This window comes from Neomegalonema sp., from assembly GCF_028688855.1.
In the GTDB taxonomy this organism is placed as follows: Bacteria; Pseudomonadota; Alphaproteobacteria; order Rhodobacterales; family Rhodobacteraceae; genus Neomegalonema.
On the sequence record NZ_JAQTXI010000012.1, the window covers coordinates 54,318 to 109,907 of the forward strand.

At 69.5% G+C, this 55,590-nt stretch carries 49 protein-coding genes, 1 tRNA gene and 1 pseudogene (2 of these 51 running past the window's edge); 16 read left to right on the forward strand and 35 right to left on the reverse strand.

Features of this window, described 5'->3' with window-relative positions; genetic code table 11:
* Window positions 1–87, forward strand: partial view of a hypothetical protein gene (locus PHN62_RS10580; protein WP_300150141.1) — the end only. 717 nt of this gene lie to the left of the window's left edge; 87 of the gene's 804 nt are visible here — the last part of the coding sequence; its start codon lies beyond the left edge, outside the window; it ends in the stop codon at window positions 85–87.
* Window positions 88–263: 176 nt separating this feature from the next.
* Window positions 264–1,982: an acyl-CoA dehydrogenase family protein gene (locus tag PHN62_RS10585; RefSeq protein ID WP_300150144.1), complete on the forward strand. Its 1,719-nt coding sequence runs from the start codon at window positions 264–266 to the stop codon at window positions 1,980–1,982.
* A gap of 45 nt (window positions 1,983–2,027) precedes the next feature.
* Here PHN62_RS10585 and PHN62_RS10590 read toward each other — a convergent pair whose 3' ends face one another.
* The 26 genes and pseudogenes from PHN62_RS10590 to mutS form a co-directional block, all read right to left on the reverse strand.
* On the reverse strand, window positions 2,028–4,430 hold the full coding sequence (locus PHN62_RS10590; protein ID WP_300150147.1) for an aldehyde dehydrogenase family protein: 2,403 nt from the start codon (window positions 4,428–4,430) through the stop codon (window positions 2,028–2,030).
* Window positions 4,431–4,442: 12 nt separating this feature from the next.
* Window positions 4,443–5,435 (reverse strand): deoxyribose-phosphate aldolase, encoded by a 993-nt coding sequence (gene deoC / locus PHN62_RS10595; RefSeq protein WP_300150149.1) that lies wholly within the window; start codon window positions 5,433–5,435, stop codon window positions 4,443–4,445.
* Between the two features lie 85 nt (window positions 5,436–5,520).
* Window positions 5,521–6,513 carry a D-glycerate dehydrogenase gene (locus tag PHN62_RS10600; protein WP_300150151.1) on the reverse strand — a complete coding sequence of 331 codons (993 nt, stop codon included), beginning with the start codon at window positions 6,511–6,513 and terminating at the stop codon, window positions 5,521–5,523.
* Window positions 6,514–6,676: 163 nt separating this feature from the next.
* Complete coding sequence (ndk, locus tag PHN62_RS10605; protein WP_300150154.1) at window positions 6,677–7,099, reverse strand: nucleoside-diphosphate kinase; 423 nt, start codon at window positions 7,097–7,099, stop codon at window positions 6,677–6,679.
* Between the two features lie 120 nt (window positions 7,100–7,219).
* Window positions 7,220–7,813: an N-acetyltransferase gene (locus PHN62_RS10610; RefSeq protein WP_300150157.1), complete on the reverse strand. Its 594-nt coding sequence runs from the start codon at window positions 7,811–7,813 to the stop codon at window positions 7,220–7,222.
* Window positions 7,810–8,964 carry a flavodoxin-dependent (E)-4-hydroxy-3-methylbut-2-enyl-diphosphate synthase gene (gene ispG, locus PHN62_RS10615; protein WP_300150159.1) on the reverse strand — a complete coding sequence of 385 codons (1,155 nt, stop codon included), beginning with the start codon at window positions 8,962–8,964 and terminating at the stop codon, window positions 7,810–7,812. Before ispG ends, PHN62_RS10610 begins: the two co-directional genes overlap by 4 nt.
* 63 nt (window positions 8,965–9,027) lie before the next feature.
* Window positions 9,028–10,395, reverse strand: coding sequence for a helix-turn-helix domain-containing protein (locus PHN62_RS10620; protein ID WP_300150162.1), 1,368 nt, complete (start codon window positions 10,393–10,395; stop codon window positions 9,028–9,030).
* A 246-nt stretch (window positions 10,396–10,641) separates the two neighbouring features.
* Window positions 10,642–11,883: a 5-aminolevulinate synthase gene (gene hemA / locus PHN62_RS10625; RefSeq protein ID WP_300150164.1), complete on the reverse strand. Its 1,242-nt coding sequence runs from the start codon at window positions 11,881–11,883 to the stop codon at window positions 10,642–10,644.
* Window positions 11,884–12,044: 161 nt separating this feature from the next.
* Window positions 12,045–13,901 (reverse strand): OmpA family protein, encoded by a 1,857-nt coding sequence (locus PHN62_RS10630; protein ID WP_300150167.1) that lies wholly within the window; start codon window positions 13,899–13,901, stop codon window positions 12,045–12,047.
* Entirely contained in the window at window positions 13,894–14,271 is a 378-nt protein-coding gene (locus PHN62_RS10635; protein WP_300150170.1) for a hypothetical protein, read from the reverse strand. The genes PHN62_RS10630 and PHN62_RS10635 overlap by 8 nt, the downstream gene beginning before the upstream one ends.
* Window positions 14,272–14,600: 329 nt before the next feature.
* The gene (gene recR / locus PHN62_RS10640) at window positions 14,601–15,239 is read right to left on the reverse strand and encodes a recombination mediator RecR (protein ID WP_300150173.1); all 639 of its coding nucleotides are present in this window, start codon (window positions 15,237–15,239) and stop codon (window positions 14,601–14,603) included.
* Between the two features lie 15 nt (window positions 15,240–15,254).
* Window positions 15,255–16,559 (reverse strand): glutamate-5-semialdehyde dehydrogenase, encoded by a 1,305-nt coding sequence (locus PHN62_RS10645; RefSeq protein WP_300150176.1) that lies wholly within the window; start codon window positions 16,557–16,559, stop codon window positions 15,255–15,257.
* The gene (proB, locus tag PHN62_RS10650) at window positions 16,556–17,731 is read right to left on the reverse strand and encodes a glutamate 5-kinase (protein WP_300150179.1); all 1,176 of its coding nucleotides are present in this window, start codon (window positions 17,729–17,731) and stop codon (window positions 16,556–16,558) included. The genes PHN62_RS10645 and proB overlap by 4 nt, the downstream gene beginning before the upstream one ends.
* The gene (obgE, locus tag PHN62_RS10655) at window positions 17,716–18,753 is read right to left on the reverse strand and encodes a GTPase ObgE (protein WP_300150182.1); all 1,038 of its coding nucleotides are present in this window, start codon (window positions 18,751–18,753) and stop codon (window positions 17,716–17,718) included. The genes proB and obgE overlap by 16 nt, the downstream gene beginning before the upstream one ends.
* Complete coding sequence (locus PHN62_RS10660; protein ID WP_300150185.1) at window positions 18,750–19,832, reverse strand: GNAT family N-acetyltransferase; 1,083 nt, start codon at window positions 19,830–19,832, stop codon at window positions 18,750–18,752. The genes obgE and PHN62_RS10660 overlap by 4 nt, the downstream gene beginning before the upstream one ends.
* A gap of 78 nt (window positions 19,833–19,910) precedes the next feature.
* The gene (gene rpmA / locus PHN62_RS10665; protein ID WP_300150188.1) at window positions 19,911–20,180 is read right to left on the reverse strand and encodes a 50S ribosomal protein L27; all 270 of its coding nucleotides are present in this window, start codon (window positions 20,178–20,180) and stop codon (window positions 19,911–19,913) included.
* 58 nt (window positions 20,181–20,238) lie between these two features.
* Window positions 20,239–20,535 (reverse strand): annotated as a pseudogene (gene rplU, locus PHN62_RS10670) (50S ribosomal protein L21); the annotation flags it as partial.
* 157 nt (window positions 20,536–20,692) lie between these two features.
* Window positions 20,693–21,601: a metallophosphoesterase gene (locus tag PHN62_RS10675; protein ID WP_300150194.1), complete on the reverse strand. Its 909-nt coding sequence runs from the start codon at window positions 21,599–21,601 to the stop codon at window positions 20,693–20,695.
* Window positions 21,602–21,703: 102 nt separating this feature from the next.
* On the reverse strand, window positions 21,704–22,732 hold the full coding sequence (locus PHN62_RS10680) for an RluA family pseudouridine synthase (RefSeq protein WP_300150196.1): 1,029 nt from the start codon (window positions 22,730–22,732) through the stop codon (window positions 21,704–21,706).
* A gap of 154 nt (window positions 22,733–22,886) precedes the next feature.
* On the reverse strand, window positions 22,887–24,128 hold the full coding sequence (locus PHN62_RS10685) for a hypothetical protein (protein ID WP_300150199.1): 1,242 nt from the start codon (window positions 24,126–24,128) through the stop codon (window positions 22,887–22,889).
* A 4-nt stretch (window positions 24,129–24,132) separates the two neighbouring features.
* Window positions 24,133–24,522 carry a fluoride efflux transporter CrcB gene (gene crcB, locus PHN62_RS10690; RefSeq protein WP_300150202.1) on the reverse strand — a complete coding sequence of 130 codons (390 nt, stop codon included), beginning with the start codon at window positions 24,520–24,522 and terminating at the stop codon, window positions 24,133–24,135.
* A 6-nt stretch (window positions 24,523–24,528) separates the two neighbouring features.
* Window positions 24,529–24,885 (reverse strand): hypothetical protein, encoded by a 357-nt coding sequence (locus PHN62_RS10695; protein WP_300150204.1) that lies wholly within the window; start codon window positions 24,883–24,885, stop codon window positions 24,529–24,531.
* Entirely contained in the window at window positions 24,882–25,244 is a 363-nt protein-coding gene (locus PHN62_RS10700) for a hypothetical protein (RefSeq protein WP_300150207.1), read from the reverse strand. Before PHN62_RS10700 ends, PHN62_RS10695 begins: the two co-directional genes overlap by 4 nt.
* Window positions 25,244–25,972 (reverse strand): TlyA family RNA methyltransferase, encoded by a 729-nt coding sequence (locus tag PHN62_RS10705; protein WP_300150209.1) that lies wholly within the window; start codon window positions 25,970–25,972, stop codon window positions 25,244–25,246. Before PHN62_RS10705 ends, PHN62_RS10700 begins: the two co-directional genes overlap by 1 nt.
* A complete protein-coding gene (locus tag PHN62_RS10710) occupies window positions 25,962–26,519 on the reverse strand; it encodes a hypothetical protein (RefSeq protein WP_300150212.1) in 558 nt (185 codons plus the stop codon). The genes PHN62_RS10705 and PHN62_RS10710 overlap by 11 nt, the downstream gene beginning before the upstream one ends.
* 86 nt (window positions 26,520–26,605) lie before the next feature.
* On the reverse strand, window positions 26,606–29,266 hold the full coding sequence (mutS, locus tag PHN62_RS10715; RefSeq protein WP_300150215.1) for a DNA mismatch repair protein MutS: 2,661 nt from the start codon (window positions 29,264–29,266) through the stop codon (window positions 26,606–26,608).
* A gap of 190 nt (window positions 29,267–29,456) precedes the next feature.
* Between mutS and PHN62_RS10720 the strand changes: the two genes are divergently transcribed.
* From PHN62_RS10720 to PHN62_RS10750, 7 genes are all read left to right on the forward strand, one after another.
* The gene (locus PHN62_RS10720; RefSeq protein ID WP_300150216.1) at window positions 29,457–30,104 is read left to right on the forward strand and encodes a hypothetical protein; all 648 of its coding nucleotides are present in this window, start codon (window positions 29,457–29,459) and stop codon (window positions 30,102–30,104) included.
* Window positions 30,105–30,142: 38 nt separating this feature from the next.
* Entirely contained in the window at window positions 30,143–31,060 is a 918-nt protein-coding gene (locus PHN62_RS10725) for a LysR substrate-binding domain-containing protein (RefSeq protein WP_300150218.1), read from the forward strand.
* A gap of 171 nt (window positions 31,061–31,231) precedes the next feature.
* Window positions 31,232–32,392 (forward strand): ABC transporter substrate-binding protein, encoded by a 1,161-nt coding sequence (locus PHN62_RS10730; protein WP_300150220.1) that lies wholly within the window; start codon window positions 31,232–31,234, stop codon window positions 32,390–32,392.
* Between the two features lie 153 nt (window positions 32,393–32,545).
* On the forward strand, window positions 32,546–33,583 hold the full coding sequence (locus tag PHN62_RS10735) for an ABC transporter ATP-binding protein (protein ID WP_300150222.1): 1,038 nt from the start codon (window positions 32,546–32,548) through the stop codon (window positions 33,581–33,583).
* A complete protein-coding gene (locus PHN62_RS10740; RefSeq protein WP_300150225.1) occupies window positions 33,580–34,527 on the forward strand; it encodes an ABC transporter permease in 948 nt (315 codons plus the stop codon). The genes PHN62_RS10735 and PHN62_RS10740 overlap by 4 nt, the downstream gene beginning before the upstream one ends.
* Window positions 34,517–35,335, forward strand: a complete 819-nt coding sequence (locus tag PHN62_RS10745; protein ID WP_300150228.1) for an ABC transporter permease — start codon at window positions 34,517–34,519, stop codon at window positions 35,333–35,335. Before PHN62_RS10740 ends, PHN62_RS10745 begins: the two co-directional genes overlap by 11 nt.
* 26 nt (window positions 35,336–35,361) lie before the next feature.
* Window positions 35,362–36,792: a gamma-aminobutyraldehyde dehydrogenase gene (locus PHN62_RS10750; RefSeq protein WP_300150327.1), complete on the forward strand. Its 1,431-nt coding sequence runs from the start codon at window positions 35,362–35,364 to the stop codon at window positions 36,790–36,792.
* A gap of 137 nt (window positions 36,793–36,929) precedes the next feature.
* Here the strand turns inward: PHN62_RS10750 and PHN62_RS10755 are convergent, their stop codons facing one another.
* The 4 genes from PHN62_RS10755 to PHN62_RS10770 form a co-directional block, all read right to left on the reverse strand.
* Complete coding sequence (locus PHN62_RS10755) at window positions 36,930–37,889, reverse strand: aldo/keto reductase (protein WP_300150231.1); 960 nt, start codon at window positions 37,887–37,889, stop codon at window positions 36,930–36,932.
* 98 nt (window positions 37,890–37,987) lie between these two features.
* Window positions 37,988–39,115 carry an acyl-CoA dehydrogenase family protein gene (locus tag PHN62_RS10760; RefSeq protein ID WP_300150234.1) on the reverse strand — a complete coding sequence of 376 codons (1,128 nt, stop codon included), beginning with the start codon at window positions 39,113–39,115 and terminating at the stop codon, window positions 37,988–37,990.
* Window positions 39,116–39,125: 10 nt separating this feature from the next.
* Window positions 39,126–40,316, reverse strand: coding sequence for an acetyl-CoA C-acyltransferase (locus PHN62_RS10765; RefSeq protein WP_300150236.1), 1,191 nt, complete (start codon window positions 40,314–40,316; stop codon window positions 39,126–39,128).
* Window positions 40,317–40,343: 27 nt separating this feature from the next.
* Entirely contained in the window at window positions 40,344–41,111 is a 768-nt protein-coding gene (locus tag PHN62_RS10770; protein WP_300150239.1) for an SDR family NAD(P)-dependent oxidoreductase, read from the reverse strand.
* Between the two features lie 195 nt (window positions 41,112–41,306).
* Here PHN62_RS10770 and PHN62_RS10775 point away from each other — a divergent pair, with 195 nt between their 5' ends.
* From PHN62_RS10775 to lpdA, 4 genes are read left to right on the forward strand one after another with little or no spacing between them, the layout of a single operon-like run.
* On the forward strand, window positions 41,307–42,545 hold the full coding sequence (locus tag PHN62_RS10775; protein ID WP_300150242.1) for a thiamine pyrophosphate-dependent enzyme: 1,239 nt from the start codon (window positions 41,307–41,309) through the stop codon (window positions 42,543–42,545).
* 2 nt (window positions 42,546–42,547) lie between these two features.
* Window positions 42,548–43,561 carry an alpha-ketoacid dehydrogenase subunit beta gene (locus PHN62_RS10780; RefSeq protein WP_300150244.1) on the forward strand — a complete coding sequence of 338 codons (1,014 nt, stop codon included), beginning with the start codon at window positions 42,548–42,550 and terminating at the stop codon, window positions 43,559–43,561.
* 1 nt (window position 43,562) lies between these two features.
* Window positions 43,563–44,873, forward strand: coding sequence for a dihydrolipoamide acetyltransferase family protein (locus PHN62_RS10785; protein WP_300150247.1), 1,311 nt, complete (start codon window positions 43,563–43,565; stop codon window positions 44,871–44,873).
* Window position 44,874: 1 nt separating this feature from the next.
* Window positions 44,875–46,272, forward strand: coding sequence for a dihydrolipoyl dehydrogenase (gene lpdA, locus PHN62_RS10790; RefSeq protein WP_300150254.1), 1,398 nt, complete (start codon window positions 44,875–44,877; stop codon window positions 46,270–46,272).
* A gap of 45 nt (window positions 46,273–46,317) precedes the next feature.
* Here the strand turns inward: lpdA and PHN62_RS10795 are convergent, their stop codons facing one another.
* The 3 genes from PHN62_RS10795 to PHN62_RS10805 form a co-directional block, all read right to left on the reverse strand.
* Window positions 46,318–46,590, reverse strand: a complete 273-nt coding sequence (locus PHN62_RS10795; RefSeq protein ID WP_300150257.1) for a hypothetical protein — start codon at window positions 46,588–46,590, stop codon at window positions 46,318–46,320.
* 172 nt (window positions 46,591–46,762) lie between these two features.
* Entirely contained in the window at window positions 46,763–47,911 is a 1,149-nt protein-coding gene (locus tag PHN62_RS10800) for an aminodeoxychorismate synthase component I (protein WP_300150259.1), read from the reverse strand.
* The gene (locus tag PHN62_RS10805; protein ID WP_300150262.1) at window positions 47,908–48,906 is read right to left on the reverse strand and encodes a pseudouridine synthase; all 999 of its coding nucleotides are present in this window, start codon (window positions 48,904–48,906) and stop codon (window positions 47,908–47,910) included. Before PHN62_RS10805 ends, PHN62_RS10800 begins: the two co-directional genes overlap by 4 nt.
* Before the next feature lie 53 nt (window positions 48,907–48,959).
* Here PHN62_RS10805 and PHN62_RS10810 point away from each other — a divergent pair, with 53 nt between their 5' ends.
* Together PHN62_RS10810 and PHN62_RS10815 are read left to right on the forward strand one after the other, a co-directional pair.
* Complete coding sequence (locus PHN62_RS10810; protein ID WP_300150264.1) at window positions 48,960–49,478, forward strand: nucleoside deaminase; 519 nt, start codon at window positions 48,960–48,962, stop codon at window positions 49,476–49,478.
* A gap of 35 nt (window positions 49,479–49,513) precedes the next feature.
* Window positions 49,514–49,604 (forward strand) — tRNA-Ser (locus tag PHN62_RS10815).
* 216 nt (window positions 49,605–49,820) lie between these two features.
* Here PHN62_RS10815 and PHN62_RS10820 read toward each other — a convergent pair.
* Window positions 49,821–50,243 carry a hypothetical protein gene (locus PHN62_RS10820; protein WP_300150267.1) on the reverse strand — a complete coding sequence of 141 codons (423 nt, stop codon included), beginning with the start codon at window positions 50,241–50,243 and terminating at the stop codon, window positions 49,821–49,823.
* Window positions 50,244–50,452: 209 nt separating this feature from the next.
* On the opposite strand from PHN62_RS10820, the gene PHN62_RS10825 reads away from it, so the two are divergent.
* Window positions 50,453–52,279: an SLC13 family permease gene (locus PHN62_RS10825; protein ID WP_300150270.1), complete on the forward strand. Its 1,827-nt coding sequence runs from the start codon at window positions 50,453–50,455 to the stop codon at window positions 52,277–52,279.
* A 66-nt stretch (window positions 52,280–52,345) separates the two neighbouring features.
* Here PHN62_RS10825 and PHN62_RS10830 read toward each other — a convergent pair whose 3' ends face one another.
* Window positions 52,346–55,590, reverse strand: partial view of an efflux RND transporter permease subunit gene (locus PHN62_RS10830; RefSeq protein WP_300150272.1) — the 3' portion only. Its footprint extends 448 nt past the window's final position; the window shows 3,245 of its 3,693 coding nt (coding positions 449–3,693); the start codon falls outside the window, past its right edge — the gene reads right to left on this strand; the stop codon is at window positions 52,346–52,348.

Below are 55,590 nucleotides of genomic sequence, written 5' to 3' on the forward strand. Positions count from 1 at the left end.
ATCATCCGGCCTTCCGGCGAGCCGAAGAGAGAGCCGGATTCGTCCATCCTGGAGTTTCCTCGGGAGCCGGAGACCATCCACCGGTGATCAGGGCGGCCCTTTCCGCCGGAGGACCCTCCGGCGGAGAGACATGTTTTCGGGAAGTTTCTTGCGACTTTAGGCGAATGAAGGTTTGAATCTTGCGCGAAGATCTTCGCAAGCGATTGACGACCTTCGCAGCCTCGCCTATCGTCTTCGCAAATGCAACATGACCGGACCTCGCCATGACGACCGCCGCCGCGACCGCTCCCGACGCCAGAGAGGCCTCCGCCGCCCTTTCGCGCGCCGACCTCTCCCAGCTTTCCGCCGAGGCGCTCGTCGCCGCCGAGACTCTGCTCGAGGCCGCCCGCGCGGGTCTGCGCGCCCGCGTCGGCGTGGATTCCCGAGGCCGCCTTTCAGGCGCGGCGCTCGAGGACGAACAACACGCCGCTCATGGCTTCGCCTGGCTGGCGGTCTATGTCGAATCCTTGCGCCGCATGACCGGCTGGCGCGAGCGCCTCGCCGCCGAAGCCCGGGGCGGAGAACTCGAAGAGCTGATCTTTCAGGCCGCGCTCGGCCAGATCTGCGCCGAGATCTCCGGCGGCATTCCCATGTCTCAGGGCGAGACCGCGCGTCTCGCCGATTTCGGGATCTCCGACGAGGCCGAAGCCGCCTTCGCCTCTGCGCCCGCGGTGCGCCGCCTCGCCCGCGAGGGCGACGTGGACGCCGTGCGTCGGCGCATCATGGATCTGGTCTTCGCGGCTCAGGGCGCGGCCACCTTCGGGGATTGCGGCCTCGACTCCGAATTCGACATGATCCGCGACCAGTTCCGCCGCTTCGCCGAGGAACGCGTGATTCCGCACGCCCATGGCTGGCATCTGCGCGACGAACTGATTCCCATCGAGATCGTCAACGAGGCCGCCGAGCTCGGCGTCTTCGGCCTGACCATCCCCGAGGAGTTCGGCGGCTCGGGCCTCGGCAAGACGGCGATGTGCGTCGTCTCGGAGGAGCTCAGCCGGGGCTATATCGGCGTGGGCTCGCTGGGCACGCGCTCCGAGATCGCGGCGGAGCTGATCCTCGGCGGCGGCACGCCCGAGCAAAAAGCCGAATGGCTGCCCAAGCTCGCTTCCGGCGAGATCCTGCCGACCGCCGTCTTCACCGAGCCCAACACCGGATCGGATCTCGGCTCGCTCTCGACGCGCGCCGTGAAGCAGGGCGACGAATATGTGGTCTCGGGCGCCAAGACCTGGATCACCCACGCCGCCCGAGCCGATCTCATGACCCTGCTCGTGCGCACCGATCCTTCGACGAAGGATTATCGCGGGCTCTCGATGCTGCTCGCGCCGAAGATCCGCGGGACCGAAGAAGAGGCCTTCCCGACCCCCGGCATGACCGGCGGCGAAATCGAAGTGCTCGGCTATCGCGGCATGAAGGAATACGAGATCGGCTTCGACGGCTTCCGCGTTCCGGCGGCCAACCTGCTCGGGGGCGAGGAGGGGCAGGGCTTCAAGCAGCTCATGCAGACCTTCGAATCGGCGCGCATCCAGACCGCCGCCCGCGCCGTGGGCGTGGCGCAATCGGCGCTGGAGATCGGCATGCGCTACGCTCAGGAGCGCAAGCAGTTCGGCAAACCCCTGGCGGCCTTCCCGCGCGTCTATGGGAAGCTGGCGCGGATGGTGGTCGAGATCATGATCGCCCGCCAGCTCAGCTATTACGCCGCTCAGGAGAAGGACGCCGACCGCCGCTGCGATCTCGAAGCGGGGATGGCGAAGCTCTTCGGGGCGCGGGTGGCCTGGGCCGCCGCCGACAACGGCTTGCAGATCCACGGCGGCAACGGCTTCGCGCTGGAATATCCGATCAGCCGGGTGCTCTGCGACGCGCGCATCCTCAACATCTTCGAGGGCGCCGCCGAGATTCAGGCCGGAGTCATCGCCCGCCGCCTGCTGGAGAGCGGCCCGAACTGACCCGCGAATTCAGGGGGAGCCGCCAGCGGCTCCCCCTTGCGCTCCTCACGCCCCCCAGGTGATCCAGATGTTCTTGATCTGCGTGGCCTGAGCGAGGAATTCGCGGCCTTCGCCCTGTCTGGGGTCGAACCAGTCGCGGGCCAGAGGCTCCGTCCAGATCCGCTTGAGGTTCCCCGCCGAGGCGCGTTCGAAATCCGCCAGAGACCCCGCAGGCGCGAAGGCCCAGAGGGCGTCCACGGCGTCATGTTTGGCCAGCTCCAGACCCAAAGTCGCCGGATCGCCCGTCAGGATGTTGACTGCGCCGCCAGGAACGTCCGAAGTCTCCAGAATCCGGATGAAATCCGAGATGATCAGCGCTTCGGCGAAGGAGGGGACCAGAACCGCCCGGTTCCCCATGGCCAGAATCGGCCCCATCAGCGCAACGAAGCCCAGAAGTCCCGGAGTCTGCGGACAAACCGCCCCGATCACCCCCAGAGGCTCGGGAATGGCCAGAGCCGTCCCCCGGATCGGCGGACGATGGACCGCCCCCTCATATTTATCCGCCCAGGCGCCATAGCTGAAGAGCCGCGCCACGCTGGCGTCGACTTCGGCCTCGCAGGCGGCTTTCGGGCGTCCCGTCGAAGCCTGAAGCCGGGCCGCGAAAGCCGCGCGGGCGGCGGCCAGATTCTCGGCGATGTAGTAAAGGATCTGCGCGCGGGCGTGGCCGCTCTGGCCTGACCAGCCCTCGGCCTTGCGGGCGGCTTCGACGGCGTTGCGGAGATCCTTGCGGTTGGCCTCGGGCAATTCGCCAAGCAGCGCGCCCGAGGCGTGGCGCACAAGCCGCGTGGTCCCGCCGTCGGGGCGGGTCTGCTTGCCGCCGATATAGAGTTTTGGAGTTTGATCCACGCCTTCGGGCTGATCCAGAGGCGAGGCGGGAACCGCCGCAGGAGGCGCGGCCTCCGGCGCGAGCGGCTTGGCTTTGGCGCGCCAGCGCGGCTTGAGATAGGCCTCCAGACCCTCGCGCCCGCCTTCGCGGCCATAGCCCGACTCTTTATAGCCCCCGAAGCCCACGGCGGCGTCGAAGAGATTGGTGGCGTTGATCCAGACCACGCCGCATTTCAGCTTCGAGGCCACGTCGAGAACGCGGCTGATTCCCTCGCTCCAGAGGCTCGCCGCAAGGCCGTAAGGCGTGTGATTGGCGATCTCCACGGCCTCTTGCGGCGTGCGGAAGCTCATGGCGACCAGAACCGGGCCGAAGATCTCCACCTGAGCCAGAGTCGAGGCGGGGTGGACGTTGGTCAGAAGCGTGGGGGCGAGGTAACCGCCCTCCGAAGGCAGGGGGCAGGGCGCCTGATGGATCTGCGCGCCCTCCTTCACGCCCTGCGCCACCAGATCGCGCACGCGCTGCGCCTGGATCGGGCTGATCAGCGCCCCCATGTCGATGGTCTTGTCGAGCGGCGGGCCGACACGCAGGCGCTCCATGCGGCGCTTGAGCCGCATGAGGAATTCGGCCTCGATTCCCTCCTGAAGCAGCAGCCGCGAGCCCGCGCAGCAGACTTGCCCCTGGTTCAGCCAGATGGCGTCCACCACGCCCTCCACGGCGGCGTCGAGATCGGCGTCTTCGAAGACGATGAAGGGCGATTTGCCGCCCAGCTCCAGGGTCAGGGCCTTGCCGCTTCCGGCGGTGGCCTGACGCAGGATGCGCCCCACCTCCGTCGAGCCGGTGAAGGCCAGCTTGGCCACCCCCGGATGGGCCGCCAGAGCCGCCCCCGTCTCGCCCTCGCCCGTGACGACGTTGACCACGCCCGGCGGAATCCCCGCCCGCTCGCAGAGCTCGGCGAAGAGCAGGGCGGTGAGGGGCGTGTCCTCGGCGGGCTTGAGCACCACCGTATTTCCCATCGCCAGAGCAGGCGCGATCTTCCAGGCCAGCATGAGCAGCGGGAAATTCCACGGGATGATCTGGCCGCAGACGCCGACCGGCTCATGATCGGGGAATTCGGCGGCCTGAAGCTGCGCCCATCCGGCGTGATGGTAGAAATGCCGGATGGCCAGAGGAACGTCGATGTCGCGGCTTTCGCGGATCGGCTTGCCGTTGTCGAGGGTCTCGACCAGAGCGAAGAGCCGCGCATGACGCTGGAGTCCGCGCGCCAGAGCGTAAAGGTGCTTGGCCCGCGCATGGCCGGGCAGAGCCGACCAGCCCGGCAGAGCCTTCGCGGCGGCCTTGACGGCGGCGTCCACATCGGCGGCGCCCGCCCTGGCGATCTTGGCCAGAACCGCGCCCGTCGAGGGATCGCGGGTGTCGAAACTCTCGCCGGATCTCGCCTTGCGCCAGGCCCCGCCGATGAAGAGCTTCGCCTCGGCGCCGAGGCTCTTCAGCCATGCGCGCGCCGGAGCGTCGCTTTCCGGCGAAGGGCCATAGGGCAGGCTCATGTCCAGAATCTCCGCGATGGAGGGGGTCGACTCGGTCATCAGAGACTCTCCTCAGGCGAGGCCATGGCGGTCATGGGCGGCGTAACGGCCCGTCGCGTAATGCTCGAGCTGGCGTTCGATGTCGCCCACCAGAGACGAAGCGCCGATGCGGAAGAGATTCGGCTGAAGCCAGTCCTCGCCCAATTCCTCCTTGACCAGCATGAGCTGTCCGAGGGCGTCCTTCGTGGTGGAGATGCCGCCCGCGGGCTTGTATCCCGCCACATGGCCCGTGGCGTCGCGCCAGGCCCGGATCGCCCGCAGCATGACGAGCGTCACCGGGAGGGTCGCGTTGACGCTCTCCTTGCCCGTGGAGGTCTTGATGAAGTCCGAGCCCGCCATCAGCGCCACCCAGGAGGCCTTCGCCACCAGATCCAGATTCCGCAGGTCGCCCGTCGCGAGGATGGTCTTCATGTGGGCGGGGCCGCAAGCCTGCTTGCAGGCGCGGATCTCGTCGTAAAGCTCGCGCCAGCGCCCCGCGAGCGCCAGTTCGCGCGTGATCACGATGTCGATCTCGGCGGCGCCGTCGGCCACCGAGGCCTCGATCTCCGCGAGCTTCGTCTTCAGCGGCGAGAGCCCCGCCGGAAAGCCCGTCGAGACGGCGGCCACCGGAATCCCGGAGCCCTTCAGCGCCTCCACGGCGGTTCCCACGAAGCGGTGATAGACGCAGACCGCGCCGGGCGTGATCCGTCGATCCGCCAGCCCCAGAGCCGCCTGGAGATCCGCCCGCAGAGGCTGGCGCGCCTTGGCGCAGAGCCGCCGCACGCGGCCTTCGGTGTCGTCGCCGTTGAGGGTGGTGAGGTCCACGCATTGCAGCGCCCGGATCAGCCAGGCCGCCTGCCATTGCTTCTTGACGCTCCGTCGCCCGCCGAGGCTCTCGGCGCGGCGCTCGGCGGCGGAGGCGTTGACGCGCAGCGCCTCCAGAGGCCCGAGGTCGAAGGGAGCTCCCGGATTCCCGGGATGGGGCGCAGGAGGCGCCGCCTCCCGAGCCTTCGCCGTCTGCGTCATGGCCTGCGCCCTCCCAGGAAGCCGGAATTTCTGCCGACTCTGGATGACATGGGGCGCAGGCCGCCGCAAGAGCCCTTGCGAGAGCTTACAGCGCCGCGAGCAGCACCTTGTCGGGCGGCGTGTGGCCGCTGAGGAAGGTGTGGATGTTGAGGATCATCTTCTCGCCCATGGCCACGCGGCTCTCCAGGGTGGCCGAACCCATGTGCGGCAGCAGGAAGACGTTCGGCAAGGCCCGCAGACGCGGATTGATGTAGGGCTCGTCCTCGAAGACGTCGAGCGCCGCGCCCGCCAGCTCGCCCGCCTCCAGCATGCGGATCAGGGCGTTCTCGTCGATGATCTCGCCGCGCGCGGTGTTGACGATGTAGGCCTCGGGCTTCATCAGCTTCAGGCTGCGGCTGGAGAGCAGATGATAGGTCGCGGGCGTATAGGGGCAGTTCACCGAGAGGATGTCCACCCGCGCCAGCATCTGGTCGAGGCTCGGCCAGTGGGTCGCGCCCAGCTCCTCGGCCTGAGCGGCGGGCAGGGGCTTGCGGTTGTGGTAATGGATCTCCAGGCCGAAGGCGCGCGCGCGATGCGCCAGAGCCTGCCCGATGCGGCCCATGCCCAGAATCCCGAGCTTCTTGCCCTTGAGCTGGCGCCCCATGAGGAAGGTGGGCGTCCATCCCGTCCAGCGGCCTTCCTGCAGCAGCTTGACGCCTTCGGCGAGGCGGCGCGGCGCCGCGAGGATCAGCGCCATGGCCAGATCCGCCGTGTCGTCGGTCAGCACGCCCGGCGTGTTCGAGACGGTGATCCCGCGTCCCACGGCGCTTTTCACGTCGATATGGTCCACGCCCGCGCCGAAATTGGCGATCATGCGCATCTGCGGCCCGGCGCTCGCCAGAAGGGCGCCGTCGATGGGATCGCCGAGCGTCGGCGCCAGAACCTCGGCGCGCTGGACGGCCGCATGCAGCTGTTCGCGCGTGAAGGGCTTGTCCTCGGGATTCAGCTCGACGTCGAAGAGCTCGCCGAGGCGGGCTTCGATCTGGTCGGGGAGTTTGCGCGTGACGATCACGCGCGCTTTCGGGCGAGGGGCGGGCATGCGAATCTCCGGTTCTCGGGCGAGGGGGCCGCGCCTTGTTCTGGGGCGGTTGGCCAGGCCATGGACATTCTGTTACGAAAACATTCGCATCTTTGAAAGAAAATTTTGCGAAGACGCGCAAAAACCCGCCCCCTGCGAAAGAAGGAGGCGGGAAGCTTCAGACTCAGCCGGGGATCTCGGACTGGGCGAAGAAGAAGCCGATCTCGCGGGCGGCGCTCTCGGCGCTGTCGGAGCCGTGGACCGAGTTCTCGCCCTTCGAGAGCGCGTAGAGCTTGCGCACGGTGCCTTCGGCGGCTTGGGCCGGATCGGTCGCGCCCATGACCTCGCGGTGCTTCAGCACGGCGTTCTCGCCTTCGAGGATCTGGATCACCACCGGCTCGGAGATCATGTAGCCCACCAGCTCGCCGTAGAAGGGGCGGGCCTTGTGCTCGGCGTAGAAGGCGCCGGCCTGGTCCTGGGTCAGACGGACGCGCTTCTGCGCCACGATGCGCAGGCCCGCGTCTTCGAAGACCTTGTTGATCGCGCCGGTCAGATTGCGCTTGGTGGCGTCGGGTTTGAGGATCGAGAGCGTGCGCTCGACGGCCATGGGAGAATTTCCTGTTCTGGATCGGCGGGGGCCGGAAAGGCGCCTCCGCGCTGCGCCTCGCGGATATCACGCGGCGCGCGGAGCCGCAATCCGCAAGCTGGTCGGGCGGCCGGAGGCGGATCAGACGGGGCGGGTCATCAGCAGGCTTTCGCCATGGCGCGTCAGGCGCGGATGGGGCGCGATCTCCAGACTTCCCGTCCGGCGGAAGCCCATCGACTCGTAAAGCGCCCGCGCGGGGGCGTTGTCGGCCCAGACGAAGAGCGAGACCATCCCGAGCCCCTCGCGCTGCGCGGTCCTCAGCGCCGCCCCGATCAGGGCGCGCGCGAGTCCGCGTCCGCGGAAGCCCGGCAGGACCCCGATCCGCGAGACGTGCAGCGCCTCCTTCGGCATGAGCGCCGGGAAGCCCGCCAGATGCGCCAGACGCTCGGCGGCGGGGTCGTCGGGCGGAACCTGTCCGGCCAGATGCGCCGGATAGGCCGCCATGGCGCCCGCCGTCTCGCCCTCGGCCTCGACGATCCAGCTCCAGCGCCAGCCGTCGGGGCCGTCGCCGCCGTAGAGCTGGCTCATGAGCGCCCCCGCCGAGACCCCCGGAAGGAGATCCTCGAAGACGAAGCGCGCGAATTCCGGCGTCGTCAGCATCTCGACGGCGGCCAGCATGGGGGCGTCCTCGGGGCGCGCGGGCCGGAGGCGGTCGCCCGGAAGAAGGGCGCTCATTCGGCGGCGGGCGCGGCTGCGACGACGGCGGCGGCTTCGGCTTCGGCGGCCGCCTCGGCCCTGACGATCTCCTCGGCGCGCTTCTCGACCAGCTCGACGATATGGTCGATCATCTGGTCGTTGGACATCTTGTGGCTCGGGCGTCCCGAGACGTAGATCATCCCCGAGCCCGCGCCGCCGCCGGTGAATCCGAGATCCGTCTCGCGGGCTTCTCCGGGGCCGTTGACCACGCAGCCGATGACCGACAGCGTGATGGGCTGGCTCACATGGGCGAGGCGCTCTTCAAGACGGCTCACCGTGTCGATGACGTTGAAGCCCTGGCGCGCGCAGGAGGGACAGGAGATGATCGTCACGCCCCGATGCCGCAGGTTGAGCGACTTCAGGATCTCGTAGCCGACCTTGACCTCCTCCTCGGGCTCCGCCGAGAGCGAGACGCGGATCGTGTCGCCGATCCCCATCCAGAGGAGATTCCCCAGGCCGATGGAGCTCTTCACCGCCCCGATGGAGCGTCCGCCCGCCTCGGTCACGCCGAGATGCAGGGGGTAGTCGCAGGCTTCGGAGAGCGCCTGATAGGCCGCCGCCGTGAGAAACACGTCGGAGGCCTTCACGCTGATCTTGAACTCGAAGAAGTCGTTGTCTTCGAGGATGCGGGCGTGTTCGAGCGCGCTTTCGACCATGGCGTCCGGGCAGGGCTCGCCGTATTTCTCCAGGAGGTGGCGCTCCAGGGAGCCGCCGTTGACTCCGATGCGCATCGAGCAGCCGTAATCCCTGGCCGCCTTGACCACCTCGCGCACGCGCCTGGCGTCGCCGATGTTGCCGGGGTTGATGCGCAGGCAGGCCGCCCCCGCCTGAGCCGCCTCGATGGCGCGCTTGTAGTGGAAATGGATGTCCGCGACGATGGGGACCGTGCTCGCGCGCACGATCTCCCTGAGCGCCGCCGTGGATTCGACGTCGGGGCAGGAGACGCGCACGATGTCCGCGCCCGCCTCGGCGCAACGCCGGATCTGCTCGATGGTCGCCGGAGCGTCGGCGGTGATGGTGTTGGTCATGGTCTGGACGCTGATGGGGGCGTCTCCGCCCACCAGCACCTTGCCGACGCTGATCTGACGGCTCTTGCGCCGCGCGATGTCGCGCCAGGGACGAACGCTCATCCGGTCCTCCGAACTCCAGCCCTGACCTCGCCGCGCCCGACCCGAAGGCGGGGGCGTCGGCGTTCAGTCCACCGGGCGCATGCTGCCGAAAGCGCGCCCGCCGTTGCCGGGCGCCGCCTCGGGATAGACATAGGACGGCGGCGGATTGGAGACAATGCGCTGCTCGGGGCGACGCTCGGGCGCAGGGCGCTGCACGCGCTGGGCGGCGGGCAGAGGCTGGGCCGCAGGCGACGAGACGTTCCAGACCGGCGGAGCCGCCAGAGGCGCGGCCGTCTGAACGGGCGCAGGCGCAGGCGCGCGCGGCGCGGAGGCCACGGCGGCCGGTCGCGGCTGGGCGTTGGCGGCGGCTCTGGCGCGCAGGCTCGGGGCGCTGAGGTCGAAATCGCGGAGGACGGCGGCGGTGCGCGCGAGAGGGCCGAGCGCCTCGCCCGCCACCTCGACGGTCAGGCCGGAAGGATCGCCCACATGCAGACGCATGCCGTCGCTGCGGCCTGCGGGCGGCGTGAAGCGGTCGCCGGGATTGAGCTCGCCGCTGAAGAGCACGGCGTTGGTCTCCGCGTCGCGGGCCTCCATCCAGACCGCGCGCCGGGCGACCAGAGCGAAGGCGGGCGCTCCGGCTTCGGCCGCAGGGAGGGCGGAGGGCGCCTCGGGGGCGGCTCCGGCGGTCAGGAGGGCTTCGCCCTCGACGGCGGAGGCCGGAGGCGTGGCGGCGGCGGTCCGGGTCAGGGCCGAGGCGAGCGGCGCGTCGATGGGCGGCAGAGGGGGCGGCGCGGCGGTCGTGTCGGAGGCGGCGGCCCAATAGGCGTCCACGCTGCGCTCGTAGGCGGCGGCGCTCGGACGCTCCAGGGCGGCGACGGTCACGGCGGCGGGCTGCGGCTCTCCGCCGCTGAAGACGGCCGCGACTCCGGCGTGGTCCATCAGCTTCCAGCCGCCCCAGAGGATGCCCCCCGCGAAGGCCAGAGGCGCCAGCATGGCGATTCCCCCGAGCAGGCCCCGCCAGACGCGGCCGCGCTCGCGGCGGCGGGCCAGACCCGCGAGCGGATCCTCTCGGGGCGGCATGCGGCGGAGGGGCGCCGATTCGGTCTCGCCGCGGCGGGCGTGGGTCAGGGGCGCGAGGATGCGCGCGACGCCGCTTTTCTCGCCCTGGCCCTGGCCCTCGACCTCCTTCTGGAAGCGCTGGGCGGTCTTTTCGGGATCGAGTCCGAGATAGCGGGCGTAGACGCGGAGGAATCCGGCCGCATAGGCCGGATCGGGAAGTCTGTCGGGGCGCACGTCCTCGATGGCGAGCAGATAGGCGGCCTTGATCTTCAGATCGCGTTCGATCTGGTCCAGACTCCGGCCGGAGCTGGCGCGCGCGCCGCGAAGTTCGTCTCCGAGAGAGACGTCCGCTTCCTCGAATCGTAAAGTCGAGATGCTTCGATGCGCCGTCATGGACCGCCCCGACTCGCGCGCCGCATGGCGCGCCCTTGTGTTTTTGGCCAGCGTCTTTTTTTAGCTCAGGAGGCCGCATGTTGCAACGCGCTTCTCCCCCGTGAAAAGCTCTCACGGCGGACAGGTTGCCGCAATTTCCTCAAGAGTTGGTTGACTCTGGCCCCCCGGAAGACCTGCGGCGGCAGGTCGGAAAGGTCAGGGCGGCGGGCCTGCGGAGGTCGGGATCCGCAGGCCTGCGGAGAGTCCTCAGGCGGCCCGGCGCAGCGAGCGCCGACGCCAGATGGCTTCGAGCGCCCCCACGAGGGCGTCCATGTGAGCGTCCGTATGCAGCGGCGAGGGCGTGAACCTCAGGCGTTCCGTCCCGCGCGGCACGGTCGGATAGTTGATCGGCTGCGCGTAGAGCGAGAATTCCTTCAGCAGGGCGTCCGAGACGGCCTTGCATTCCGTCGGATCGCCGACGAGCAGCGGCACGATGTGGCTCGGGCTGTCCATCACGGGCAGATCCGCGGCCCGCAGCCGCGCCTTGAGCGTCGCGGCGCGCTCCTGATGGCGCGTCCTCAACTCGGGGTGGGCCTTGAGCCAGCGGATGCTCTCCGCCGCCGCCGCCGCGAGGGTCGGGGGGAGGGAGGTGGTGAAGATGAAGCTCGCGGCGTAGCTGCGCACCACGTCCACCAGACGCTCCGAGGCGGCGATGTAGCCGCCCATCACGCCGACGGCCTTGCCGAGGGTGCCCTCCACCACGTCGAGGCGGGAAAGGGCCGCCTCGCGTTCGGCGACGCCGCCGCCCCGCTCGCCGTACATGCCCACCGCATGGACTTCGTCGAGATAGGTCAGGGCGTCGTAGCGCTCGGCGAGGTCGCAGACCTCGTGGATCGGGCCGAAGTCGCCGTCCATGGAGTAGACCGATTCGAAGGCGATGATCTTCGGGCGCGCGGGATCGGCGGCCTTCAGAAGGTCTTCGAGGTGGTTCAGGTCGTTGTGACGCCAGATCTTCTTCTCGCAGCGGGCGTTGCGCACGCCCTCGATCATGGAGGCGTGGTTCAGGGCGTCCGAGAAGATGACGCAGTCCGGCAGCACCCGCCCGAGCGTCGAGAGGCTGGCCTCGTTCGAGATGTAGCCCGAGGTGAAGAGCAGGGCGGCGTCCTTGCCGTGCCAGTCGGCGAGCTCGCGTTCGAGGTCGACGTGGTAATGCGTCGTGCCCGAGATGTTGCGCGTGCCGCCCGAACCGGAGCCCGCTTCGTCGGCGGCGCGCTTGAGCGCCTCCAGCACGGCGGGGTTCTGGCCCATGCCGAGATAATCATTGCCGCACCAGACGGTGATTTCACGGGTGGAGCCGTCGGCTTCGCGCAGGAGCGCCTGCGGAAATTCGCCCCTGATGCGCCGGATGTCGGCGAAGACGCGGTAACGGCCTTCGGCGCGCAGGGCTCCGAGGGCGCTGTCGAACATCTGGTCGTAGCGCGTGGGCGCGCGGTCGGCATGGTCCTTCATGGCGAAATCGTCCCTCCCCGACGATGAACGTCTCTGTTGAGGGAGCATGGACTCAAGAACCGGGACGCTCAAGGGCGCCGACGCGGAATCGACACGAAAAGACGAGCGCGATTCGTCGCAAGCGGCGGAGAAACCTGAATAAATCCGAGCGAAACGCTCGGTTATTCTCCGGGGAAGGCCGCCTCGAACTGCACGCGCCGGTTGATCGAGCCGGGGCCATGGGTCTCGACCAGCTCCACCGGATCGGGCCGCGCCGCCGCGATCAGGCGATCCGCGGGGGCGCCCCGGGCGATCAATTCGGCGATCACCGCCTGAGCCCTCTCCCGGGCGAGGCGCTGGTTGGTTTCGGCGCCGCCGAGGCGGTCCACATGGCCGATCACCCGCAGACGCGGCGCGCCGGGCTGCTTCAGGATCTCCACGGCCTCGTCGAGGGCTTCGAGGTTGCGGGCCTGCGCGAGGTTCGCGCCGTCGGGCGTGAAGATCGCGGTGCGCGCCGCCCAGAGCCGCAGCCGGGCTTCGGGCTTCTCGGCGGCTTCGGCGAGGGCCGCGAGGCCGCGCGTCTCGGCGGCGAGGTCTCCCTGACGCGCGGAGAGGGCGGCGATCTCGGATTCCTGGGCGAGGATGCGGGCGCGGGCCTCCGCGAGGGCGGCGGCGGTTTCGCTCTGGACGAGCCGGGCGGCCTCCAGGGCGGCTTCGGCTTCGGCGCGGGCGCGGCGCAGGCCCTCCAGCTGGGAGGTCAGGCCCGAAAGGCGGGCTTCGGCCTGAGCGGCGCTGCGGGCGGCTTCGGGCGAGGCGCCATGGGCGAAGCGCGTCTGGAGCGGAAAGCCCTCGCCCGCGGCGGCGGCGAGGCGCGCGCTCAGGGCTTCGGCGTCGGCGCCGGGCGGCAGCACGCCGCTGACCTCGATCCGCGTGCGGCCGGACCAGCTTGCGGAGACCGGCGCGTCTCCGAGGACGGGCTCCTCCGCCATGGCCTCGCGCACCCGCTCCAGGGCGGCTTCGCGGCGGTTCGCCTCCCAAGCCTTCCAGGCGAGCAGCCCCAGCAGCCCCAGCAGCAGCAGCGCGCCGAGCGCCAGACGCCGACGGCGGGCGCCCCGCCGCGCGGAGGCCTTCTGCGTCGTGAGCAGCGCGCGGGCGAGGGGCGCGAGGGCGTCGGGCCGGGAAAGGGCCTCGGGCGAGGCCTCGTCGATTCCGTCGAGGAAATTCGAGGCGGCGTCCTCCATGCGCTCGCGGCGCTCGGCGGAGGGGGAGCCGCTGGCCTCCATGGCCACGATCCTTTCGGCCCGCGCCTGGAGCGCCACCGAACGGCCGTTGAGGTCGAGGGAGCGCAGTTCGTCGCCTTCGCCGCTGCGCAGGGCCTCTTCGGAGAAGGCGAGGATGGCGGCGATCATGCCGCCGATCATCTCGGCGGCGGCGGGATCGGCGGGATCCTCGGGCCATTGGGCGATGAGTCCGCCGCTATGGCGGTCGATGAGCAGGATGCGCGAGACGCCGCCCCGCGATCCCAGCTCCGCGAGGGCCAGCTCGCTGACGCTGCGCCCCGTGAGCAGCGCGCGCAGACGCAGCTTCCAGCCCTGGGCCGAGGCGAGGGCGTCGAGGCGGGCGTTGACGTCCTCGACCAGCTTGCGGAAGCTGTCGGCGACGGCGGCCTTGACCATGCGCCCGGCGATGGGGCGGAAGGTCTCGGCCATCTTCTCGCGGGAGTTCTCGATTTCGGCGCGGATGGCGCCGCCCATCATCGGGGCGAGGGTCGAGGCGAGGGCCTTGCCGCGTTTGTCGCGGGTTTCGCGCAGGGCCTCGACGAGGTTGTCGGCCATGGCCTCGCGGATGGAGGCCTTGTCGCCCATGGCGCCCTCGACCGCCTCCAGACGGGCGGCGATCCGCGCGAGGGCTTCGCGGTCCTGGCCGAGGATCAGCGCGCGCAGACGCGCCAGGCGCGCCGCTTCGGCCTCCGCATGGGCGGCCTCGGCGGCGACGCGCAGCCGCTGCGCGACTCCGGGATCGGGGCCGGAATCAGCCATGGCCCTCGCCTTGTCCGGCGGCCTCCGCCGGGGGCGTCTCGGCGAGCGCGCGCAGGTCTTCGCTCATCTGGGCGAGATTGGCCGAGATGTCCGAGAGGGTGCGGCGGCGGCGCTCTTCGCCGCGGGCGTCGAGCTCGCGCAGGCGGCGGTCGGTTTCGGCGTCGAGGTCGCGCAGACGGCGGTCGGTCTCGGCGGCGGCCTGGGCGAGGCGGCGGTCGGTCTCGCGCAGGCGGTCCTCGAGGTGGTTGATCCGGTCGAGCAGACGGCGCTGGACGTCTCCGAAGAGCAGGTCGCGGACCTGCGCCATGGCGACGTCGGGGGTGGCGGCTTCGGTCTGGGGCGGATGGGCGGAATAGGCGGCGTCGGTCATGAGGGCTCCGGCGAAAGGCGTTTCGGGTGCGCCGCGCAAGGCGACGGAACAACTCCGTATGGTCGAATCGGACAAGAAATTCTCAAGATCTCCTTCGCGCGGCCTGCGTCGGACATCCCCGACGGCGATCCCCCCGACGTCCTCCCGGACGCCCTCGCGCGGCGCGGGAGCAGACTAGCGGCGGCTCAGGCGAAAAGATAGACGGCGCGGCGCGGGGCGGCGGCGCGGGAGGGGCGGATTCCGCGGGTTCTTCCGGGGAGGACCGGAGATTTGCACGGATTTCCACGGATCTGCGGGGGCCTGGCGGCGGTCTGGTTCTTCCGGAGGGGTCAGAGGCCCCGGCGGGCCATGAAGGCGGCGGCGATGGTGCCTTCGTCCAGATGCTCCAGCTCTCCGCCCATGGGCACGCCCTGAGCCAGGACGCTGGTCCGGATCCCCAGATCCGCGAAGGCCTCGGCGAGGTAATGCGCCGTGGCGCGGCCGTCCACGGTGGCGTTGAGCGCCAGCACGACTTCGCGGGGCATGGTCTCGGCGGCCCGGGCGAGAAGCTGCGGAATGCGCAATTCCTCCGGTCCGACGCCGTCCAGAGCCGAAAGACAGCCCCCCAGCACATGATAGCGCCCGTGGAAGGCCCCCATGCGCTCGAGGGCCCAGAGATCGGCGGAATCCTCCACCACGCAGAGCGCCGCCTCGTCGCGGCGGGGATCGGCGCAGATGGAGCAGATCTCCGCCGTGTCGATGTGCCCGCAGATCGAACAGGGACGGATCTTCTCGGCGGCGAGGGCCATGGCCTCGGCCAGAGGCGCGAGCAGGGCCTCGCGGCGCTTGGCCAGATGCAGCGCCGCCCGTCGCGCCGAACGCGGTCCCAGACCCGGGAGACGCGCCAGAAGCTCGATGAGCCGCGCCAGCTCCGGCCCCATGGGCGAAGCGGCGTTGGGGCCGGAATTCGGGCGGCGGGAGGAGTCCATTGGCTTCGCCTCAGGTCAGGAGCGGATCGTTCCGTCGCCGGTCACGAGATACTTGAAGCTCGTGAGCTGCTCGGCGCCCACCGGACCCCGCGCATGGAGCTTGCCCGTCGCGATGCCGATCTCGGCGCCCATGCCGAATTCGCCGCCGTCGGCGAACTGGGTCGAGGCGTTATGCATCAGGATCGCGCTGTCGAGGCCTTGGAAGAAACGCGCCACGGGAGCGGGCGCCTCGGCCAGGATCGATTCGGTGTGGCCCGAGCCGTAACGACGGATATGCTCTATGGCGCCCTCGACGCCGTCCACCATCTTCGCCGCGATGATCGCGTCGAGGAATTCATGGCCGTAGTCTTCGGGCGAGGCGGGGATCGCCTCGGGCGCCAGAGCCCGCACGCCTTCGTCGCCGCGGATCTCGCAGCCCGCCGCCGCCAGAGCCGCCACCACCGGCGCCACATGCTCGGGCGCGGCCTTGTCGAAGAGCAGGCATTCCGCCGAGCCGCAGATTCCCGTCCGGCGCATCTTGGCGTTGACCGCCACCTTGACGGCCATGGCCTCATCGGCGGAGGCGTCGACGTAGAGATGGCAGATCCCTTCGAGATGGGCGAAGACCGGGACGCGCGCCTCCTTCTGCACCCGCTCGACGAGGCTGCGGCCTCCGCGCGGCACGATGACGTCCACGTAATCGACCATCTCGCCGAGCAGAATCCCCACGGCGGCGCGGTCGCGGGTGGGCACGCGCTGGACGGCGTCCTCGGGCAGGCCCGCCGCCTTCAGCCCCTCGCGGATGACCTCCAGGATCGCGCCGGATGAGGCGAAGCTCTCCGAGCCGCCGCGCAGAATGGCCGCGTTGCCCGACTTCACGCAGAGCGCCCCCGCGTCGGCGGTGACGTTGGGGCGCGATTCGTAGATGATCCCGATCACGCCGATGGGCGTGCGCACCCGGCGGATCCGCAGACCATTGGGGCGCGTCCAGTCGGCGATGACCTCGCCCACGGGATCGGGCGTCGCCGCGACCTCGCGGAGGCCCTTGGCTATGCCCTTGAGCCGGGCCTCGTCCAGCAGCAAGCGGTCCAGCATGGAGCCCGAAAGGCCCCGCGCTTCGGCGCGGGCCATGTCCTCGGCGTTGGCGGCGAGGATTTCGGCGGAGCGGGCCTCCAGAAGATCGGCGGCGATCTCCAGAGCCTTGCGCTTGGCCTCGGAAGGCGCCTCGGCCAGCAGACGCGCGGCGGCGCGGGCGCGCTCGCCGAGGGCCTTCATCGCGGCGCGCAGAGCCTGCGGGTCTTCGGAGGATTCGATCTGAGAGGAGGGGATCGCCTGATTCATGACTCGCTCCAGATCGCCATGTCGTCCCGATGGCTGATTTCGGTCCGGCCGGGGTGGCCGAGAATGGATTCCAGTTCGTCCGACTGCCGACCCGCCGCCTTGCGGGCCTCGACGGAATCGTAAGCCGCCAGAGCCACGCCCAGTTGCGCGCCCGCCTCGTCCTGAATCGCCACGGGTGCGCCGCGTCCGAAGACGCCCTGCACCGCCTTGAGCCCCGCCGGAAGCAGCGAGCCGCCCCGCTTCAGAGCCCGCGCCGCGCCAGCGTCCACGATGAAGGCGCCCTCGGTCTTGAGCCCCGAGATCCAGCGTTTGCGGGCGCTCTGGGGCGTGTGGGTCGGCAGGAACCACGAGCAGGGCGCGCGATTCTCGGCCAGAGCCAGCAAGGGGCGCTCGACGTCGCCTTTCAGGATGGCCATGGCGCATCCGCCCTGCAAGGCGGTCTGGGCGGCCATGACCTTGGTCTTCATCCCGCCCTTGCTGACGCCCGAGACGGGATCTCCGGCCATGGCGGCGATCTCCGGGGTGATCTCGCGGATCACCGGAAGGCGCCGGGCCGTCGGGTCGAGGTTCGGATTGGCCGTATAGAGCCCGTCCACGTCCGAGAGCAGGATCAGCCGATCCGCCTCAAGCGTCAGCGCCGCCTGAGCCGCGAGGCGGTCGTTGTCGCCATAGCGGATTTCATCCGTGGCGACGGTGTCGTTCTCGTTGATGATCGGGACCGCGCCCAGATCGAGCAGGGTCTTGAGCGTCGAGCGTCCGTTGAGGTAGCGGCGGCGGTCATGGGTGTCGCCGAGCGTCAGCAGCACCTGAGCCGCCACGATCCCATGGGGCGCCAGCACCTCGGAATAGGCCCGCGCCAGGCCGATCTGACCCACCGCCGCCGCCGCCTGGGCGCGCTCCAGCGGCAGGGGGCCTTTCGCCAGGCCGAGAATCCCGCGTCCCAGAGCGATGGAGCCCGAAGACACCAGAGCCACCTGCGCCCCGCCTGCGCGCAGGGCGGCGACGTCGGCGGCGAGTCCCTTCAGCCAGTCCTGACGCAGCGCGCCGGACCTGTCCACCAGCAGCGCCGAGCCGATCTTGACCACGATCAGCCTGCCGGAGCGGAAGAAGCCGCCCGGATCGAAGCCCGCTTCGGCTTCGAGCGGGGCGGTCCGGATCAACTGGGCGACCATGGGGCGGGCTCCTTGGGCGCGGCCTCCACGGCGCGGGCCTCGTCGACGACCTTCAGCAGAGCGCGCAGCATGGGTTTGACCCCTTTGCCCGTCGCGCCCGAAAGGGGCAGGATCTTCTTCGCGCCCGCCTTGCGCAGGAGGGCGGTCTTCTCCTTGACCTCGGCTTCGGTCAGGGCGTCGATCTTGTTCAGCCCGAGCAGGCGCGGCTTGTCCGGCAGGCCCTCGCCGTATTCCTCAAGCTCCTTGACGATGACGCGGTAATCCTCGACCAGCGTCTCGGAGGTGCCGTCCAGCAGATGGAGGATCACCGCGCAGCGCTCCAGATGGCCGAGGAAGCGGTCTCCGAGCCCCGCGCCTTCATGGGCGCCCTCGATGAGTCCGGGCAGATCAGCGACCACGAATTCGCGCTCGTCCACCGCCGCGACTCCGAGGCCCGGATGCAGCGTGGTGAAGGGATAATCCGCGATCTTGGGCCGCGCGTTGGACACCGCCGAGAGGAAGGTCGATTTCCCGGCGTTGGGCAGACCCGTCAGGCCCGCGTCGGCGATGAGCTTCAGCCGCAGGAGAATCGTGCGCTCCACCCCCGGCAAACCCGGATTGGTCCGGCGCGGAGACTGGTTGGTCGAGGTGACGAAGCGCGCGTTGCCCCATCCGCCGTTGCCGCCCTCGGCCAGAAGCGCCCTCTGCCCGACCTCCACCAGATCGGCCAGAAACTCGCCGGTCTCGTAGTCGTAGACCTCGGTGCCGACGGGGGCCTTCATCACCACGTCGGCGGCGCCGGCGCCGGTGCGGTTCTTGCCCATGCCGTGGCCGCCCGCCCGAGCCTTGAAATGCTGCTGATAGCGATAGTCGATGAGGGTGTTCAGTCCGTCCACCGCCTCGATCCAGACGTCTCCGCCCCGGCCGCCGTCTCCGCCGTCGGGTCCGCCGAATTCGATGAACTTCTCGCGCCGGAAGGAGAGGCAGCCCGCTCCGCCGTCGCCCGACTTGATGTAGACCTTCGCCTGATCCAGAAATTTCACGCCGCGCCCTCCCCGCGCCGACTCGTCCAGAGCGCGCGCGTCAGTTCATAGATGATGACGGCTTCGCCGCCCAAAGGATATTCGCCCGAGGCCCTGAATCCCAGAGCCTCCGGAAGCCGCCGCGAAGCCGCGTTCGTGCGGAGGATCTCCGCCCGGACCGCCGGAGCCGCGAACGCGGCGAAGAGATAATCCAGCAGCCCCGCCGAAGCCTCGCGGGCGTAGCCCTGGCCCCGGGCCGCGCGGGTCAGCCACCATGAGATGTCCGGAGCCCCCGCCGCGTTTCTCGGCCCGACGCCCCATTCGCCGATCAGGGCGCCGTCCGCCTTGCGCCGCAGCCCGAGCCGGAAGCCCGGAGCCCCCCGGAAGCGGCTCGCGCGGATGCGCTCCAGAGCCGCCGCCTCGGTCAGAGGCGAGGGGAGATTCGCCATCTGGCGGGCGATCCCGGGATCGTCGCCGATCCGGGCGAGCTCCGCCGCATCCTCGTCCTGCAGGGGCGCGAGGATCAGGCGAGCCGTGTCGATGAAGGGCGGGGCGGGCGGCGCATCTCCGGCGGCGAGATCCAGCCGCAGGCAGTCGACCTCCTCGCCGCGCGCCCGGCAGAAGACGGGGCGGATCTCGCCCCTGTCCCGGAAGCCGAGCTTGCGCAGCACCTTTCCCGAAGCGGGGTTGTCGGTGAAATATCCCGACGTCAGCTCCGCGAAGCCCTCGCCCGAGCCGCCCCGCGCGAAGCCCTCCGCCAGGACCGCCCGGCCCGCCTCCGTGGCGTAGCCCCGGCCCCAGGCCTCGAAGCCCAGCCAGTAGCCGAGTTCGGCCTCGGCCCGGCGCAGGGGATCGGCGTGCAGCCCGACGGCGCCTTGCAGGCCTTCCGAATCGCAGATCGCCCAGACGCGCCCGCCCTCCTCCAGGATGAGCGCATGGCGCGCGATGAAGTCCCCCGCCTCCCCGACCGTGTAGGGCTGGGGAATGGACGAGACCATGCGCGCCACGCGCGGGTCTCCCGCCAGCGCGACGAGTCGCGGCGCGTCCTTGGGCGTCATGGGCCGGAGCGTCAGACGGGGCGTGCGCAGCACGGGGTTCATGAGGTCGGGTCCCGAAAGCGAAAGGGGGCGGTCTTCGCGGACCGCCCCCTTCGGGAATTCCAGAGATGAGGCGGCGTCTTACTCGGCGGCTTCCGCCGGCGGGAGCACCGAGACGAACTGACGGCGGCCGCGGCCCTCATGGAACTGGACGTTGCCGTCGACGGTCGCGAAGAGGGTGTGGTCCTTGCCGAGGCCGACGTTGGCGCCCGGCCAGACGCGGGTGCCGCGCTGACGCACGATGATGCCGCCCGAACGGATGGCCTCGCCGCCGAACTTCTTCACGCCGAGACGGCGTCCGGCGGAGTCGCGACCGTTGCGCGAGGAGCCGCCTGCTTTTTTCTGAGCCATGGAATGGCCTCCTTCAAATCAGGTTGACCGCGGGCGCTCAGGCGCCGGCGATGGCGCCGATGCGCACGAGGGTCAGATACTGGCGATGGCCGCGCTTGCGCTGCGAGCCGTGCTTGCGGCGACGCTTCTTGAAGGCGATGACCTTCTCGCCGCGGATCTGGTCGATGACGGTGGCGGTCACCGTGGCGCCCGCGACGGTGGGGGCGCCCACGGTCACGTTCTCGCCCTCGCCGACGACGAGAACCTCGTCGAAGGTGATCGTGGCGCCGGCTTCGACTTCGAGCTTCTCGATCCGAAGCACGTCGTTCTGGGCGACGGTGTACTGCTTGCCGCCCGTTCTGATGACCGCGAACATCGCGTCCTCGCTAGGATTATGGCGCGCCCTGCGGCGCCGACCCCGGAAGGTCGGACTTGCACATGGGCCATCGGGCGGCGCGTTGGAATGACGACGCGCGTCGAGCGAAGGCTCTGCGCGCGTAGGGGGGCCATATAGGGCGGTCAGGCGCCTCTTGTCAACGCGCCATCGCTTCGGGAACCCGCGTCGCGGCGAAGGGGAGGTTCGGGAGCTTCGGCTCCTCCCGCGCGATGAGCTCAGGCGAATCCGGGCGCGGCGCGGGGGTCGTCGGCGCGGGCGGGGCCGGAGCCCCAGGCGGAGAGGCCGGAACCAGAGTCAGCGCCACGATCTCGGGCGGATTGAGGAACCGCAGCGGCAGGGCCGCCGTGCCGATCCCCCGCGAGACGTAGAGCGGGCCTTGCGCAGTCTCGTAGAGTCCGGCGACGAATCCGTGGCGCGACATCGTGATCGGGCAACCGATCATCGGCAGGCAGATCTGCCCGCCATGCGTATGGCCCGCCACCGACAGCGAGGCCGGACGCGGCAGCCTCACGGCTTCGTCCGGGCGATGGGTCAGGAAGATCAGCGGCGCGGCGGGGTCCGTTCCGGCCAGGGCGAGGTCGGGCCGCGCGCCCTCGGGGCCGACGGGGTCGTCCACGCCGGCGAGGACCAGCCTTCCGCCGCCGGGAAGCGCGATTTCGAGGCTTTCATTGCGCAGCACCCGCGCGCCGCCCTCCGCCAGAGCCGCCGCCATGGCCTCGCCGTTCTCGGCCCAGTCGTGATTCCCGAGGATCGCGTAGACGCCCAGAGGCGCCTGCAATCCGCCGAGGATCCGCGCCGCGGCTTCGGGATCCACGCGCATCCAGTCGTTGTAGAGCTTCTGCGCCGGGCCATGGCTGATCCCGGCGTAATCGCCCAGCAGAAGGATCAGGTCGGGCTTCTGCGCCTCGACCATGGGCTTGAGCCTCTCCGCCAGCCGCCTTTCGGACCAGTGCAGCGACAGCGATTGCGTGTCGGCCACGACCAGAGCCCGGATCGGCGCCTTCAGCCCCTCGATGCGGATTTCGGCCTGATTGACCTCCAGCATCCGGGGCTCGACGAGGAAGGACCAGAGAAAGGCCGAAGCCCCCAGACCGAAGAGGATCCGGCGCAGCTTGCGGAAGCGGGAGCGGGGGGCTTCGGGAATCGGTCAATCCTCCGGGAAGGGGTCTTCCGGCGCGTCGCGCAGGCTCCAGCCCAGCGAGGCCCATGTGCGCCTCATGTGATCAGGCAAAGGCGCCGAAATCGTCAAGGTCCGCCGGGGCTCGATGGGATGGGGCAGGGTCAGGCTGCGGGCGTGCAGATGCAGCTTGCGGCTGATCTCTCCGCCGAGCTGGGCGCCGTCCTCCACCGAGGAGCCGCCGTATTTGCCGTCGCCGACGATGGGATGTCCGATCTCCGCCATATGGGCGCGCAGCTGATGGGTGCGGCCCGTCACCGGGCGCAGGATCGACCATGAGGCGCGTTTGCCCGCCGAATCGACGGTGAAGTAGTCGGTGCGGGCGCGTTTGGCGCCTTCGGTCTTGTCGACCTCGTTCGGGTGGATGCAGCGCATCTTCTCGGCTTCGCCCTTGGGGCCATGGCCCGAGCCCTTGACCAGCCCGTAACGGATGATTCCGTGATCGGGCACGGGGCGGCCGACCACGGCGGCCCAGTAGATCTTGCGGGTGGCGCGGCTGAAGAACAGCTCGCCCAGACGCGCCGCCGCCTGAGAGGTCCGCGCCGCGAGAATCACGCCCGAGGTGTCGCGGTCGAGGCGATGGACGAGCCTGGGCTTGTCCTTGCCGGGCAGGCGCAGGGCCTCCAGCATGCCGTCGAGATGGCGCGTCACGCCGCTGCCGCCCTGGGTCGCCAGTCCCGGCGGCTTGTTCAGGGCGAAGAGATACTTGTCCTCGTAGATGATCATGTCCCGGACGGCGCTGACGTCCTCGGGGTCGAGGCCCTCGGCGGGATCGCGCGGCGGAGCCGGTTCGTCGGGCAGGGGCGGCACGCGCACCTTCTGCCCCGGCTCCACGCGGTCGCTGGACTTCGCCCGCGCGCCGTCGAGCCGGATCTGGCCCGTGCGCAGGAGCTTTTCGACCGCGCCTTGCGTGATCTGGGGGAATTTGCGCCTCAGCCAGCGGTCGAGCCTCTGCTCGCCCTCTTCGGGGCCGATTTCGAGAATCTGAACGCCGGACATGACCGCTCCTGAAGTTTGCGCGTCCGAGAGCGTCGAAGCGCTCCCGTTTTCTTATGACTGCGCGATTCGCCCCGAAAAGCCTTTCAGGCTTTTCGGATCGCGCTCCGAAGGGGCGAGATAGCGATTCGCAGGCCGGAAGGAAAGGCTCGCGGCTTCAGGATCTGCGGAAAAGCGCCGCAGCCTCGACATGGGCCGACCAGCGGAACTGGTCCACCGGCTGGATCTTCTCCAGCCTGTAGCCGCCGTCGATGAGGATCCGGGCGTCGCGGGCGAAGCTGGCGGGATTGCACGTCACCATCGCCACGCGCGGAACCTTCGAGCGCGCGATCTGCTCGCATTGCGCCTGAGCTCCCGCGCGGGGCGGATCCAGGATCAGCCCCTGGAACTCCTTCAGCTCATGGGGGATGAGCGGGCGGCGATGGAGGTCGCGCCGCGTGAAGCTCACCGACTTCAGCCCCTGGGCCCGGCGCATGGCGAGAGTCCCGGCCTCCACGGCGGAGGCCTCGCTCTCGAAGGCCTCGACGTTGGCGAAGCGCGCCAGAGGAAAGGTCAGGGCGCCCGCTCCGGCGAAGAGGTCCGCCGCGCGCTTCACGCCCTTGAGCGCCTCCACGACGAAGGCGGCCAGGGCGGATTCGCCTTCGGCCACGGCCTGAAGGAAGCCGCCGGGCGCGGGCGCGACGAGGGTTCCGCCGAAGTCCTGAACCGGAGGCCGCCGCGCCGCCACGGGCTCGCCGTCCCAGACGAGCCGCGCCAGATCCAGCGCCTCGGCGGCGAGGGCCAGCTCCTGCCTCAGCTTGAGGTCCAGCGGCTTTCCGCCCTCCACCGAGAGGTCCAGCCCGGCCCGGGAGGCGGTTGCGGTCATGCGGACCGTGGTCTGACGCGCCGCGCCCACCTCGGCGATGCGCCGGAGCCTGGGCAAAGCCGCCATGAGGTCCGGCGCCAGGATGCGGCATCCGGCGGCGTCCACGATCTCGTGCGAGCCCCGCGCGGCGAATCCGAGCGTGATCTCTTCGCGGGTGCGCAGCAGGCTGAAGGCGGCGCGGCGCCGCGAGGCGGCGGGCACGGTGATCGTCGGCAGGATCTCGGCCTCGATTCCGCGCTGTCCGAGCGCCCGCTCCACGAGATCGGCCTTCCAGAGCGCGATCTCCTCATCCTGCACATGCTGCACGGAGCAGCCGCCGCAACGCCCGAACTGCGGACAGGGCGGAGTCTGGCGCCAGGGCGAGACCGGGAGGATCTCGACGGGCTCGCCCGCCGCGTCGAGCCTCAGGCGGTCGCCGGGGGCCGCGAAGGGGACATGCAGAAGCTTCCCCTCGGGAGAACGGGCGATTCCATCGCCCTGCGCTCCGAGCGCCTCGACTTCGATCTCCGCCGCCCGTTCCGCCGCCTGTCCCATGATGTCATCCGGGTTTTTTCGTGAGCCACAAGCCCAGAACCAGCGCCGCCAGAGCCAGAGCCACCGAAAGCCCCGCATAGAGCGTCGCGCCAAGCCAGCGCTCTTGCGCCAGGAGGCGTTGAAAGTCGAGCGAAAAGGCGGAGAAGGTGGTGAAGCCGCCCAGGACTCCCGTGGCGAGGAAGAGCCGCCAGCCCTCGGCGCCCGAGCCTCCGCGCAGCGCCAGCCAGCCCGCGACGAGCCCCATGGCGAAGCTCCCGGCGATGTTGACCAGCAGGACTCCCATGGGGAAATCCGGCCAGATCCGCCCCGCCGCCGCCGTCGCCCAGAGCCGCAGCATGGCGCCGAGGCCGCCGCCCGCGCCGACCAGAAAAGAAGCCGTCAATCCGTTCGCCATGGCGCGTCACCCCAGAAGATAGACTCCCGCCGCCAACCCCGCGCAGAGGGCGCCGAGCGTCAGGAGCATGAGGAAGAAGGCGTCTCCCTGATCCCGATCCTTCCGGCGCAGGTCCGGAGAGGCCGCAAGAAAGCCGAGGACGGCGAATCGCGTCAGGTCATGAGGCGGGAAGGGATCCTCCGGCCGCATGATCAGCCAGCCTGCTCCCGCGCCGAACAGCGCGGCGAGGGATATCTCGAGCACCGCCCGCCGCCCGAAGACGCCGCCTCCGATCCGCTGGGCCGCGCGGCTCGTCAGGGCGCGCGTCCCGACGCCCAGCAACGCGCCGATCAGCATCCAGAGCCAGGAGGGGAGGCTCGTCATCCGCCAATCCACCAGGGCGGCGCTCCGAATCCTCCGGCCAGCGCCGAGCCCGTCATGAACCCCGCCAGATGGACAGGAATATGCAGCGGAATGCGGGGAAAGATTCCCTTGCCGACCACAAGCGCCCCCATGGCGCCGCCAGAGATCGTGGCGGTCAGCGCCGAAGGCAGAGGCGTCGGAGAGGTCAGCCTTCCGAAGATCAGGCCGAGCAGGAACAGGGCGGCGCATTCGACGAGGAGGAGCTTGCGGGCGGAGCCTCCTGCGAGGAACGGGCCCGCCCTCCGGATCGTCACGCCCAGGCCCGTCCCGAGGATCAGCCCCAGGAGGATCGTCAATCCCGACGCCGCCGGATCGTTCATCACGCCCCCTTCACGGCCCCGAGGAGCCTTTCGCGATTGCCGTCGCCGCCGGGAATGGGGCTCTCCATGGTCCCGACCACCCGCCAGCCTTCGGCCTCCAGAAATTCCGCCACGAGGGCGAGGGCCTCTTCGCCCGCCGCCTCCTCCTTGAGGATCCCGCCCTTGCCGACCCTCCCCGGCCCGAGCTCGAACTGCGGCTTGACCAGAGCCGCCAGCCAGGCCCCCGGCCTCGCCCGCCCCAGAGCAGGCCCCAGAGCCTTGGTCAGCGAGATGAAGGAGAGATCCGCCGTCAGGGCTTCGGGATCTTCGGGCGGATCCTCCGGCCCCATCTCGCGGACGTTGAAGCCCTCGCGCGCCGAAACCCGAGGATCGGCGGCGATCCGGGGATGCAATTGCCCGTGGCCCACGTCCAGAGCCCAGACCCGCCGCGCCCCCCGACCGAGCAGAACCTCGGTGAATCCTCCCGTCGAGGCCCCGAGGTCATAGATCGTCCGGCCCTCCGGCGAGAAGCCGAAGCCGTCGAGCGCCGCGAGCAGCTTCAGGGCGCCCCGCGAAACCCAGACGAGGCCGCCGGCCTCCACGGCGAGATCGTCGCTTTCCGAGACCTCCTGAGCGGCCTTGCGGACGGGCGCGCCGTTCAGCCGCGCGAGGCCGTCGCGGATCAGGGCCTGAGCCCGGGCGCGGCTTTCCGCCAGGCCCCGCGCGACCAGAGCCTGGTCAAGCCGCATGGCGCCGGATCCGCCGCTTGAAGGTGAGGTTGGGCCCATGTCCGCGCATCAGCCAGAGCCCGATCAGCCCGAAGACCACCCAGGAAGCGGCGTGATTGGCGAGGATTCCGCTCCAGTGCGCGCCATGAGGCGGCCAGCAGAGATCCAGCGCCATGGTCAGCCCCGCGATGAAGGCGAGGCCTCCCACGGCGGCCTCGGGGGCGTGGCGCCATTTCGTCCAGGCCCCGACCTGGAAGAGAAGCAGCGCCAGAGCGCAGAGCGTGAAATACCAGCGGAGCGTCGTGAAGGGCGCGGATTCGCCCATCAGTTCGGGCGGAGCGCTCTCCTCGGTCCAGAGCCGCAGCAGCAGGAATCCGAGCATCGTCAGCAGCAGCAGATTCAGCGCCGCCGCCGCGCCGAGCCATCCGCGCAAGCCGAAATCCCGCCGCGACCGGGCTTCGGCCTCGGTCAGCGAACGCCATTTCAGACCCGCGGAGACCGGATCTCCCAGGAGTCCCAGGGCGGTCTTCGGGGCGCTTTCGAGGGCGAGGGGCGGATTTTCGCGCATGGCGCTCCCATATCACGCGCCCGCTCCTCATGCGAGCGCGGATGCGCCGGGCGCCGCGCTTCCCGGCGGGGCGTCTCCCGGATGCTTCAGGCGAGCAGCGCCCGCAGCGCGTAAAGCTGGTCCAGAGCCTCGCGGGGGCTGAGGGCGTCCAGGTCGAGGCCCTTCAGCGCCTCCTCCACGGCGGAGGTCCGGGGCCGGGCGGCCTCGGCGGCCACGAAGAGCGGCAGATCCTCCGCCAGAGCCTTGAGGCGTCGTTTCGCGCCTTCGCCGTCGCCCTTTTCGAGCGCCGCGAGAACCTCCTCCGCGCGGGCGAGGGCCGCCGCCGGAAGCCCCGCCTTGCGCGCCACCTGGACGCCGTAGCTGCGGCCTCTGGCGCCTTCGGCCACCTCATGCAGGAAGACGAGGTCGCCCTTCCATTCCGAAACCTTGAGCGAGACGGTCTTCGCGCCCTCCAGCTTCTTCGCCAGAGCCGCCAGCTCGTGATAATGCGTCGCGAAGAGCGCCCGGCAGCGGTTGACCGCATGCAGATGCTCCACCGTGGCCCAGGCGATGGAGAGGCCGTCGAAGGTGGCGGTGCCGCGCCCGATCTCGTCGAGGATCACGAGGGCTTTCGGCCCGGCCTGGTTCAGGATGGCGGCGGTCTCGACCATCTCCACCATGAAGGTCGAGCGCCCCCGCGCGAGGTCGTCGGCGGCGCCGATGCGGCTGAAGAGCTGATCCACCGCCCCGATCCGCGCCGAAGCCGCCGGAACATAGCTCCCCGCCTGAGCCAGCAGCGCGATCAGGGCGTTCTGGCGCAGAAAGGTCGATTTGCCCGCCATGTTCGGACCCAGCACCAGCCAGAGCCGATCCGCGCTCAGGTCGCAGCCGTTGGCGACGAAGGGGATGTTCTCGCGGCGCAGGGCCTGATCCACCACCGGATGACGTCCCGCCTCGATCTCGAAGGCGTCGGAGCCGTCCACGAGGGGCCGCGTCCAGCCCTCGGCGCGGGCGAGCTCCGCCAGACCCGCAGCCACGTCGATCTCCGCCAGAGCCGCCGCCGCCGCCGAAATCCGGGGGGCCTCGGCGAGGACCGCGGCGCTCAGCTCGGCGAAGATCGACAGCTCCATGGCCACGGCCTCGGCGCCCGCGCGGGAGATCCTGGAATCGAGCTCCGCAAGCTCCGTGGTGGTGAACTTCACGGCGTTGGCGTTGGTCTGGCGGTGGATGAACGTCTCCGCGAGCGGCGGCTTGAGGAAGCGCTCCGCATGGGTCGAGGTGGTTTCGATGTGATAGCCGAGAACCCCGTTATACTTGATCTTCAGCGAGGCCACGCCGGTTTCGGCCTTCAGCCGCCCTTCGAGGTCGCGCATCACGCCGCGCGCGTCCTCGGCGAGGCGGCGGAGCTGGTCCAGTTCGGGCCGCCAGTGAGTCGCGACGAATCCGCCGTCGCGCGCCGCCATGGGCAGATCCGGGCCCAGAGCCCCTTTCAGCAACTCCGCGAGGGCCTCATGTCCGGTCAGAGCCGCCCGCGCCCGGGCGATTTCGGCGGGCGGATCGCTGAGGCTCAGGGCGTCGGCGAGGACCGCCGCCGCCTCCAGCCCGTCGCGCAAGGCCGCCAGATCGCGCGGGCCGCCGCGCTCCAGCGAGATCCGCGCCAGAGCCCGCGCCATGTCCGGCGCCGCCCCGAGGTAATTCCGCACCTCGCCGCGCAGGGCGTCGTTCTCCACGAAAGTCGAAACCACATCCAGACGGGCGGAGATCGCTGCGGGGTCGGTCAGGGGCGCCGCGAGCCGCTCCGCGAGCAGGCGGCCTCCGGCGCCGGTGCGGCTGCGGTCCACGGCGTCGAGGAGCCCCCCGGCGCGCTGGCCCGAGAGGTTCGTCAGGATCTCCAGATTGCGCCTTGTGGCGGCGTCGAGCCGCATGGCGGCGTTTTCGGCCTCTCGGCGGGGCGGCGCGAGGACGGGAGTCCGGCCCTTCTGGGTGAGGACGAGGTAATCCGCCAGAGCCCCGAGCGCCGAAATCTCGGGTTGGGCGAAGGCGCCGAAGCCCTCCAGCGTGGTCACGCCGTAGAGATCCTTCAGGCGGCGCTCGGCCGAACCCGGCTCGAAGCTGGCCGGGCCCAGAGGCGCGACGCGGGCGCCGGTCTCCTCCAGCAGCTCCATGAGCGCGGCGTCGTCGAGCAGGCGCTCGGGGATGAGGATCTCGCGCGGGGCGATGCGCGCCAGATCCGCCCCGAGCCTCTGGCGGCGCGTCGGGCGGGCGAGGGGCGCGCCCGCCGAGATGTCCATCCAGGCGAGGGCCGCGCCTGCTCCGGTCTCGACATAGGCCGCGAGATGGTTGGAGGCGCGGGCCTCCAGCAGGGCGTCTTCGGTGATGGTGCCCGGCGTGACGACCCGCACCACCTCGCGGCGCACGACCGATTTCGCGCCGCGCTTCTTCGCCTCGGCGGGATCCTCCATCTGCTCGCAGACGGCCACCACGAAGCCCTTGCGCGTCAGGTCGAGGAGATAGCGCTCCGCCTGAACCACCGGCACGCCGCACATGGCGATGTCCTCGTCGCCATGCTTGCCGCGTTTGGTGAGCGCGATGTCCAGCGCCGCCGAGGCCGCCACGGCGTCCTCGAAGAACATCTCGTAGAAATCGCCCATCCGGTAGAAGAGCAGCGCATGAGGATGCCCGGCCTTCAGCTCCAGATATTGCGCCATGGCGGGCGAGGCGATGGCGGGATCCCGAAACGGCGCGGCGGGAGAGACGGGGCGAGTCATGCGGCGGGGCCTTCCTGAACGAACGGCCTCAGAGCTAGCCGAAAGCTCAGGATCGCCCAAGCGAAAAGGGCGGGGCTTTGGGTTCGCGGCCTCCGGCTTCCGATGAATCACAGGCTTGCGGCGCGGCGCTTCCCGGAGGTAGGGATTCGCCCTTGCGCCGCCGTCGCGCGGTTTTCGAGGAGGGGGCGGGATGAGCGCGTGGAAGGCATGGCTGATCGGCGGCTTCGTCGTCTATGGCCTCTTCAAGATCTCCTTCGGGAGCGGGGGCGAAGTCGAGAAGCCCATGGAGAAGAATGAAGATCTGGTCATGGAGCTGATCTTCGACCGCTGCCTCGCCGCCATTCGCAAGGGGAGCGCGCCTTTCGAGGGGCTGGCGACCGGCTCCGCCTCCCGGGACTCTCGTTTCGTCGCGGCGCGGGCCGTTTCGGGCGAAGTCGTCGAGGTGATCTCGCCGCGTTATGTCGGGCGCTGGACCCTTGGCGAGGACGGCCGGAGGATCTGCGGCGTCGAGCGCGCGGGGCTGACGGCGGAGGAGAAGGAGGCGCATCCGGCGCGGCTCGTCGTGGAGGATGAAGGCTTCCTCGCCCGTCTGGACGAAAAAGCGCGGGCGGAAGGCTTCCTCACGGAAAGAATCGCGGCGCGGGTTTCAGGCTCCGCCCCGGGCTTCTGGTCGAGCGAAGCGCCGAATCGCTGGAGGGCCTGGGGTCCGCGCGGCGGCGACCCCTGGATGGCGATCTCCCTCTACGGCCGTCCCGAAACGGATGGTCGGGGCGGGGCTGAAATCGACATGTTCCGGATCGTCCTGAGCGAAGGAGAGGCCGCTCCGCCCGCGCCGTAAGGCTTTCCCCGCCGCCGCGCGCCGCCTATGCTGAGCCCATGGCCTTCACCTTGCGGCAATTGCAATATTTCGTGGCGGTGGCCGAGCAGGGCGGAGTCTCCCGCGCGGCGCGGAGCCTCTCGATTTCGCAATCCTCCGTCACCGAGGCGATTCAGGAGCTTGAGCAGGATCTCGGGGTCGCGCTCTTCGAGCGCCATGCGCGGGGCCTCTCGCCGACCCAGCAGGGACACCGCTTCCTCCGCCACGCCACCCAGATCCTCGCCGGAGTCTCCGACGCGCGCCGCAGCTTCGCGGCGGGGCGCGGCGCCGAGACCGTCGGGACGCTGCATCTGGGCACGACTTCGCTGGTGGCGGGCTATGTGCTGTCGGATCTTCTGGCGCGCTACCGGCGGGCCTGGCCCAACGTGGCGGTCTCGGCCATCGAGGACGGCGGGGAATATCTGGAGCATCTGCTGATCGGCGGCGAACTGGACGTCGCGGTGATGGTGGTCTCCAATCTGCGCGAGCGCATGGCCTTGCAGACCGAAAGCCTCGAAGTCTCGTCCTACCGGCTCTGGCTGCCGGGCGGACATCCCCTCGCGGCGGCGGAGGGCGCCGTGGAGCTGGCCGCCGCCGCCCGCGAGCCCTTCGTGATGCTCGCCATCGACGAGATCGAGGAGACGGCGGGGGCCTTGCTGCGGGCTCAGGGGCTGCGGCCCCGGGTGGCCTTCCGCACGCGCAGCGTCGAGGCGGCGCGCAGCCTCGTGGCGACGGGGGCGGGGGTGGCGATCCTGCCGAATCTGGTCTATCGGCCCTGGTCCCTCGAAGGCGACCGCATCGAGGCCCGCGACGTCGCCGGAGCCCCGCCGCCCGTCGAGGTGGGGATGGTCTGGCGGCGCGGCTCGCGGCTGAGCCCCGCCGCGCGGGCCTTCGTGGCCCTGGCCCAGAGCCAGAGCTTCGCCCGTTCGAGATCCTGAGTCCTTTCGGCGCGAATCGGGAGACATCGGAAATTCCGATATGACATTTCTGTTTAATGGGTTTGCGCTGGACGCATATCGGCCGCAGGCTGAAGCCCAGATCCGAAGCCGCCCCCTCCCCGCGACAGGCGCGACGAACAAGAGCGGCCGCTCATTCCTGGAGGAGTTCGCATGATCCGTTCTCTGGCGACCTGCGCCGTTCTGGCGCTTTCGGCGGGCTTCGTGGGCGCCGCCTGCGCCCAGGCCCTGAAGACTGAAGTCGGCGAGGGCGAGGGGCGTCTGAACGTCGTCGCCTGGGCCGGCTTCCTGGAGCGCGGCGAGACCGACCCCAAATTCGACTGGGTCACCGGCTTCGAAGAGGCCACCGGCTGCAAGGTCAGCGTCAAGACCGCCAACACCTCCGACGAGATGGTCGCGCTGATGAACGAGGGCGGCTTCGACCTCGTGACAGCCTCCGGCGACGCCTCGCGCCGCCTGATCGCGGGCAAGCGCGTCCAGCCGATCAACATCGACCTCATCCCGAGCTGGTCGAAGCTCGACGACCGCCTGAAGGACGCGCCCTGGCACACCGTCGAGGGCGTGCATTACGGCGTGCCCTACGTCTGGGGTCCGAACGTCCTCGCCTACAACACCGACGTCTTTCCCGAGGCCCCGACCTCCTGGAACGTGGTCTTCGAGGAGCAGAACCTCCCCGACGGCAAGAGCAACGTCGGCCGCGTCCAGGCCTACGACGGCCCGATCCACATCGCCGACGCCGCGCAATATCTGATGTTCCACAAGCCGGAGCTGGGCATCGTCAGCCCCTACGAGCTGAACGACGAGCAATACGCCGCCGCTCTGGATCTGCTGCGCGGTCAGCGCAAGCTCGCCAGCCGCTACTGGCACGACGCCTTCATCCAGATCGACGACTTCAAGAACGAAGGCGTCGTGGCTTCGGGCTCCTGGCCGTTTCAGGTGAACCTCCTCAAGGGCGACGGCGCCCCCATCGCCTCGACCTTCCCGCAGGAGGGCGTCACGGGCTGGGCCGACACCAGCATGATGCACGCCGAGGCCGCCAATCCCAATTGCGCCTACAAATGGCTGGAGCATTCGCTGAACTCCAATCTGCAAAGCGATCTCTCGCTGTGGTTCGGCGCGAATCCCTCGGTGCCCGCCGCCTGCACCGACGGCAGCGGCATGCTCACCGCCGAGGTCTGCGCGCAGAACGGCTCCAACGACTTCGAGAAGGTCCGCTTCTGGCAGACCCCGATCACCCAATGCGCCAGCCAGGGCGAATGCGTGCCCTATTACCGCTGGGTTTCCGACTACATCGCCGTGATCGGCGGACGCTGAGCCCGACAGGCGCTCCTCCGGACCCTGACGCCGGGGGAGCGCCTGCTTTCCGGGATTTCTGAACAGCCGCCCTGCGCCGCCTCCGGCGCAGGAAGGCCGCGCCTTTCCCTTTCGCGCCCGCCGCCCGCCCCCGCCCTCGACGCAGGAGGCCGCATGACCGCGTCCGCATCTTCCGCCCTTCCGCCCGCCGTGTCCTTTGAAGCCGTCTCGCGTCATTACGGCGTGGTCAGGGCGGTGGACGAGGTGGACCTCGCCATAGCCCCCGGCGAGTTCTTCGCCATGCTGGGGCCTTCGGGCTCGGGCAAGACGACCTGTCTCCGGCTGATCGCCGGCTTCGAGCGCCCGAGTTCGGGCCACATCCGGCTCTTCGGCGAGCAGGTGGAGGATCTGCCGCCCTATCGGCGCAGCGTGAACACGGTGTTTCAGGATTACGCGCTCTTCCCCCATCTCGACATTCTGGAGAACGTCGGCTTCGGGCTGAAGATGCGGGGCGTCGAGGCCGCCGAGCGCCGCCGCGCCGCCGCCGAGGCTCTGGAGATGGTGAAGCTCCCCGGCTACGGGGCGCGCAAGCCGGGTCAGCTTTCGGGCGGACAGAGGCAACGCGTGGCTCTGGCGCGGGCTCTGGTGAACAAGCCGAAGGTGCTGCTGCTCGACGAGCCGCTCGGCGCTCTGGACCTCAAGCTGCGCGAGCAGATGCAGGAGGAGCTGAAGACCATCCAGAAATCCCTCGGGGTGACCTTCATCTTCGTGACCCACGATCAGGGCGAGGCTCTGTCCATGGCCGACCGCGTGGCGGTCTTCAGCGAAGGCAAGATCCGCCAGATCGGCACGCCCGAAGAGATCTACAACCGCCCGCGCACGCGCTTCGTGGCCGATTTCGTCGGCTCCTCGAATCTCCTGCCGCCGGATTTCGTGGAGAGGCGCCTCGGCGCGCGGCGCTGGGGCAGCCTGAGGCCCGAACAGATCGCGCTGCGGCCTGCGGGCTCCGGCGAGGGAAGCCCGGCGCAGGTCGCCTCCGTGAGCTATCTCGGCGCGACGACCCGGCTCGGGCTGGAGATGGCCCCGGAGGAGGGAGCTCTGAGGCTGCATGCGGTGGTCCCGGCCGGGGCGGCTGCGGGACTGGCTCCGGGCCAGGCGGTCGAAGCGGCCTTCGCGCCCGAGTCGATCCACCTCATGGAGGACGCCCCATGACCGCCGCCGATCTGCCGCAAGCTCCGGCGGGGCGAGGTCTGCGCGGGGCGCTCAGCGACTGGTTCTGGCGCAATCCGGGCCTGACGCTCTTCCTGATGCTCCTGCCGCCGCTGCTCTGGCTGGGGATCATCTATCTGGGCTCGCTCTTCGCGCTGCTGCTCCAGAGCTTCTATTCGATCGACGAATATTCCGGGCTCATCAACCGCGAATTCACGCTCAAGACCTACGCCGAGCTGTTCAAGCCCGCCAATCTCGACATCATCCTGCGCACGGTGGCCATGGCCGCCCTCGTGACGGTCGGGTCGGCGGTGGTGGCCTTTCCCATCGCCTGGTTCGCCGCGCGCCATGCGAAAGGGCGCTGGAAGGCGGTCTTCTATCTCGGGGTGATGCTGCCGCTCTGGTCGAGCTATCTGGTGAAGGTCTACGCTTGGAAGCTGATCCTCGCGCGGGAGGGGATCCTCAACTGGATCTTCGCCAAGCTGCATCTGACCTGGCTGGTCGAGGCCTGGCTTTCGCTTCCCATCGTCGGGGGGAACTCGCTCTCGGTGAGCCATACGGGCACCTTCCTCGTGTTCCTCTACGTCTGGCTGCCCTACATGATCCTGCCGATCCAGGCTTCTCTGGAGCGGGTGCCGGGCAATCTGGTCGAGGCCGCCGCCGATCTCGGGGCCACGCCGCGCCAGACCTTCTGGAACGTGCTCTTTCCGCTGGCCCTGCCGGGAGTCCTCGCGGGGTCGATCTTCACCTTCTCGCTGACGATGGGCGACTACATCATTCCGCAGATCGTCGGGACTTCGCGCCGCTTCATCGGACAGGCCGTCTACGCCCATCAGGGCACGGCGGGCAACATTCCTCTGGCGGCGGCCTTCACGGTGGCGCCGATCCTCATCATGGGGGTCTATCTCTGGTTCGCCAAACGCAAGGGGGCTTTCGATGCGCTCTGACAAGGAGGGCGCGCGGGCGCCTCTGGGTCTGAAGATCGCGGCGGGGCTGGGCTTGGCCTTCCTGCATCTGCCGATCCTGCTGATCTTCGTCTACGCCTTCACCACCGAGGAGCGGAGCTATCAATGGCCGCCGCCGGGCTTCACGCTGAAATGGTTCGGCGTGGCCTGGGGACGCGCCGATCTCTGGGAGGCGCTGACCCTCTCGCTGAAGGTGGCGAGCCTCGCCACGCTGCTCGCGATGCTGCTCGGCACGCTCTGCGCGGCGGCCATGAGCCGCACGAAGTTCTTCGGCCGCGAAAGCATCTCCCTGCTGATCATCCTGCCCATCGCCCTGCCGGGCATCGTGACGGGCGTGGCCTTGCGTTCGGCCTTCAGCCTGGCGGAGATCCCCTTCTCCTTCTGGACGCTCATCATCGGCCATGCGACCTTCTGCGTGGTGATGGTCTACAACAACGCGGTGGCGCGCTTCCGGCGCCTGCACGGCTCGCTGATGGAGGCCGCCGCCGATCTCGGGGCCGACGGCTTCCAGGCCTTCCGCCACGTGGTGCTGCCGAACATCGGCACGGCGCTTCTGGCGGGGGGGATGCTGGCCTTCGCGCTCTCCTTCGACGAGGTCATCGTGACCACCTTCACCGCCGGGCAGCAGCAGACCCTGCCCATCTGGATGCTGGAGGAGCTTGTGCGTCCGCGCCAGCGCCCCGTCACCAACGTGGCGGCCATGGTGGTGGCTCTGGCGACCTTCGTGCCGATCCTGCTCGCCTATTACCTCACCCGCGACGGCGACCAGACCGCCGGAGCCGGAAAATGACGCCCAGAACCAACGGGAGAAACGCCATGGACGCCCAGATGCTGATCGGCGGTCGCTTCGAGACCGGCGCCGAAGCGCCCGAAACCATCCTCAATCCGCGCACGGGCGCGGCGATCCTCGAACTCCCGGAGGCCTCGCGCGGGCAGATCGACGCGGCGGCGGCGGCGGCCTCGAAGGCCTTCGCCAGCTGGTCGCGGACGACTCCGGCGGAGCGTTCGGGCTATCTCCTCAAGATCGCCGAGCGCATCGAGGCCGAGGCCGAAGGCTTCGCCGCCCTCGAAGCCCTGAACTGCGGCAAGCCGATCAAGGCCGCCCTGAACGACGAGATCCCCGCCATCGTCGATTGCTACCGCTTCTTCGCGGGCGCGATCCGCAACATGCCCGCCGTGGCGGCGGGCGAATACATCGCGGGCCACACCAGCATGATCCGTCGCGATCCCATCGGGGTGGTGGCCTCCATCGCGCCGTGGAACTATCCGCTGATGATGATGGCGTGGAAGCTGGCGCCGGCTCTGGCGGGGGGCAACACGGTCATCTTCAAGCCCTCGGAGCAGACGCCCCTGACCGCGCTGAAGCTGGCCAAGATCCTCGCCGAGGTCTTGCCGGAGGGCGTGGTCAATGTGGTGCTCGGGCGGGGCGACACGGTCGGCGACGCGCTGATCAATCATCCCGACGTGCGCATGGTCTCGATCACCGGCGACATCGCCACGGGCCGCAAGGTGCTGCAGGCCGCCGCCAAGACCATCAAGCGCAGCCATCTGGAGCTGGGCGGCAAGGCGCCGGTCATCGTCTTCGACGACGCGGATCTGGAGCTCGTCGTGAACGGGCTGCGGGCCTTCGGCTTCTACAACGCCGGACAGGACTGCACCGCCGCCTGCCGCATCTATGCGGGCGAGAAGGTCTATGAAAAGCTGGTGGCGGACCTCTCCTCGGCGGTCTCGACCATCGCTTTCGATCAGGCCGACGATTCCCTCAACGAGATGGGGCCGCTGATCTCGCGGCGTCAGCGCGACCGGGTGGCCTCCTTCGTGGAGCGCGCCGCCGAGCTCAAGCACATCGAGATCGCGGCGGGCGGCAAGCCGGGTTCGGGCTCGGGCTTCTATTATCAGCCGACCGTGGTGGCGGGCGCCCTGCAGCAGGACGAGATCGTGCGCCGCGAGGTCTTCGGGCCGGTGGTCTCGGTGACGCGCTTCTCGGAGGTCGATCAGGCCGTGGCCTGGGCCAACGACAGCGATTACGGCCTCGCCTCCTCCGTCTGGACGCGGGACGTGGGCCGGGCCATGGCGGCGGCGGCGCGTCTGCAATACGGCTGCACCTGGATCAACACGCATTTCATGCTGACCAACGAGATGCCGCATGGCGGCCTGAAGCAGTCGGGCTACGGCAAGGACATGTCCGTCTATGCGCTGGAGGACTACACCGCCGTGCGTCATGTGATGATCAACCACGGAGGCTGAAGCCCTTGCGCTCCGGGTGTCGTGGAACCGACATGAAACCCGGAGAAATTGGCGCGCTTTCCGGAATTCGGCCTGGAGCAAGAAGAAAGAAAAGGGGCGCCCTCAGGGGACGCCCCTTCCGTTTTCAGACGGTCGTTTCAGGCGGCCGGTTCTTCGCCCGCCGCCGTGAGCTTCGCCAGATCGGCTTCGGACAGCTTCAGCCGCACGCCGCGCACGAGGCTCTCCAGCTGCGCGACGGAGGTCGCCGAGGCGATGGGCGCCGTCACGCCGGGACGGCTCAGCAGCCAGGCGAGGGCGATCTCGGAATGGGCCGCGCCCGTCGAGGCCGCGACTTCATCCATCGCCGCGAGCACGCGCAGACCCTTGGGCGTGAGGAAGCGCGCCATGCCCGCGCCGCGCGGGCTTTTGCCGAAATCGGCCTCGGAGCGGTATTTCCCGGTCAGGAAGCCCGCCGAGAGCGCATAGAAGGGGATCAGGCCGATCCCCTCCCTGACCGCGAGATCCTGAACCGCGCCTTCGGTCTTGTGGCGGGTGAGGAGGTTGTATTCGTTCTGGAGGGTCTCGTAGCGCGGCAGGCCCTGGTCGGCGTGGAGCTTCAGCGCCTCGCCGAGCTGGGCGGCGTCGAAGTTCGAGGCGCCGACATGCCGGACCTTCCCCGCCCTGACGAGGTCCTCATAGGCGCGGAGGGTCTCCTCCTGGGGCGTCTCAGGGTCGGGGGTGTGGCTCTGGTAGAGGTCGATGCGGTCGGTCTGGAGGCGCTTCAGCGAATCCTCGACGGCCTGCGCGATCCAGCGCGCCGAGAGGCCTTTCTTCTCCGGTCCCAGCTCCATGCCGACCTTGGTGAAGATCTTCACCTTGTCGCGCGCGCCGCGGGCCTTCATCCAGCGCCCGATGATCCTTTCGCTTTCGCTGTGGTTGCCGGGAACCCAGACGGAATAGACGTCGGCGGTGTCGACGGCGTCGAAGCCGTGGTCGAGGAAGGCGTCGAGGATCGCGAAGGACTGCGCTTCGTCGAGGGTCCAGCCGAAGACGTTGCCGCCGAAGATCAGCGGTTGGATGTCAAGTCCCGTGCGGCCGAGCGGGCGGGGGGAGGTCATGCGGGGTCTCCTTGCGAATGAGGCCGCATCCGACCACGCCCCGCCGCAGGCGGCAAGCCTGCGCCCGCGCCGAAACCGGACCGCCGATCCGTTCCGGTTCACAAATCCCGGGCGATCACGAGCCTTTGAATGTCGCTGGCGCCTTCGTAGATCTGCGACACCCGCACGTCGCGATAGATGCGTTCGACGGGGAAGTCCTTGAGATAGCCGTAGCCGCCGTGAATCTGGATCGCGTCGGAGCAGACGCGCTCCGCCATCTCCGAGGCGAAGAGCTTGGCCATGCTCGCCTCCTTGAGGCAGGGCGCCCCCGCCTCGCGCAGAGCCGCCGCATGGAGGACCATCTGACGCCCGGCCTCGATGCGGGTCGCCATGTCGGCCAGCCGGAAGGCCACCGCCTGATGCTCGATGATCGGCTTGCCGAAGGTCACGCGCTGGCGGGCGTAGTCGCGGGCGGCCTCGAAGGCCGCGCGGGCCATGCCCACCGATTGCGAAGCTATGCCGATGCGGCCTCCCTCCAGATTGGAGAGCGCGATGGCGTAGCCGCGTCCCTCCTCGCCGAGGCGGTTCTCGACCGGAAGCCGCAGATCCTCGAAGGCCAGTTGGCAGGTGTCGGAGGCGTGCTGTCCGAGCTTCTCCTCGACGCGCACCACCTTGTAGCCGGGGGAATCCGTAGGGACGATGAAGGCGCTGAGGCCCTTCTTGCCCGCCTCGGGATCGGTCACGGCGAAGGCGATGATCACATGGCCGTTCTTGCCCGAGGTGATGAACTGCTTGGCGCCGTTCAGCACGTAATGATCGCCCTCGCGGCGGGCGCGGGTCTTGAGCGCGCTGGCGTCGGAGCCCGCCTGAGGCTCGGTCAGGGCGAAGCCGCCGATCCATTCGCCCGAGGCCATCTTCGGCAGGAAGCGTTGCTTCTGCCCGTCGGTCCCGAATTTCAGGATCGGCGCGCAGCCCACCGAATTATGCACAGACATGATCGTCGAGACCGCGCCGCAGCCCGCCGCGATCTCTTCGAGCGCCATGGCGTAGGCGATCTGCCCGGCGCCCACGCCGCCATGTTCCTCAGGGACGACCATCCCGAGAAAGCCGAGCGCGCCCATTTCGCGCAGAGCCTCGGCGGGGAATTCATGGCGGCGGTCCCAGCCCTCGGCGAAGGGCGCGAGGCGCTCCTGAGCGAAGGTTCGGGCGGCCTCCTGAATGGCGGCCTGTTCTTCGTTGGGAATCATGAGCGCCTCCTCATTCCGCGAGTTCGACGGCCATGGCCGTGGCCTCGCCGCCGCCGATGCAGAGCGTGGCCAGACCGCGCTTCAGTCCGCGACTCCGCAGGGCCGCGATGAGCGTCACGAGGATGCGCGCGCCCGAAGCCCCGATGGGATGCCCCAGGGCGCAGGCGCCGCCGTTCACGTTGACCTTCTCGTGCGGCAGGTTCAGCGCCTTCATGGCGGCCATGGCCACCACGGCGAAGGCCTCGTTGATCTCGTAGAGGTCCGGCGTCTCCGGCGTCCAGCCGAGCTTCCCGAGCAGAGCCTCGACGGCGCCGATGGGGGCGGTGGGGAAGTCCTTCGGCGCGCGGGCGTGGGTCGCATGGCCGAGGATGACCGCCAGAGGCGTCAGGCCGCGCCTTTCGGCCTCGGAACGGCGCATAAGCACGAGAGCCGCCGCGCCGTCGGAGATGGAGGAGGAATTCGCCGCCGTCACGGTGCCGCCCTCGCGGAAGGCGGGGCGCAAGGTCGGGATCTTGTCGATGCGGGCCTTGGGCGGCTGTTCGTCCTCGGAGACGACGCGCTCCGTCTTGCCGGATTTCACCGTGACCGGGATGATCTCTTCGGCGAAGCCGCCCGAGGCCATGGCCTGTTGCGCCCGCTCCAGGGAGGCGATGGCGAAGGCGTCCTGCTCCTCACGGGTGAAGGCGAAGGCTCCGGCGCAATCCTCGGCGAAGGTCCCCATGAGGCGGCCCTTGTCATAGGCGTCTTCGAGGCCGTCGAGGAACATGTGGTCGAGCGTGCGGCCATGGCCCATGCGATAGCCCGTCCGCGCGCGGTCGAGCAGATAGGGGGCGTTGGACATGCTCTCCATGCCGCCCGCCACGATCGCCGAAGCCGAGCCCGCGAGGATCAGATCATGAGCCAGCATCGCCGCCTTCATGCCCGAGCCGCACATCTTGTTGACCGTGGTGGCGCCCGCCCCGAGCGGAAGCCCTGCGCCCAGGGCCGCCTGACGCGCCGGAGCCTGGCCCTGTCCGGCGGGCAGCACGCAGCCGAAGACCACTTCCTCGATGGTTTCGGGCGTCAGCCCGGCGCGCTCGACGGCGGCGCGGATGGAGGCCGCGCCCAGGTGCGCCGCCGTGACGTCCTTGAAGTCGCCGAGGAATCCGCCCATGGGCGTGCGCGCCATGCCCACGACGACGATGGGGTCTGAATGAGGCATCTCTTCACCCTCCTTATGATTTCGGCGTTATTTCGGGGCCATGCGCAAGGCGCCGTCGATGCGGATCGTCTCGCCGTTGAGATAGGGATTGGCGAAGATGTGCAAGGCGAGGGCGGCGTATTCGGCGGGTCTGCCGAGCCGGGCCGGGAAGGGCACCGTGCCGTTCAGAGCCTCCTGAGCGGCGGGCGGCAATCCCGCGAGCATGGGCGTCTCGAAGATGCCCGGCGCGATGGAGACGACCCGGATTCCGAAGCGCGCCAACTCGCGCGCCGCCGGAAGGGTCAGGCCCACCACGCCGCCTTTCGAAGCCGCATAGGCCGCCTGGCCGATCTGGCCGTCATAAGCCGCGATGGAGGCCGTATTGACGATCACGCCGCGCTCGCCTTCGGCGGTGGGCTCGTTGGCGTTCATGGCCTCGGCGGCGAGCCGCAGCATGTTGAAGCTGCCGATCAGATTGATCGAGATCGCCCGCGCAAAGCTCTCCAGACCATGAGGCCCGGTCTTGCCGAGGACGCGCTCGCTCGGCGCCACGCCCGCGCAGTTCACGAGGCCCCAGAGCCCGCCGAAAGCCTCCTTCGCGGCCTCGACGGCGGCGGCGGCCTCTTCGGCTCTGGTCACGTCGGTCCTGCGGAAGAGCGTCCCCGCCCCGAGTTCGGCGGCCCTGGCCTCGCCGCGCGCGGAATCCATGTCGGCGAGCAGCACGCGGGCCCCGGCCTCGACCAATCCTTTCGCAGTAGCCGCGCCGAGGCCCGAAGCTCCGCCCGTCACGATCACGCCGCGTCCCGAGATCTCCATGCGTCTTCCCCCCGTGGAGTTCCTGTGATTTCGAAAGATTCTTTCCCGCAGCATAGGAAGCCCGCCAAAGCCGCGCAACGGCTCCGTTTCCACCCGCCGGGCGACGCTTCCCAGGCCCTGAAGATTGCTCTAGGCTCCTTCTCCATGAGGAGAGCCGCCGATCAAGCGCGGCCGCTGCAAAGGGGAAGAAACGCCATGTCCGAGCTTCACCGCTCGTCCCTGAGCCTGCATGTGCCTGAACCCGAGGTTCGGCCCGGCGGCTCGCCGGATTTCTCCAACGTCGTGATTCCGCGCGCCGGAGAAGCGCCCCGTCCCGAGCCCGACGCCAGGGCCGAGGACATCCGCAAGCTGGCCTTCACCATCATCCGGGTGCTGAACCGAGAGGGCGAGGCCGTCGGGCCCTGGGCGGGGTCTCTGACCGACGAGCAGCTCAAGGCCGGGTTGCGCCACATGCTGCTCCTGCGGGCCTTCGACTCGCGGATGGTCATCGCGCAGCGTCAGGGCAAGACCTCCTTCTACATCCAGAATCTCGGCGAGGAGGCCATCGCCTGCGCCTTCCGCAAGGCGCTCGGGCCGGGAGACATGAACTTCCCGACCTATCGTCAGGCCGGGCTGCTCATCGCGGGGGATTATCCCCTCGTGACGATGATGAACCAGATCTACTCCAATGCGGGCGATCCCCTGAAGGGCCGCCAGCTGCCCATCATGTATTCGACCCGCGAGAACGGCTTCTTCACCATCTCGGGCAATCTCGCGACGCAATATCCTCAGGCGGTGGGCTGGGCCATGGCCTCGGCGATCAAGAAGGACGACAAGATCGCCGCCGCCTGGATCGGCGACGGCTCGACCGCCGAATCCGACTTCCACGCCGGGCTCGTCTTCGCCTCGACCTACAAGGCGCCGGTGATCCTCAACGTGGTCAACAACCAATGGGCCATCTCGACCTTCCAGGGCGTGGCCCGCGGCGGAGCGGGCACCTTCGCGGCGCGAGGCCTCGGCTTCGGCATCCCCTCGCTGCGGGTGGACGGCAACGACTATCTCGCGGTGCATGCGGTGGCCTCATGGGCGGTGGAGCGGGCGCGGCGCAATCTCGGCCCGACGCTCATCGAGCATGTGACCTATCGCGCGGGCGCCCATTCCACCTCGGATGATCCTTCGGCCTATCGGCCCAAGGGCGAATCCGACGCCTGGCCGCTCGGCGATCCGGTGATCCGGCTGAAGAACCACCTCATCGCCAAGGGCCTCTGGAGCGAAGAGCGCCATGTGCAGCTCGCCGCCGAGACCATGGACGAGGTGATGAGCGCCCAGAAGGAGGCCGAAAGCCTCGGCACGCTGCATTCCGGGGATCGCCCCTCCTCGCGCGACATGTTCGAAGGGGTTTACGCCGAAATGCCGCCGCATCTGCGGCGTCAGCGGCAGGAAGCGGGGGTCTGACCATGGCGCGCATGACCATGATCGAAGCCGTGCGGGACGCGATGGACGTCTCCATGGGGCAGGATCCGAGCGTGGTGGTCTTCGGCGAGGACGTCGGCTATTTCGGCGGCGTCTTCCGGGCCACCCAGGGCTTGCAGGAGAAATACGGGCGCGACCGCTGCTTTGACGCGCCGATCAGCGAATCGGGCATCGTGGGGGCGGCCATCGGCATGGCGGCCAACGGCCTGCGGCCCTGCGTCGAGATCCAGTTCGCCGACTACATGTATCCGGCCTATGACCAGATCACGCAGGAGGCGGCGCGCATCCGCTATCGCTCCAACGGCGACTTCACCTGTCCGATCACGATCCGCATGCCCACGGGCGGCGGCATCTTCGGCGGCCAGACCCACAGCCAGAGTCCCGAGGCCCTGTTCACGCATGTCTCGGGACTGAAGGTGGTGATCCCCTCCAATCCCTACGACGCCAAGGGGCTGCTGATCTCGGCCATCGAAGACCCCGATCCGGTGATCTTCATGGAGCCCAAGCGCCTGTATAACGGCCCCTTCGACGGGCATCACGACCGCCCCGTCACGCCCTGGTCCAAACATGACGCGGGCGAGGTTCCGGCGGGGCGCTACGCCATTCCGCTCGGCAAGGCGGCGAAGGTCCGCGAGGGCTCGGGCCTCACCCTGCTGACCTATGGCACGATGGTCCATGTGGCGCTCGCCGCCGCGGCGGAGACCGGCGTGGACGCCGAGATCCTCGATCTGCGGACGCTTCTGCCTCTGGATCTCGACGCCATCGTGGAGTCGGTGAACAAGACCGGGCGCTGCGTGATCCTCCATGAGGCCACGCTCACCTCCGGCTTCGGCGGAGAGCTGGCGGCTCTGGTGGCGCAGCATTGCTTCTATCGGCTGGAGGCGCCCATCCGCCGCGTGGCGGGTTGGGACACGCCTTATCCCCATGCGCAGGAATGGGCCTATTTCCCCGGCCCGGCCCGCGTGGGTCAGGCGATGCTCGAAACGATGGAGGGCTGACATGGGCGAGCATCTCATCAAGACGCCCGATGTGGGCGAAGGCATCGCCGAGGCCGAGCTCGTCGAGTGGCATGTGAAGCCGGGCGATCTCGTGCGCGAGGACATGATCCTCGCTTCGGTGATGACCGACAAGGCCACCGTGGAGATCCCGTCTCCCATCGCCGGAAAGGTGCTGTGGCTCGGGGCCGAGGTGGGCGACAAGATCGCCATCGGCGGCCCGCTGATCCGTCTGGAGGTGGCGGGCGAAGGCAACGTCGCCGCCGGAGGCGCCGCGCCCGTCGCGCCGCGCAAGGAGCCGCCGAAAGCCGAGGCGCCCAAACCTGCGCCCAAGGCCGCCGCGCCTGAACAACCCGCGCCCAGGGCCGAAAAACCCAAGGCCGCCGCCGCAAGCCGCCCCACTCCGGGCCTGCGGACCAGCGGCCCGCCGCGTCCGCCGGGAGAAAAGCCTCTGGCTTCTCCGGCGGTGCGTCTGAAGGCGCGCGAGGCGGGGGCGGATCTGCGCCGCATCCGGGGAACCGGGCCTGCGGGGCGCATCACGCATGAAGACCTCGAAGCCTGGCTCTCCGGCGCCGGAGAACCCGAAGGCGGCGGTTCGCGTCTGGTCGCGAACACGGCGGTCGAAGAGGTCAAGGTCATCGGCCTGCGCCGCAAGATCGCCGAGAAGATGGCGCTCTCCAAATCGCGCATCCCGCACATCACCTATGTCGAGGAGGTGGACGTCACCGCCCTCGAGGAGCTGCGCGAGAGCCTCAACCGCACGAAAGGCCCGGATCGGCCCAAGCTGACCGTCATTCCCTTCCTCATGCGGGCCATGGTCAGGGCCATCGCCGATCAGCCGCAGCTCAACGCGATCTTCGACGATGAAGCGGGGATCGTCCGGCGTCATGGCGGAGTCCATATCGGAATCGCGGCCCAGACTCCGGCGGGGCTGGTGGTTCCGGTGGTGCGTCACGCCGAGGCGCGCGACCTCTGGGACTGCGCCGTGGAGATGAACCGCGTCGCGGAGGCCGCAAAGGCCGGAACCGCCACCCGCGAAGAGCTCTCCGGCTCCACCATCACCATCAGTTCTCTGGGGGCCCTGGGCGGGATCGTCAGCACGCCGGTGATCAATCATCCCGAGGTGGCGATCATCGGGGTGAACAAGATGGCCGTGCGCCCGGTCTGGAACGGCTCGGCCTTCGCGCCGCGCAAGATCATGAATCTCTCCTCCAGCTTCGATCATCGCGTGATCGACGGCTGGGACGCCGCGACCTTCGTGCAGCGCCTCCGCGCGCTGCTGGAGACTCCGGCCCTGCTCTTCATGGAGGCCTGAGATGCTCAAACCCATGTCCTGCAAGCTTCTGGTGATCGGCGCGGGTCCGGGCGGCTATGTCTGCGCGATTCGCGCGGGTCAGCTCGGGATCGACACGGTGGTCGTCGAGGCCCTGCGTCCCGGAGGCACCTGCCTCAACATCGGCTGCATCCCCTCCAAGGCGCTGATCCACGCCGCCGAAGTCTTCGAGGCGGCCAAGGCGGCGGCCGAGGCGAACAACCCTCTGGGAATCTCGGCTTCGGCGCCGGTGCTGAATCTGGCGAAGACCGTCGAATGGAAGGATGGGATCGTCGCCCGTCTGACCGGAGGCGTCACCGGGCTGATGAAGAAGGCCGGAGTCAAATACGTCTCCGGGACGGCCCGCTTCGAGAACGGCGAGACGGTGATCGTCGCGACCGACATGGGCGAACAGGAGATCCACGCCGAGAACATCGTGATCGCCACGGGCTCGGTTCCGGTCGAGATCCCGAGCCTGCCTTTCGGCGAGCGGATCATCTCCTCCAAGGAGGCGCTGAAGCTCTCCGAGCCGCCTGAAAGGCTGGTGGTGGTGGGCGGCGGCTATATCGGGCTGGAGCTGGGCACCGCCTATGCGAAGCTCGGCTCTCAGGTCACGGTGGTCGAGGCCGCGCCGCGCATCCTGCCGCTCTACGACGCCGAGCTTTCGGCGCCGGTGGCGCGACGGCTCGCGCGGCTCGGGGTGGAGGTGCTGACCTCCACCAAGGCGCTGGGGCTCTCGCCGGACGGCGCCTCCCTGCGCGTCGAGAGCGAGGAGACGGCCCGCAGCCTGCCCGCCGACAGGATCCTCGTGGCGGTGGGGCGCAAGCCCAATTTCGAGGGCCTTGGCCTGGAGGAGCTGGCCATCGACATGGAGGGCCGCCACATCCGCGTTGATGATCGGTGCCGCACGGCCATGCGCGGCGTCTACGCCATCGGCGACGCCACGGGCGAGCCCATGCTCGCGCATCGGGCCATGGCTCAGGGCGAGATGGTCGCGGAGATCGTCGCGGGCCACAAGCGGGCCTGGGACAAGCAGGCGATTCCGGCGGTCTGCTTCACGGACCCCGAGATCGTCAGCGTGGGCCTCGGGCCGGAGGAGGCCAGGGCCTCGGGCCGCGAGATCAAGACGGCGCTCTTCCCCTTCGCCGCCAACGGCCGCGCCATGACGCTGCAATCCGAAGAGGGCTTCGTCCGGGTGGTGGCCCGCGCGGATAATCACCTGATCCTCGGGATTCAGGCGGTGGGCGCGGGAGTCTCGGAGCTGGCTTCGGGCTTCGGGCTGGCTCTGGAGATGGGGGCGCGGCTCGAAGACCTCGCGGCGACGATCCATGCGCATCCCACCATGGGCGAGGCCGTGCCGGAAGCCGCCCTCAGGGCGCTCGGCAAGGCGCTGCATGTCTGAGCATCGGCCCCGCGCCTCCTTTCCGGGCGGCGCGGGGAAGACGCCTCACAAGGAGGCGTAGAGGTAGCACTGATTGTAGCTGTAGGCCCGATGCAGCGCGGTGCGCTGATCCTCGAGGGCGGAGCGGTCGGCCTCGGCGGAGGAGAGCCGCACGCGAAGGCTCATCTCCTCGGCGCTGAGCTGGCCGCAGGTCATGTGCGCATATTGCGCCGGACGCGGCTGGCTCGCGACGTCCGGACGATGGGCGCAGCCCGAAGCCGCCAGAGCGAAGAAGAAGCAGGCGAGCGGAATCGCTCCCGCGCGGAATTTCGACGTCATGGATAGTCCCCCACAAGCGTGCGTTTCCTCCGGGCCATGCGAAAAGCGCGCCATGCGCGCCGCCCGGAGAGACGACGTTTCCGCTCAGGCTAGATTCCGGATCTTTCAGAACGGCGAACGCTCATGGTTGAAATCGGGGTCAATTTCCTGAACGTCAGGTAAGCGGTCGCCTTCAGATCCCTTTCAGCGGGATTTCGCCGAGCAGGAAGCGGGCTTTCAGCAAGGCCTCGTCATATTCGGCCTCCATGTCGGAATCGACGAGGATTCCGCCGCCCACGCCGAAGGTCCCCGCGCCGGTCTGCCCCAGCGCGAGCGTCCGGATCGCCACGTTGAAGCCCGCCGCGCCGTCAGGCCCCATCCAGCCCATGGCCCCGCAATAGATCCCGCGCGGGCGGCCCTCGACCTCATGGATGATCTCCATGGCCCGGATCTTGGGCGCCCCGGTGATCGAGCCGCAGGGGAACAGCGCTCCGAAGACCGCCTGAGGATCGCGGGGGTTCAGGATCTCGCCCTGAATCTCGGAAGTCATGGTGTGGAGCGTGGGATAGGTCTCGACGCTGAACAATTCCGGGACATGCACCGTCCCGATCCGGCTCAGGCGCCCGATGTCGTTGCGGAGGAGATCCACGATCATGAGATTCTCGGCCCGCGATTTCGGATCGGCCCTGAGCCAGGCGGCGAGGGCGGCGTCCTCCTCCGGCGAGGCGCCGCGCCGGACGGTGCCCTTCATCGGGCGGGCGCGGATCAGGCCTCGGGAATCGATGCGGTAGAAGCTTTCCGGCGACCATGAAACCGCGACCGGCCAGCCCAGAGCGCAGATTCCCCCGAAGCGCGCGCCTTTCTGACGCCCGCGAATCGCGGCGTGCAGATCTTGGGGCGTCCCATGGGTCTTCACCCGCAGCGGGAAGGTCAGATTGATCTGATAGGCGTCGCCCGCGCGAAGATAATCCTGAACCCTGGCGAATCCCCGCGCGTAATCCGCCCGGGAGCGCAGCGTCCGCGCCGCAAGGACTCCGGCGGGCCCCCGAGGCTCGGGCGGCGGGCCTTCCTGAAACTCGGGCGCGCGGAAGGCGCCGAAGGCCAGATAGGGCGCGGCGGGGCGTTCCGGCGCAAGGGCGGAGAGGCGCGGCTCCAGCAGAAGGCCGAGCTCGTAGGAGGCGTAGCCCGCGAGGTGGAATCCGGCCTCCAGAGCCTCCCGCATGGCCTTCAGCGCGCGCGGGACCGTCGAAGGCCGCCGCGCGAGGATGATCCGCTCGGGATTCCGGTAGAGTCGGCGACGCTCGGGGTCTCCGTCGTCCAGAAGGACGAAGGCTTCCTTCAAGCGCGCCCTCCGGGACGGCGCGGAGGCTGGCTCTGGGGAGGCCCGTCCCGGCGCGTGGGAGTCCGGCCCTTCGGCTTGCTCTTGAGAGCCCCCGCCGGAGCGCTTCTTGCGGGGGCGCCCGGCGAATGGATCGGGGAGGGGGCCGCGCCAGGCTTCGGGAGGGCGGGGAGGGGCCTGGGCTTGAGCACGCCGCCTCCGGCCCTGGCCCAGCCCTCGGGGACGCCGCCGATGGAGAAATGCTTCTTGAGCAGCCCCGAGCTGATGCGCTCGACGGCGCCTTCGGGCAGGTCGTCGAGGGTGAAGGGGCCGTATCCGATGCGGATCAGGCGGTTGACCATCAGCCCGACGGCCTCCAGAGCGCGGCGGATCTCGCGGTTCTTGCCCTCGCGGATGCCGATGTTCAGCCAGACGTTCGCGCCCGTCTGACGCTCCGCCTCGACGATCATCGGCTGATAGCGCACGCCCTCGACCTCGATTCCCTGCATGAGCGGGCGCAGCTGGCGTTCGGTGGGGACGCCGTGCGCCCGCACCCGATAGCGCCGCAGAGAGGCCGTGGCGGGCAGTTCGAGGCGGCGTTTCAGCTCGCCGTCGTTGGTCAGCAGGAGCAGCCCTTCGGAGCTGAGGTCGAGGCGTCCCACCGGCATGAGCCGGCGCAGATTCGGCGGCAGGACGTCGTAGATGGTGGGGCGTCCGGCCTCGTCCTTGGTGGAGGTGACCACGCCGCGCGGCTTGTGGAATCGCCAGAGCTGGGCGGGCTCGGGGGCGCCCACGGCGACGCCGTCCACCGTGACGAGGTCCTTCAGCGTGACCACGCAGGCGGGCGAGGCGAGCCTTTCGCCGTTCACCGTGACGCGGCCCTCCATGATGAGCCGCTCGGCCTCTCGGCGCGAGGCGATTCCCGCCCGCGCGAGGCGTTTGGCGATGCGCTCGCCCTCCGTGGAGGGGGCGGCTTCGGAATCCGGGGATGGGGGGCGGGAGTCGGGCGTTGTGTTCATGCGCGCGACCATAGCCGCAGCGCGGGCGCTTGGCGAGGGGGCGGCTGAGTCTTATGCTCCGCGCCATGACGCGATTCCGCAGCCACATGCCCGCCGCTCTGGAGGAGGCCCGCGCCGCCGCCGCGCGGGGCGAAGCGCCTGTGGGGGCTCTGGTGGTGGATCCCCGCAGCGGCGAGGTGCTCGCGCGGGCGGGCAACGCGATGCGTCGGCTCCACGACCCCACCGCCCACGCCGAGATCCTGGCGATCCGGGCGGCCTGCGCGGCTCTGGGGCGCGACCGGCTCGACGGGCTGGACCTCTGGGCGACTCTGGAGCCTTGTCCGATGTGCGCGGGCGCCATCGCCCATGCGCGGATCGGGCGGGTCTATTACGGCGCGGAGGATCCCAAGGGCGGGGGCGTGGCCCATGGTCCGGAGGTCTTCCGACGCGCGGGGCTCTGGCGTCCGGAGGTCTATGGAGGGATCGCGGCGGGGGAGTCTCTGGAGATCCTGCGGGGGTTCTTCGCGGGCCTGCGTGAGGAAAAGGCCGCGCCTCTCCCGAAGAGCGCGTCTTCGGGCGTCCGTCGCGCTTGACCCGCCGCCCGAAAGAAGACATAGATGCCGCCGCCGGAGAGGTGCCCGAGTGGCCGAAGGGGCTCCCCTGCTAAGGGAGTAGGCGTCAAAAGCGCCTCGTGGGTTCGAATCCCATCCTCTCCGCCATCTTCCTGAAATCGCTGGATGATGAGGCGCGGCGCAGGTCGTCGCCCGTCGTGGATTCCGTCGGCTCCTCCCGTCTGGCGGGGGATCGCCGGGGGATTCGTCGCAAGAGGGAATCGGAAAAGGCCCCGCGCAGGCCCGCGGCCTCCGACCGCCCCAGATGCGGAAAGCCGCCCCGTACGAGCGGCCCTCCCGTCTTCGCGCGAGATCAGCGGCGGATCACGGATGGACTCTCGGCGGCCGCGTCGTCAGGCGGCCGTCTGCGCCGGAGCCCATCTGCTCGACGAGGATCCCGCCCTCCGCTCTGCGCTCGAACTGCATATGGCCGTTCCCGAACGCCGCTTCGCCGTCGCAGACGGCCGTGAAGGAGGCGACGCCCGAGCCGGGAGCCTCCGCATAACTGGCGAGACGCTCTTCGGCGCAGCCGCCCTTCAGCAGCTCCCGCACCTCCTCGGAGGTGAAGCCCGCAGGATTGTAGACGCCGGTCAGCGTCGACCCGGAGCTTCGAGCCGTGAAGAAATCCGGGTTCTTGCGCGCGGAGGCGCCGCCGCAGGCGCTCAACAGCGCGAGAAGACAGAGCGTCAGGCCCGGCGCGGCGAAGGCGCGGGCCGGTCGGCGGCGTCCGGGAGGAGGTGAAGTCATGGCGCGTCTCTCCAGAAGCCCGAAATTCGGGATCAGGCGGAAACGATCTCCGATCCCCCCGTCGGCGTCAAGGCGAGGCGTCGCCGCCCCCCTCCACAAGGACGCGGGAGCCGTCCGGAAACCCGTTCCCCGACCGCGCTCCGCGCGCTAAACCCGCCCCGACTCCCCCGACTCCCTCGCGGCTCGACGCCCGGCGACAAGGAAGCGCGATGAATTCCGATCTGACGATGGTGCTGGCGCTGCTCGGCGCGGCGATCCTCATGTTCGTGCTCGACCGGCCGCGCATGGACGCCGTCGGCCTGCTGATGATCCTCGCCCTCACGCTGAGCGGCGTCGTCAGCGCGGAAGAGGCTCTGGCGGGCTTCGGAGACCCCAATGTGGTGCTCATCGCCGTGCTCTTCGTGGTCGGCGAGGGGCTCGCGCGCACGGGAGTCGCCCAGAAGCTCGGCGACTGGCTCGCCGCCAGGGCCGGACAGAGCGAAGCCCGCCTGATCGTCTTCCTGATGATCGCGGTGGCGGCGGTGGGCTCGGTGATGAGCTCCACCGGCGTGGTGGCGATCTTCATCCCCATCGCGCTGCGCATCGCCCGACGCACCGGATTCAGCGCCGGAAGGCTCATGATGCCGCTCTCGGTGGCGGCGCTCATCTCGGGCATGATGACCCTGGTGGCCACGGCGCCCAATCTCGTGGTCCATGGCGAGCTCGAACGGCGCGGCTTCGAGGGCTTCCAGTTCTTCAGCTTCGCCCCTTTCGGCCTGCCGATCCTGGTCTGCGCGGTGATCTACATGCTCTTCGCGCGGCGCTTCCTCTCGGCGGAGACGGTGGTGGCCGACGATCTCGCGCGGCCGCGCTTCGCCACCTGGATCAAGGATTACGCCCTCGCCGGGCGCGATCACCGCCTGAGGCTGCGTCCGGATTCGCCTCTGGTCGGGCGGACCCTCGACGAACTCGACCTGCGCGGCGCCGACGGCGCCAACATCCTCGCCGTCGAGCGCCGTCAGGGTTTCTCGCGCCGCCTGATCCAGCCGCACGCCCGCACGACCCTCGCGGCGGAGGACGTGCTCCTGCTCGACCTCTCCGAATCCCCGGCGGAGATCGACGCTCTGACCGCCCGCTACGGGCTGGAGCATCTGCCGCTCTCGGAGGCCTATTACACCGATTACGCCCAGCGCATCGGCATGGCGGAGCTGATGATCCCCGCCTCCTCCGACCTGATCGGCAAGACGCTGGTGGAGGCGAAGTTCCGCACCCGTCACGGACTTTCCGTGATCGGGCTCAAGCGGGGCCGCAAGCCCATGGCGGGCGGGGTCGTCCGCACGCCTCTGGAGCTGGGCGACACGCTGCTGGTCATCGGCTCCTGGCGCGACGTCAGGCGTCTTCAGGGCGAGGCCGGAGACGTCGTCGCGCTGGGCCTGCCGCGCGAGAGCGAGGACGCCCTCTCGGCGCCCGAAAAGGCGCCCTACGCGCTTCTGGCTCTGGCGACGATGGTGGGCCTGATGGTCTCGGGCCTGACGCCCAACGTCATGGCGGCGCTGATCGCGGCCCTGCTCATGGGGGCCTTCGGCTGCGTCGATTTCCAGAGCGCCTATCGGGCGATCCACTGGAAGAGCCTCGTGCTGATCGTGGGGATGCTGCCCTTTTCGCTCGCGCTGCAACGCACCGGCGGCGTGGATCTGGCGGCGGGCGCCCTGCTCGATCTCGCGGGGACGGCCGGGCCGAGGGCGATCCTCGCGGCCATCTTCCTCGTGACGGCGCTGCTGGGGCTGTTCATCTCGAACACGGCGACCGCGGTGCTCATGGCGCCGGTGGCCCTGAGCGTCGCGACCGCCCTGGAGGCCTCGCCTCACCCCTTCGCCATGACGGTGGCTCTGGCGGCTTCGGCGGCCTTCGTCACGCCGGTCTCCTCGCCGGTCAACACGCTGGTGGTCGGGCCGGGACATTACGGATTCATGGATTTCGTGAGGATCGGCGCGCCGCTGGCCCTGCTGGTCATGGTCCTTTGCGTGGCGCTGGTGCCGGTGGTCCTGCCCTTCTGAGGGCGTGAGGAGACGCGGCTCCTCCGGGGAGAAGCCGCGCCGCGCAGATTCCGGAGAAGACGCGCCTCACTCGGCGGCGCGGGTCCATGACGGCGGGGGAGGGGGCCCGTAGACCTCCGCCTCCGTCTCTCCGGAGGGCTCCTGCTCCGGAGGCTCCGGGGCTTCCTTCTGGAGCGGGACGGGGGCTCCCGGAACGACGGGTCGGCTGAGGGCCGTCGGCGGAGCAGGGGGCGGGGCGGCGGGCGCAGGCGCGCTCGTCGCGGCTCCTGCGGCGGCGAGTCCCGGCGCGGCCTCCCAGATCAGCGGCCCCTTGAACTCAGCCAGGCGGCGGCGCAGGGCGACTTCCTGCATGTGGGGTCCGCGCGGACCTTCCGTCGCCAGAGCCCGCGCCCGCGTCCAGACGCGCCCGAGGAAGCGCGGCACATGTCCGCCCCACCAGACCCGCGCCGCCAGAAGCGCGGGCGTCACCACCAGAGTCAGCACGGTCGCGAAGGCGAGCCCGAAGACCATCGCCGTCGAGAGCTGCACCCACATCAGCGAAGAGGGATCGCCCACCGACAGCGTCTTGGCGCGGAAGTCGAAGGACACCGCGAACATGTTGGGCAGAAGGCCGGTCAGGGTGGTGATGGTGGTCAGGAACACCGGGCGCAGGCGCTGCGACGCCGTCTCCACGATGGCCTCGACGCGGGGCATCTCCTTTTCGAGCTGCTGATAGGTGTCGATCAGCACGATGTTGTTGCCGACCACCACCCCCGCCAGAGCCACCATGCCCAGCCCCGACATGATGATGGAGAAGGGCTGTCCCATGATCATCATCCCGAGCAGCACGCCGCCCACCGAGAAGATCACCGCCGAGAGCACCACCATCGTGTTGTAGAGGCTGTTGAACTGCGCCAGCAGGATCATGAACATCATGCCCAGCGCGATGCCGAAGGCGCTGATGAGGAAGGTGATGGTGTCGGCCTGCTCCTCCTGGTCGCCGCGGAAGGCGAAGGACACGCCCGGAGACAGCGGAGAGGAATCGGTCATCCATTGCTGGATCTCGGCGATCTTCTCGTTCGCGTTGACGCCCGGCGCCACGCCCGCCCGCACCGTGAAGATGCGCTGGCCGTCGCGGCGCGAGACCTCCGAAAGCCGCGGCTCGGGGCTGCGGGTCACGAAGTTCGAGAGCGGTTGAAGCCCCGTCGCCGTGCGCAGGCGCAGGTCGTCCAGAGTGTCCACGTCGCGGGCGGATTCCGGGAAGCGGGCGCGGATCTCCACCTCCTCGTCGGCGTGCTCGGGCCGGTAGACGCCGATCAGGGCGCCGCGCGTCACCAGCTGCACCAGCGCCCCCACGCTGGCCACGTCGGCGCCGAAACGCCCCGCCGCCGCGCGATCCACGTCGAGGCGCCAGACCACGCCCGGAAGCGGCAGCGTGTCGTCCACCTCCTGAAGCCCGCTCACCTCGTTTTCGAGATGCTCGCGCACCCGGCGGGCGCTGGCCATCATGTCGTCGAGGTTCTGGCCCGAGATCTCGATCTGAACCGGCTTGCCCTGGGAGGGGCCGCCCTCCTGGGCCGTCACCTCGACGCGCAGGCCGGGCATGTCGGCGGTGCGCTGGCGGATCTCGTCGAGCACCTGATTGCCGGTGCGCCGACCCTCCCATTTCTCTTCGGCGGGGCGCATCTCGACCTGAATGGTGCCGATGGCGTCCGCCGGAGTCGAGCCGCCGAAGCCGCTCCCCCCGCCGCCGCCGCCCACGCTGGTGAAGATCGACTGGATCTCGCGGAAGCCCTGCACCCGCGCCTCGACGCGGCGGACGAGGGCGTCCTTCTCCTCCAGCGAGAGGTTGCCGCGCGCCAGAACATGGACCATCGCCATTTCGGCGTCGGTCTCGACGAAGAACTCCATGCCGTAGTTGTTCTCGCCGAAATGCTGGATGATCGAGATCAGCGAGAAGACCGCCGCCCCGATCACCACCAGAGGCATCACCGGATTCCCCGCGATCAGCCAGGTGAACCAGGCGAAGAGGCTGCGGCGCTCTCTGGGGGCCTCCAGGGGCGGGGCGTCGTCCTTGCGGCGGCGCAGGCCCCCGAGCAGCGCGCTCAGCAGCAGCGCGGAGAAGAAGGCGCACACCGCGAAGCCGATCCCCAGCGCGATCGCCGCCTGAAGGCTCGCGGCCGAGCCGAGCCGCAGGAAGAGCGCGCCGGAGGCCGCCAGAAGCGCCGCGCTCAGCATGGCCGCCCCGACGAGCGTGAAGCGCCCCACCAGCCAGCGCCCGAAGCGCGAGACGGCCCGCGTGGCCTTCTGCATGTTCGCGCCGATCACCGGGATGTAGATCATCGCCACGACCAGCGAGGCGGCCAGCACGAAGAACACCGTCAGGGGCAGATAGCCCATGAACTGCCCCGCGATGCCCGGCCAGAACAGCAGCGGCATGAAGGCGCAGAGCGTCGTGGCGGTGGAGGAGATCACCGGCCAGACCATGCGGTGGGCGGCCTCGCGGAAGGCTTCGACGGGCTCGGCGCCCTTGGCCATCTCGAGGTCGGCGTATTCGGCGACGATGGTCGCGCCGTCCACCACCAGCCCCACCGACAGCAGGAGGCCGAACATCACCATGCTGTTCACCTCCATCCCCAGAGCCGACATGAAGGCGAAGGTCAGGAAGAAGGAGATCGGAATCGACAGACCCACCAGCACCGCCGGATTGAAGCCCATCGAGGCCACCATGGTGACGATCACCAGGAACACCGCCACCAGCACCGTGCCTTCGAGCTGATAGACCATGATCTGGATCTGGGCGCCCTGATCCTGCGAGAATTCGGCGCGCACGGTCTGCCTGAGCGCCGGAGGCCAGGCGGCGGTCGCCTTGTCGACGGCGGCGCGCACGGCCTTCACGGTGTCGATGATGTTCTCGCCGGGGCGCTTCTTGATCTGGAGGCTGACCGAGGATTCGCCGTTGTAGCGGGCGAGGGTCGAGCGGTCCTGGAAGCCGCTGCGCAGCTCGGCCACCTCGCCGAGCGTCACCACCCGGTCGCCGTTGACCTTGATCGGCAGGCCGTAGACGTCCTGGGGGGTCTCGAAGGCGCCGGGCAGCTTCACCGAAAAGGAGCCGCTCGGGGCCTCGATGGCGCCCGCCGCCACGATCTGGTTGTTGTTGTTGACGATGTTCAGAAGCTCGTAGGCCGTGATGTTGTAGGCTTCGAGCTTCACCGGATCGATCAGCACCTCCAGCATCTCGTCGCGCTTGCCGACCACCGTCGCCTCCAGGACCTGGGGCACGGCCTCGACCACGTCCTGAAGCTCGGAGGCGATGCGGAAGAGCGCGCGCT

What these genes read in the sequence shown, in the direction of transcription:
- PHN62_RS10785 (WP_300150247.1), top strand. Translation starts at nt 43,563, where the DNA reads ATGGGCGAGCATCTCATCAAGACGCCCGATGTGGGCGAAGGCATCGCC.
- PHN62_RS10775 (WP_300150242.1), top strand. Translation starts at nt 41,307, where the DNA reads ATGTCCGAGCTTCACCGCTCGTCCCTGAGCCTGCATGTGCCTGAACCC.
- PHN62_RS10750 (WP_300150327.1), top strand. Translation starts at nt 35,362, where the DNA reads ATGGACGCCCAGATGCTGATCGGCGGTCGCTTCGAGACCGGCGCCGAA.
- hemA (WP_300150164.1), bottom strand. Translation starts at nt 11,883, where the DNA reads ATGAAGGACCATGCCGACCGCGCGCCCACGCGCTACGACCAGATGTTC.
- mutS (WP_300150215.1), bottom strand. Translation starts at nt 29,266, where the DNA reads ATGACTCGCCCCGTCTCTCCCGCCGCGCCGTTTCGGGATCCCGCCATC.
- ndk (WP_300150154.1), bottom strand. Translation starts at nt 7,099, where the DNA reads ATGGCCGTCGAGCGCACGCTCTCGATCCTCAAACCCGACGCCACCAAG.
- PHN62_RS10825 (WP_300150270.1), top strand. Translation starts at nt 50,453, where the DNA reads ATGAATTCCGATCTGACGATGGTGCTGGCGCTGCTCGGCGCGGCGATC.
- PHN62_RS10590 (WP_300150147.1), bottom strand. Translation starts at nt 4,430, where the DNA reads ATGACCGAGTCGACCCCCTCCATCGCGGAGATTCTGGACATGAGCCTG.
- PHN62_RS10755 (WP_300150231.1), bottom strand. Translation starts at nt 37,889, where the DNA reads ATGACCTCCCCCCGCCCGCTCGGCCGCACGGGACTTGACATCCAACCG.
- PHN62_RS10705 (WP_300150209.1), bottom strand. Translation starts at nt 25,972, where the DNA reads ATGCGGCTTGACCAGGCTCTGGTCGCGCGGGGCCTGGCGGAAAGCCGC.
- PHN62_RS10820 (WP_300150267.1), bottom strand. Translation starts at nt 50,243, where the DNA reads ATGACTTCACCTCCTCCCGGACGCCGCCGACCGGCCCGCGCCTTCGCC.
- ispG (WP_300150159.1), bottom strand. Translation starts at nt 8,964, where the DNA reads ATGAGCGTTCGTCCCTGGCGCGACATCGCGCGGCGCAAGAGCCGTCAG.
- PHN62_RS10620 (WP_300150162.1), bottom strand. Translation starts at nt 10,395, where the DNA reads ATGACGGCGCATCGAAGCATCTCGACTTTACGATTCGAGGAAGCGGAC.
- PHN62_RS10725 (WP_300150218.1), top strand. Translation starts at nt 30,143, where the DNA reads ATGGCCTTCACCTTGCGGCAATTGCAATATTTCGTGGCGGTGGCCGAG.
- PHN62_RS10760 (WP_300150234.1), bottom strand. Translation starts at nt 39,115, where the DNA reads ATGATTCCCAACGAAGAACAGGCCGCCATTCAGGAGGCCGCCCGAACC.
- PHN62_RS10635 (WP_300150170.1), bottom strand. Translation starts at nt 14,271, where the DNA reads ATGACCGACGCCGCCTATTCCGCCCATCCGCCCCAGACCGAAGCCGCC.
- PHN62_RS10600 (WP_300150151.1), bottom strand. Translation starts at nt 6,513, where the DNA reads ATGCCCGCCCCTCGCCCGAAAGCGCGCGTGATCGTCACGCGCAAACTC.
- PHN62_RS10740 (WP_300150225.1), top strand. Translation starts at nt 33,580, where the DNA reads ATGACCGCCGCCGATCTGCCGCAAGCTCCGGCGGGGCGAGGTCTGCGC.
- PHN62_RS10630 (WP_300150167.1), bottom strand. Translation starts at nt 13,901, where the DNA reads ATGGCTGATTCCGGCCCCGATCCCGGAGTCGCGCAGCGGCTGCGCGTC.
- PHN62_RS10645 (WP_300150176.1), bottom strand. Translation starts at nt 16,559, where the DNA reads ATGAATCAGGCGATCCCCTCCTCTCAGATCGAATCCTCCGAAGACCCG.
- PHN62_RS10730 (WP_300150220.1), top strand. Translation starts at nt 31,232, where the DNA reads ATGATCCGTTCTCTGGCGACCTGCGCCGTTCTGGCGCTTTCGGCGGGC.
- PHN62_RS10745 (WP_300150228.1), top strand. Translation starts at nt 34,517, where the DNA reads ATGCGCTCTGACAAGGAGGGCGCGCGGGCGCCTCTGGGTCTGAAGATC.
- PHN62_RS10765 (WP_300150236.1), bottom strand. Translation starts at nt 40,316, where the DNA reads ATGCCTCATTCAGACCCCATCGTCGTCGTGGGCATGGCGCGCACGCCC.
- PHN62_RS10770 (WP_300150239.1), bottom strand. Translation starts at nt 41,111, where the DNA reads ATGGAGATCTCGGGACGCGGCGTGATCGTGACGGGCGGAGCTTCGGGC.
- PHN62_RS10710 (WP_300150212.1), bottom strand. Translation starts at nt 26,519, where the DNA reads ATGCGCGAAAATCCGCCCCTCGCCCTCGAAAGCGCCCCGAAGACCGCC.
- PHN62_RS10780 (WP_300150244.1), top strand. Translation starts at nt 42,548, where the DNA reads ATGGCGCGCATGACCATGATCGAAGCCGTGCGGGACGCGATGGACGTC.
- deoC (WP_300150149.1), bottom strand. Translation starts at nt 5,435, where the DNA reads ATGACGCAGACGGCGAAGGCTCGGGAGGCGGCGCCTCCTGCGCCCCAT.
- recR (WP_300150173.1), bottom strand. Translation starts at nt 15,239, where the DNA reads ATGGACTCCTCCCGCCGCCCGAATTCCGGCCCCAACGCCGCTTCGCCC.
- PHN62_RS10585 (WP_300150144.1), top strand. Translation starts at nt 264, where the DNA reads ATGACGACCGCCGCCGCGACCGCTCCCGACGCCAGAGAGGCCTCCGCC.
- crcB (WP_300150202.1), bottom strand. Translation starts at nt 24,522, where the DNA reads ATGGCGAACGGATTGACGGCTTCTTTTCTGGTCGGCGCGGGCGGCGGC.
- PHN62_RS10675 (WP_300150194.1), bottom strand. Translation starts at nt 21,601, where the DNA reads ATGCTGGAGGTCAATCAGGCCGAAATCCGCATCGAGGGGCTGAAGGCG.
- PHN62_RS10610 (WP_300150157.1), bottom strand. Translation starts at nt 7,813, where the DNA reads ATGAGCGCCCTTCTTCCGGGCGACCGCCTCCGGCCCGCGCGCCCCGAG.
- PHN62_RS10680 (WP_300150196.1), bottom strand. Translation starts at nt 22,732, where the DNA reads ATGTCCGGCGTTCAGATTCTCGAAATCGGCCCCGAAGAGGGCGAGCAG.
- lpdA (WP_300150254.1), top strand. Translation starts at nt 44,875, where the DNA reads ATGCTCAAACCCATGTCCTGCAAGCTTCTGGTGATCGGCGCGGGTCCG.
- PHN62_RS10805 (WP_300150262.1), bottom strand. Translation starts at nt 48,906, where the DNA reads ATGAACACAACGCCCGACTCCCGCCCCCCATCCCCGGATTCCGAAGCC.
- PHN62_RS10685 (WP_300150199.1), bottom strand. Translation starts at nt 24,128, where the DNA reads ATGGGACAGGCGGCGGAACGGGCGGCGGAGATCGAAGTCGAGGCGCTC.
- PHN62_RS10810 (WP_300150264.1), top strand. Translation starts at nt 48,960, where the DNA reads ATGCTCCGCGCCATGACGCGATTCCGCAGCCACATGCCCGCCGCTCTG.
- PHN62_RS10795 (WP_300150257.1), bottom strand. Translation starts at nt 46,590, where the DNA reads ATGACGTCGAAATTCCGCGCGGGAGCGATTCCGCTCGCCTGCTTCTTC.
- PHN62_RS10735 (WP_300150222.1), top strand. Translation starts at nt 32,546, where the DNA reads ATGACCGCGTCCGCATCTTCCGCCCTTCCGCCCGCCGTGTCCTTTGAA.
- PHN62_RS10660 (WP_300150185.1), bottom strand. Translation starts at nt 19,832, where the DNA reads ATGAACCCCGTGCTGCGCACGCCCCGTCTGACGCTCCGGCCCATGACG.
- PHN62_RS10700 (WP_300150207.1), bottom strand. Translation starts at nt 25,244, where the DNA reads ATGAACGATCCGGCGGCGTCGGGATTGACGATCCTCCTGGGGCTGATC.
- PHN62_RS10695 (WP_300150204.1), bottom strand. Translation starts at nt 24,885, where the DNA reads ATGACGAGCCTCCCCTCCTGGCTCTGGATGCTGATCGGCGCGTTGCTG.
- PHN62_RS10720 (WP_300150216.1), top strand. Translation starts at nt 29,457, where the DNA reads ATGAGCGCGTGGAAGGCATGGCTGATCGGCGGCTTCGTCGTCTATGGC.
- proB (WP_300150179.1), bottom strand. Translation starts at nt 17,731, where the DNA reads ATGGTCGCCCAGTTGATCCGGACCGCCCCGCTCGAAGCCGAAGCGGGC.
- rpmA (WP_300150188.1), bottom strand. Translation starts at nt 20,180, where the DNA reads ATGGCTCAGAAAAAAGCAGGCGGCTCCTCGCGCAACGGTCGCGACTCC.